Origin of the sequence: uncultured Streptococcus sp. (assembly GCF_902463925.1) — a bacterium.
In the GTDB taxonomy this organism is placed as follows: domain Bacteria; phylum Bacillota; class Bacilli; order Lactobacillales; family Streptococcaceae; genus Streptococcus.
Window position 1 is genome coordinate 173,014 of the sequence record NZ_CABQHE010000002.1, and the last position, 57,671, is coordinate 230,684.

General features: G+C 38.0%; 46 protein-coding genes and 7 pseudogenes (2 of these 53 only partly in view). 39 read left to right on the forward strand and 14 right to left on the reverse strand.

Annotated features, from left to right (window positions below):
* The 11 genes from RDY04_RS02550 to RDY04_RS02600 form a co-directional block, all read left to right on the forward strand.
* Nucleotides 1-22, forward strand: the 3' end of a protein-coding gene (locus RDY04_RS02550) for an ABC transporter ATP-binding protein (RefSeq protein WP_303950503.1). It extends 737 nt beyond the left edge of the window; only the last 22 of its 759 coding nucleotides appear in the window; its start codon lies beyond the left edge, outside the window; it ends in the stop codon at nt 20-22.
* A 1-nt stretch (nt 23) separates the two neighbouring features.
* Nucleotides 24-2,024 carry an ABC transporter permease gene (locus tag RDY04_RS02555; protein WP_303950506.1) on the forward strand — a complete coding sequence of 667 codons (2,001 nt, stop codon included), beginning with the start codon at nt 24-26 and terminating at the stop codon, nt 2,022-2,024.
* A gap of 84 nt (nt 2,025-2,108) precedes the next feature.
* The gene (locus RDY04_RS02560; protein WP_014621752.1) at nt 2,109-2,603 is read left to right on the forward strand and encodes a YkgJ family cysteine cluster protein; all 495 of its coding nucleotides are present in this window, start codon (nt 2,109-2,111) and stop codon (nt 2,601-2,603) included.
* Between the two features lie 143 nt (nt 2,604-2,746).
* Nucleotides 2,747-3,196 (forward strand): cytidine deaminase, encoded by a 450-nt coding sequence (locus tag RDY04_RS02565; protein WP_303950528.1) that lies wholly within the window; start codon nt 2,747-2,749, stop codon nt 3,194-3,196.
* A gap of 145 nt (nt 3,197-3,341) precedes the next feature.
* Nucleotides 3,342-4,277: a bile acid:sodium symporter family protein gene (locus tag RDY04_RS02570; protein ID WP_247914036.1), complete on the forward strand. Its 936-nt coding sequence runs from the start codon at nt 3,342-3,344 to the stop codon at nt 4,275-4,277.
* A gap of 153 nt (nt 4,278-4,430) precedes the next feature.
* Nucleotides 4,431-4,634 carry a hypothetical protein gene (locus RDY04_RS02575; RefSeq protein ID WP_303950533.1) on the forward strand — a complete coding sequence of 68 codons (204 nt, stop codon included), beginning with the start codon at nt 4,431-4,433 and terminating at the stop codon, nt 4,632-4,634.
* Between the two features lie 16 nt (nt 4,635-4,650).
* A complete protein-coding gene (locus RDY04_RS02580; protein ID WP_227278807.1) occupies nt 4,651-4,830 on the forward strand; it encodes a hypothetical protein in 180 nt (59 codons plus the stop codon).
* On the forward strand, nt 4,823-5,704 hold the full coding sequence (locus RDY04_RS02585) for an ABC transporter ATP-binding protein (RefSeq protein ID WP_303950540.1): 882 nt from the start codon (nt 4,823-4,825) through the stop codon (nt 5,702-5,704). The genes RDY04_RS02580 and RDY04_RS02585 overlap by 8 nt, the downstream gene beginning before the upstream one ends.
* Nucleotides 5,701-6,438 carry an ABC transporter permease gene (locus RDY04_RS02590; protein WP_303950542.1) on the forward strand — a complete coding sequence of 246 codons (738 nt, stop codon included), beginning with the start codon at nt 5,701-5,703 and terminating at the stop codon, nt 6,436-6,438. The genes RDY04_RS02585 and RDY04_RS02590 overlap by 4 nt, the downstream gene beginning before the upstream one ends.
* Nucleotides 6,431-7,525 (forward strand): sensor histidine kinase, encoded by a 1,095-nt coding sequence (locus RDY04_RS02595; protein WP_303950544.1) that lies wholly within the window; start codon nt 6,431-6,433, stop codon nt 7,523-7,525. The genes RDY04_RS02590 and RDY04_RS02595 overlap by 8 nt, the downstream gene beginning before the upstream one ends.
* A complete protein-coding gene (locus RDY04_RS02600; protein ID WP_295494118.1) occupies nt 7,522-8,124 on the forward strand; it encodes a response regulator transcription factor in 603 nt (200 codons plus the stop codon). Before RDY04_RS02595 ends, RDY04_RS02600 begins: the two co-directional genes overlap by 4 nt.
* A gap of 385 nt (nt 8,125-8,509) precedes the next feature.
* Here the strand turns inward: RDY04_RS02600 and RDY04_RS02605 are convergent, their stop codons facing one another.
* Nucleotides 8,510-8,776, reverse strand: coding sequence for a hypothetical protein (locus RDY04_RS02605; RefSeq protein WP_303950547.1), 267 nt, complete (start codon nt 8,774-8,776; stop codon nt 8,510-8,512).
* A gap of 266 nt (nt 8,777-9,042) precedes the next feature.
* Between RDY04_RS02605 and RDY04_RS02610 the strand changes: the two genes are divergently transcribed.
* The 8 genes and pseudogenes from RDY04_RS02610 to RDY04_RS02640 all read left to right on the forward strand — a co-directional run bounded on the left by RDY04_RS02610 (nt 9,043) and on the right by RDY04_RS02640 (nt 22,771).
* Nucleotides 9,043-10,035: an ATP-binding cassette domain-containing protein gene (locus RDY04_RS02610; RefSeq protein ID WP_303950550.1), complete on the forward strand. Its 993-nt coding sequence runs from the start codon at nt 9,043-9,045 to the stop codon at nt 10,033-10,035.
* A 1-nt stretch (nt 10,036) separates the two neighbouring features.
* The gene (locus RDY04_RS02615; RefSeq protein WP_303950553.1) at nt 10,037-10,855 is read left to right on the forward strand and encodes an ABC-2 family transporter protein; all 819 of its coding nucleotides are present in this window, start codon (nt 10,037-10,039) and stop codon (nt 10,853-10,855) included.
* A 1-nt stretch (nt 10,856) separates the two neighbouring features.
* Nucleotides 10,857-11,642, forward strand: coding sequence for an ABC transporter permease (locus tag RDY04_RS02620; RefSeq protein ID WP_303950556.1), 786 nt, complete (start codon nt 10,857-10,859; stop codon nt 11,640-11,642).
* Between the two features lie 739 nt (nt 11,643-12,381).
* Nucleotides 12,382-18,876, forward strand: coding sequence for a S8 family serine peptidase (locus RDY04_RS02625; RefSeq protein ID WP_303950558.1), 6,495 nt, complete (start codon nt 12,382-12,384; stop codon nt 18,874-18,876).
* Nucleotides 18,877-18,892: 16 nt separating this feature from the next.
* Nucleotides 18,893-19,021: pseudogene (locus tag RDY04_RS09565) on the forward strand (autolysin); the annotation flags it as partial.
* Nucleotides 19,022-19,072: 51 nt separating this feature from the next.
* Entirely contained in the window at nt 19,073-19,234 is a 162-nt protein-coding gene (locus tag RDY04_RS02630; RefSeq protein WP_303950560.1) for a hypothetical protein, read from the forward strand.
* Nucleotides 19,235-19,570 (forward strand): annotated as a pseudogene (locus RDY04_RS02635) (PspC family transcriptional regulator); the annotation flags it as partial.
* 198 nt (nt 19,571-19,768) lie between these two features.
* On the forward strand, nt 19,769-22,771 hold the full coding sequence (locus RDY04_RS02640; RefSeq protein WP_303950561.1) for an SIALI-17 repeat-containing surface protein: 3,003 nt from the start codon (nt 19,769-19,771) through the stop codon (nt 22,769-22,771).
* A gap of 71 nt (nt 22,772-22,842) precedes the next feature.
* On the opposite strand, the pseudogene RDY04_RS02645 reads toward RDY04_RS02640, so the two are convergent.
* The 3 genes and pseudogenes from RDY04_RS02645 to RDY04_RS02655 form a co-directional block, all read right to left on the reverse strand.
* Nucleotides 22,843-24,092 (reverse strand): annotated as a pseudogene (locus tag RDY04_RS02645) (ISL3 family transposase).
* A gap of 145 nt (nt 24,093-24,237) precedes the next feature.
* The gene (locus tag RDY04_RS02650; protein ID WP_303950562.1) at nt 24,238-25,608 is read right to left on the reverse strand and encodes a bacteriocin secretion accessory protein; all 1,371 of its coding nucleotides are present in this window, start codon (nt 25,606-25,608) and stop codon (nt 24,238-24,240) included.
* A 10-nt stretch (nt 25,609-25,618) separates the two neighbouring features.
* Entirely contained in the window at nt 25,619-27,757 is a 2,139-nt protein-coding gene (locus RDY04_RS02655) for a peptide cleavage/export ABC transporter (RefSeq protein ID WP_303950563.1), read from the reverse strand.
* 167 nt (nt 27,758-27,924) lie between these two features.
* Here RDY04_RS02655 and RDY04_RS02660 point away from each other — a divergent pair, with 167 nt between their 5' ends.
* Nucleotides 27,925-28,110, forward strand: a complete 186-nt coding sequence (locus RDY04_RS02660) for a helix-turn-helix domain-containing protein (RefSeq protein WP_303950565.1) — start codon at nt 27,925-27,927, stop codon at nt 28,108-28,110.
* 564 nt (nt 28,111-28,674) lie between these two features.
* Here the strand turns inward: RDY04_RS02660 and RDY04_RS02665 are convergent.
* From RDY04_RS02665 to RDY04_RS02675, 3 genes are all read right to left on the reverse strand, one after another.
* A complete protein-coding gene (locus RDY04_RS02665) occupies nt 28,675-29,631 on the reverse strand; it encodes an LPXTG cell wall anchor domain-containing protein (protein WP_021151503.1) in 957 nt (318 codons plus the stop codon).
* Between the two features lie 605 nt (nt 29,632-30,236).
* Nucleotides 30,237-30,536 (reverse strand): bacteriocin immunity protein, encoded by a 300-nt coding sequence (locus RDY04_RS02670; protein WP_021151504.1) that lies wholly within the window; start codon nt 30,534-30,536, stop codon nt 30,237-30,239.
* A 38-nt stretch (nt 30,537-30,574) separates the two neighbouring features.
* Nucleotides 30,575-30,796 carry a garvicin Q family class II bacteriocin gene (locus RDY04_RS02675; protein ID WP_303950569.1) on the reverse strand — a complete coding sequence of 74 codons (222 nt, stop codon included), beginning with the start codon at nt 30,794-30,796 and terminating at the stop codon, nt 30,575-30,577.
* A gap of 115 nt (nt 30,797-30,911) precedes the next feature.
* On the opposite strand from RDY04_RS02675, the pseudogene RDY04_RS02680 reads away from it, so the two are divergent.
* Nucleotides 30,912-31,099: pseudogene (locus tag RDY04_RS02680) on the forward strand (transposase); the annotation flags it as partial.
* 681 nt (nt 31,100-31,780) lie between these two features.
* Here RDY04_RS02680 and RDY04_RS02685 read toward each other — a convergent pair.
* The 4 genes and pseudogenes from RDY04_RS02685 to RDY04_RS02695 form a co-directional block, all read right to left on the reverse strand.
* Nucleotides 31,781-32,008, reverse strand: a complete 228-nt coding sequence (locus tag RDY04_RS02685; RefSeq protein ID WP_303950571.1) for a Blp family class II bacteriocin — start codon at nt 32,006-32,008, stop codon at nt 31,781-31,783.
* 385 nt (nt 32,009-32,393) lie between these two features.
* A pseudogene (locus RDY04_RS09570) lies at nt 32,394-32,819 on the reverse strand (IS3 family transposase); the annotation flags it as partial.
* Between the two features lie 12 nt (nt 32,820-32,831).
* Nucleotides 32,832-33,257 (reverse strand): IS3 family transposase, encoded by a 426-nt coding sequence (locus tag RDY04_RS02690; protein WP_003094345.1) that lies wholly within the window; start codon nt 33,255-33,257, stop codon nt 32,832-32,834.
* Nucleotides 33,258-33,426: 169 nt separating this feature from the next.
* Nucleotides 33,427-33,531: a helix-turn-helix domain-containing protein gene (locus RDY04_RS02695; RefSeq protein ID WP_117648676.1), complete on the reverse strand. Its 105-nt coding sequence runs from the start codon at nt 33,529-33,531 to the stop codon at nt 33,427-33,429.
* 415 nt (nt 33,532-33,946) lie between these two features.
* Between RDY04_RS02695 and RDY04_RS02700 the strand changes: the two genes are divergently transcribed.
* The 3 genes from RDY04_RS02700 to RDY04_RS02710 are packed head-to-tail and all read left to right on the forward strand — an operon-like array spanning nt 33,947 to nt 36,198.
* Nucleotides 33,947-34,108, forward strand: a complete 162-nt coding sequence (locus tag RDY04_RS02700) for a bacteriocin (RefSeq protein WP_003094124.1) — start codon at nt 33,947-33,949, stop codon at nt 34,106-34,108.
* Nucleotides 34,109-34,111: 3 nt separating this feature from the next.
* Nucleotides 34,112-35,437: a sensor histidine kinase gene (locus RDY04_RS02705; protein WP_303950574.1), complete on the forward strand. Its 1,326-nt coding sequence runs from the start codon at nt 34,112-34,114 to the stop codon at nt 35,435-35,437.
* Between the two features lie 11 nt (nt 35,438-35,448).
* Nucleotides 35,449-36,198 carry a LytTR family DNA-binding domain-containing protein gene (locus RDY04_RS02710; RefSeq protein ID WP_303950576.1) on the forward strand — a complete coding sequence of 250 codons (750 nt, stop codon included), beginning with the start codon at nt 35,449-35,451 and terminating at the stop codon, nt 36,196-36,198.
* Between the two features lie 223 nt (nt 36,199-36,421).
* Here RDY04_RS02710 and RDY04_RS02715 read toward each other — a convergent pair.
* Nucleotides 36,422-36,643, reverse strand: a pseudogene (locus tag RDY04_RS02715) (IS110 family transposase); the annotation flags it as partial.
* 323 nt (nt 36,644-36,966) lie between these two features.
* Here RDY04_RS02715 and tnpA point away from each other — a divergent pair.
* A pseudogene (tnpA, locus tag RDY04_RS02720) lies at nt 36,967-37,427 on the forward strand (IS200/IS605 family transposase).
* A gap of 155 nt (nt 37,428-37,582) precedes the next feature.
* On the opposite strand, the gene sdaAA reads toward tnpA, so the two are convergent.
* Nucleotides 37,583-38,452, reverse strand: coding sequence for an L-serine ammonia-lyase, iron-sulfur-dependent, subunit alpha (sdaAA, locus tag RDY04_RS02725; protein WP_303950577.1), 870 nt, complete (start codon nt 38,450-38,452; stop codon nt 37,583-37,585).
* A 12-nt stretch (nt 38,453-38,464) separates the two neighbouring features.
* The gene (sdaAB, locus tag RDY04_RS02730) at nt 38,465-39,136 is read right to left on the reverse strand and encodes an L-serine ammonia-lyase, iron-sulfur-dependent subunit beta (protein ID WP_303950579.1); all 672 of its coding nucleotides are present in this window, start codon (nt 39,134-39,136) and stop codon (nt 38,465-38,467) included.
* A 278-nt stretch (nt 39,137-39,414) separates the two neighbouring features.
* Between sdaAB and RDY04_RS02735 the strand changes: the two genes are divergently transcribed.
* The 14 genes from RDY04_RS02735 to RDY04_RS02800 form a co-directional block, all read left to right on the forward strand.
* Nucleotides 39,415-40,110, forward strand: coding sequence for a YjjG family noncanonical pyrimidine nucleotidase (locus tag RDY04_RS02735; RefSeq protein WP_303950581.1), 696 nt, complete (start codon nt 39,415-39,417; stop codon nt 40,108-40,110).
* Between the two features lie 72 nt (nt 40,111-40,182).
* Entirely contained in the window at nt 40,183-41,970 is a 1,788-nt protein-coding gene (uvrC, locus tag RDY04_RS02740; RefSeq protein ID WP_303950584.1) for an excinuclease ABC subunit UvrC, read from the forward strand.
* Between the two features lie 87 nt (nt 41,971-42,057).
* Nucleotides 42,058-43,608: a cardiolipin synthase gene (gene cls, locus RDY04_RS02745; RefSeq protein ID WP_303950646.1), complete on the forward strand. Its 1,551-nt coding sequence runs from the start codon at nt 42,058-42,060 to the stop codon at nt 43,606-43,608.
* A 79-nt stretch (nt 43,609-43,687) separates the two neighbouring features.
* Nucleotides 43,688-44,200: a GNAT family N-acetyltransferase gene (locus RDY04_RS02750; RefSeq protein WP_303950648.1), complete on the forward strand. Its 513-nt coding sequence runs from the start codon at nt 43,688-43,690 to the stop codon at nt 44,198-44,200.
* A 137-nt stretch (nt 44,201-44,337) separates the two neighbouring features.
* Nucleotides 44,338-44,991, forward strand: coding sequence for a DNA alkylation repair protein (locus RDY04_RS02755; RefSeq protein WP_303950586.1), 654 nt, complete (start codon nt 44,338-44,340; stop codon nt 44,989-44,991).
* Between the two features lie 296 nt (nt 44,992-45,287).
* Nucleotides 45,288-46,364, forward strand: coding sequence for an aspartate-semialdehyde dehydrogenase (locus RDY04_RS02760; RefSeq protein WP_303950589.1), 1,077 nt, complete (start codon nt 45,288-45,290; stop codon nt 46,362-46,364).
* A gap of 334 nt (nt 46,365-46,698) precedes the next feature.
* On the forward strand, nt 46,699-47,634 hold the full coding sequence (gene dapA, locus RDY04_RS02765; protein ID WP_303950592.1) for a 4-hydroxy-tetrahydrodipicolinate synthase: 936 nt from the start codon (nt 46,699-46,701) through the stop codon (nt 47,632-47,634).
* 156 nt (nt 47,635-47,790) lie between these two features.
* Nucleotides 47,791-48,480 carry a ribonuclease III gene (gene rnc, locus RDY04_RS02770; protein WP_295494272.1) on the forward strand — a complete coding sequence of 230 codons (690 nt, stop codon included), beginning with the start codon at nt 47,791-47,793 and terminating at the stop codon, nt 48,478-48,480.
* A 2-nt stretch (nt 48,481-48,482) separates the two neighbouring features.
* On the forward strand, nt 48,483-52,016 hold the full coding sequence (gene smc, locus RDY04_RS02775; protein WP_303950595.1) for a chromosome segregation protein SMC: 3,534 nt from the start codon (nt 48,483-48,485) through the stop codon (nt 52,014-52,016).
* A 511-nt stretch (nt 52,017-52,527) separates the two neighbouring features.
* Nucleotides 52,528-53,571 (forward strand): phenylalanine--tRNA ligase subunit alpha, encoded by a 1,044-nt coding sequence (gene pheS / locus RDY04_RS02780; RefSeq protein WP_014633009.1) that lies wholly within the window; start codon nt 52,528-52,530, stop codon nt 53,569-53,571.
* A 16-nt stretch (nt 53,572-53,587) separates the two neighbouring features.
* Nucleotides 53,588-54,106: an N-acetyltransferase gene (locus RDY04_RS02785; RefSeq protein WP_156209658.1), complete on the forward strand. Its 519-nt coding sequence runs from the start codon at nt 53,588-53,590 to the stop codon at nt 54,104-54,106.
* 364 nt (nt 54,107-54,470) lie between these two features.
* Nucleotides 54,471-56,879: a phenylalanine--tRNA ligase subunit beta gene (pheT, locus tag RDY04_RS02790; protein ID WP_303950614.1), complete on the forward strand. Its 2,409-nt coding sequence runs from the start codon at nt 54,471-54,473 to the stop codon at nt 56,877-56,879.
* Between the two features lie 68 nt (nt 56,880-56,947).
* Nucleotides 56,948-57,529 carry a hypothetical protein gene (locus tag RDY04_RS02795; RefSeq protein ID WP_303950617.1) on the forward strand — a complete coding sequence of 194 codons (582 nt, stop codon included), beginning with the start codon at nt 56,948-56,950 and terminating at the stop codon, nt 57,527-57,529.
* Between the two features lie 90 nt (nt 57,530-57,619).
* Nucleotides 57,620-57,671: the 5' portion of an ATP cone domain-containing protein gene (locus tag RDY04_RS02800; protein WP_303950619.1), read on the forward strand. 287 nt of this gene lie beyond the right edge of the window; the window shows 52 of its 339 coding nt (coding positions 1-52); its start codon is at nt 57,620-57,622; its stop codon lies beyond the right edge, outside the window.

Genomic DNA, 57,671 nt, shown 5'->3' on the forward strand with positions numbered 1-57,671 from the left:
AATGGCAAGTGAGGTGAATTAATATGTTTCGTCTAACCAATAGACTGGCTTTATCCAATCTCATAAAAAATCGTAAGCTATATTATCCGTATACATTGGCAACTATTCTGGTTATTGCTATTACCTATATTTTTACATCTTTACTGCTTAATCCGCATCTGGGTGACTTACATGGGGCAGATTCTATCAAGGCGGTTTTGGGTATGGGACTTGTAATTGTCGCCCTCTCTTCTGGGATTATTGTTCTTTATGCCAATAGCTTTGTTATGAAAAATCGTTCAAAGGAGCTTGGTCTCTATAGTGTGCTAGGCTTGGAGAAGCGTCACCTCTTTAGCATGATATTAAAAGAAACGATAATTATGGGGGTTGTAACTTTGCTTCTAGGTATAGGTGTAGGGGCGCTATTCGATAAACTCATTTATGCTTTTCTTCAAAGGATTATCGGAGAAAGTACAGGTTTGGTTTCAACCTTTCAAGTAATGACTATTCCTATTGTTCTTGTCATCTTTGCTTGTATTTTTAGTTTGTTGGTTTTGGTAAATGGTTTCCGATTACTACGGCTTAATCCTTTACAATTAACGAAAGATGGCCTTAAGGGTGAAAAAAAAGGACGTTTCCTAGTTGTTCAAACTCTTTTAGGACTTGGGACTATGGGATGCGGTTACTATCTTGCTCTCTCTGTTAAGAATCCAGTAACAGCTATTATCAGTTTTTTCCTAGCTGTTTTACTAGTCATTTTAGGGACTTATCTTCTTTTCAATGCCGGGACAACAGTAGTTCTGCAACTCTTGAAAAAGAAGAAAAGCTACTATTATAAGCCTAATAATATGATTTCCATTTCCAACCTTGTCTTTCGGATGAAGAAAAATGCAGTTGGGCTGGCGACCATTGCTATCCTCTCAAGTATGGTTCTCGTGACGCTTGTAGGTGCTACAAATATCTATGCTGGAAAAAAAGACTATCTGGCCAGTGCTGCTCCACATGATTACTCAGTTAGTGGAACGAATGTAGATGTAACAAGTACACAGAAGGTTATGGATGATTTTTTATCACAGTCAGGAAATCAGGTCAATAGAAAAACGGAAGTAACTTACATCTACTTTGGTATCAAAGAACAAGAAAAAAACAAGTTAACCATCTTTTCTAAGAATGAAAGAAAAGTTGTACCAAAGTCAATTTTTCTTGTCTTCTCACAAGCTACTTATAAACAATTAACAGGTAAAGACCTCAATCTGACTTCAAATCAAGTTGGCTTATTTACTAAAAATAAAACATTGAAAGATCAAAAGAGTGTCTCTATCAATGGTCAAAACTACCAGATTCATGATGGCCTTAATGACTTTATTAAGGGTAAAGTACCCAATAACTTTTCAGTTATATCTTCTGACTATAGCTACCTTGTCGTTCCTGATACGGATAATTTTAAAGAAAGTATCAAAGGAACAGCAACCACTCAGACTACCTATATTGGTGTTAACGTCAAAGACCCTGCACATGATGCCAAGAAAAATTCAGATTTGTTAGACAAACTCGCGGATAAAGAAACGCAACAGTTAGATGGACAAACTACTGGTGTCCCTTGGTTTAACCTCATTACTAATAGCCGATATGATGTAGAAGGGGCACTAAATGGCTTTGTTAGCGGAACATTATTTATCGGTATTTTCTTATCTATCATCTTCATGATTGGTACAGTTCTTGTGATTTACTATAAACAGATTTCTGAAGGTTATGAGGATCGTGAGCGCTTTGTTATTCTTCAAAAGATTGGGTTGGACGATCAACAAGTCAAGAAAACCATTCGTAAACAAGTTCTTACCGTCTTTTTCCTCCCTCTGATTTTTGCCTTTATTCACTTGGCCTTTGCCTATCATATGCTCAGTTTGATTATACGTCTTATTGGGGTTCTCAATCCAGATCTTATGTTAGTGGTCACTATTATTGTTTGTGGCGTTTTCTTCCTAGCCTATGTCTTGGTTTTCGCCCTAACGTCGCGTTCTTATCGTAGAATCGTATCAATGTAACTTACATAGAGTCTAGTTCATGCTAGGCTCTATTTCTTTTATGCTATAATAGATGAAAGAATTATAAATCATCGGAGAAAACACATGTCACAGACTATTGATGTCAAACGTTACGAGGAGTTGGCACGTCAAAAGCAGGGGGAACACCGTAAGTTTCTAGCCCAACTCAAGAAGAAGGCCCCTAAAAATTTAGATAAGATTGTTCAGGAGGTGCATAATGAAGTATTTCAAGAAATTGATTGTACCCAGTGTGCAAATTGCTGTAAGACACTTGGACCTGACTTTACAGAACAGGACATTACTCGCATTGCCAAGCATTTTCGCATGAAGTTACCTGCTTTCGAGGAGATGTACTTGCAGGTCGATGAGGATGGCGACAAGGTCTTCAAGTCCATGCCTTGTCCATTTTTGGGACCTGATAATCTTTGTGATATCTATGATGTTCGTCCCAAGGCTTGCGCAGCCTTTCCTCACACGGATCGTAAGAAAATCTATCAGATCAATCATCTGACCATCAAAAATACGCTTTTCTGTCCAGCAGCCTACCTTTTTGTGGAAAAACTCAAGGATAGGATTTAGGGAGGACAAGTCATGAAAGCATTATTAAAAATAGACTTGATAAAACCATGACGTAGCTGGCCAGTCTTTATCATGGGAATCGGGATCCCCGTCACTCTTTATCAAGTCTCATAGAGAAAGTAATCGAGGTTAAAGGAGAAATAATGGATATTTGGCAGAAAATGTATGAACAGGCCCAAGCCTTGTATCAGCCACAGGAAGTCTCAGACTTTGTCTATGCTAAGCATGTCGTGGCTGCGGTGGAGGCTGAAGATGGACAAATCTTCACAGGCTTTTGTATGGAAGGGACGTGTGGTGTTTTCCATCTATGTGCTGAAAGGGCTGCCCTTTTCAATATGTATCAAGAAACTGGTCAAACTAAGGTTAAGAGAATTATCGCCTTTCGTGACCAGCCACCTCATGGTGGACCGTCTGGCATGCCTTGTGGAGCTTGTCGTGAATTTTTAATGGAACTGCATCCTGACAATCGTAATTTAGAGTTCATGGTTGACTACGAAACACGTCAAACCATTACTTTGGGTGAATTGTTGCCACTGTGGTGGGGAGAAGAACGGGCTCAACAGTTTGGAGAAAAGTCGCAAGACAAGGTTTAACGTTTATAGAAATCACAAAATCCTCACATCTTAAGTGTGAGGGTTTATTTTTTTGGGGAATTAATTTCAGAAAATTCGAAATTTACCTTGAAATTCGAAATGAAAGTGCTATACTATATCGTGAAAATAGAAAGAAGGTTTCACTATGGATTCACTTGTATCTTTTAGTAAATGGCTCAGCAAATGGTTTACTGTAGCTGTTATCCTCTGGGCTGTCTTTAACTACGCCCTTCCATCAACAAGTAGTTGGGTCATTCCCAATACGGCCTACTTGCTTGGTTTGATTCTCTTTGGTATGGGGCTTACCTTGACCACTGAAGATTTTAAGCGAATTGCTAAGCGTCCAATTCCAGTTGTTCTTGGGACTGTTGCCCACTATATCATCATGCCTGGTTTGGCTTGGTTGCTTTGTATGATTTTCCATCTTAAGGGTGCGACAGCAGCAGGTGTTATCCTAGTTGGGTCTTGTCCGAGCGGAACTTCATCTAGTGTTATGGCCTTTCTTTCAGGTGGGGATGTTGCCTTGGATGTTTCTATCGAAACCCTTTCAACTCTTTTGGCACCACTCATGATTCCAACGCTCTTGTCTTTCTTGGCTGGTCAGTACGTGAGTGTCCCTGCTCAAAGCCTCTTCCTTAGTACCTTGCGTATCGTGGTTGTCCCTATCATCTTGGGTGTGGTTATCCACTCTATTTTTGGTCAGAAAATCGATGCCATCATTAAGATTATGCCTTTGATTTCACAGGTTGCCATTCTTTTGATTGTTGGGGCAGTTGTTTCTGCTAACCATGCCAATATTTTCACAGCAGCGACAGCTCTTGTCATTCCAGTTGTCATGCTCCATAATCTTTGTGGTTATGCCCTTGGTTTTGGATTTTCAAAACTCCTTGGCTTGGAAGAGCCTCAACAAAAAGCCATTACCTTCGAAGTGGGTATGCAAGACTCAAGTTTGGGGGCAACACTTGCCATGAAATATTTCGTACCACAAGCTGCTATCCCATCAACTATCTTTAGTATTTGGCACAATATCTCAGGCTCTATCCTCTCATCATGGTGGAAGAACCATTCAAAAAATAATTAATAATATAATGAAAAGCTGACCTTGGGTCGGCTTTTTTACGTCACATGACAAATGTCATGTCATGTCATGACATCTGGTGCTAAAAAGAGAATGATCAAAAAGATATACTTTAGTCATAACTTAGAAATAATAAAAAACGAAAGAGGTCATCTCATGAAAATCAAAACATCTTACCTTATCTACGCTGTTATTGGAACTGTCTTTGCTGGACTTAGCATGTTTACTGACATCTTTGAAAAAGGGAACTTTGAAGCTATCTTCTCCAATTTGGGCATGATTATTGGCTTGTCTATCTCAGCCTATATTCTCATCACTATGGCTAAAAGTTTTATCGACCTTGTTATTAAAGAATTGTAAAACTAGGAGGTCCAGTATGAAATTATTTAAAATACTAAGCATCATGCTCCTTGCGGTAATTTGGACCATCCTCTTTGCCTATGTCCTACTTCATGGCAGTAGTGATATTCTCTACAGTGTCATGGGTGTATCTGTTGCAGCTTGTTATGTTTTTCTAGCCTTCTATCAAAAGAAAGGAAATCACACACATGAGTGAAGCAATCCTTCAAGTCACAAATCTTGTCAAAAAAATCAAAGGAAAAACAATTTTAGATCATATTAGCTTTGAGGTGGGACAAGGCGATTGTCTTGCTTTAATTGGGCCAAATGGTGCTGGTAAAACGACCTTGATGTCCTGCATTCTTGGTGATAAGAAAGCTAGTAGCGGTCAAGTTTTTATCAAGGGCAAAAAGGGGAAAGCACAAGATCAAATTGCGGTTCTCCTCCAAGAAAATACCATTCCCTCACAACTAAGAGTTAAGGAACTGATTGCTTTTTTCCAAGATATTTCTGAAAATGGCTTATCTAAAGAAGAGATACAAGCACTCTTACAATTCAAAGACGACCAGTATCAGCAGTTCGCAGACAAACTCTCAGGGGGACAAAAACGTCTTCTTGCCTTTGTTCTCTGTCTTATTGGCAAGCCTGACATTCTCTTTTTAGATGAGCCGACAGCAGGGATGGACACTACGACACGCCAACGTTTTTGGGAAATCATCAATGATCTGAAAAAGTCAGGTGTGACCATTCTTTATTCGTCCCACTATATCGAAGAAGTGGAACACACAGCTGACCGCATCTTGGTCCTTCATCAGGGGAAACTCATCAGGGATACTACGCCACATGCTATGCGTAGCGAGGAAAAGGAAAAACAAGTCACCTTACCAAGTCGCTTTGCACCAAGTCTTGATAAACTGGCAGCCATTTATGATGTGACTGAAAAACGTGATGTTGTCACCTTTATGACTAAAGATATTGAAAGTATTTGGAGTAGTTTACAAGCTCTAGGCTGTCGCATTTCTGACATTGAAATTCAAAACAAGACACTTTTAGATAGCCTATTTGATAGCACAAGGGAGGACAAGTCATGAAAGCACTACTTAAAATCGAATGGATAAAAACATGGCGCAGTTGGCCAGTCTTCATCATGTCCATCGGAATGCCCGTCGGATTCTTCCTCTTGTATTCAGGTATGGAAATGAGTCCTGACCCAACGTCACAAAAAGATTTTATCTTGTCCTATATGTTGACCATGACTGGCTTTTCCATGTCCAGCTTTGGTTTCTTTACCTTCCCCTACATGCTTAGAGAGGATCAAACGGAGCACTGGTTAACCTACATCGAACATTCAAAAATCAGTATTCAGGCCTACTACCTGTCAAAAATCTTCCGAGTTCTTATGAACTTTATGGTTGCTATCCTAGTGACTTTCTGTGTGGGAGCTTTTGTGCGTGATGTTGAGATGCCATTCTCACATTGGCTCGGTTCAGGGGCTCTTTTACTCTTGTCAAGCCTAGTCTTCCTATCCTTTGGCTTGCTCCTTGCCCAAATTAAGTCTCAACAAATCATGGCTATCGTCGGAAATATCATCTTTCTTGGTCTAGCTATTATTGGTGGTTCTTGGATGCCAGTAACCATGTTTCCAAAATGGGTTCAGCACATTTCGGAGTGGACTCCTATCTATCATATCAATCAGTTAGTCGTCAATTTTGCAAAAAAAGGGGAATTTTCATGGAAATCACTCATTTTTATCTTGGTCTATGCTACAATAGCTACAGGCTTAGCCCTTTTTATCAAATCTTACAGAGAAAGTGACCATGTTTAGAACTTACCAGAAAAATGATTTTGCTTATTTTGCTAGTCTGATTTTCCTTGTTTTCCCAATCTTTGGAGTTTTTGGCGGGTATTTTCCAGTCTGGACCCTGTTATTGACAGGTTTGTTTACCATCTCTTATCTCCTTATAGTGTATTTGAAAAAATCTTATAGCAAGTGGATTCCCTTTCTGTGGTTTTATACTCTAGCTTACATTATCTTTATGTCTGTGACCTTCGAGGGTGGCATGATGTGGTTTGTTTTTTTCAATGTTAACCTTCTCGTATGGCGCTTTGAGGATAGCATATCTTCTTATCGCTTTTTATCCTTTCTAGCGACACTCTTGATTTTGACGTCATCATCCTTTCTACTGACAGACGATTTGAGCACGCATCTCATGTCTCTGGCTATTCCTCTTTTTTCTTTGGGAATGTACTATTTTCAAAATCGTATGCGTCAGGAGAGAAAGATGGAAGAAGCCCTTGCGGAGCAGAATCGGACCATCAATATCCTGTCCGCTGAAAATGAACGCAATCGTATCGGCCGTGATTTGCACGATACCTTAGGACATACCTTTGCCACGATGAGTCTCAAAACCGAGTTGGCTCTGAAACAGATGGACAAGGAGCAGTATGATGCTGCGAGAAAGAATCTGGAAGAATTGAACCAGATTAGTCGTGACTCCATGTACGAGGTTCGTGAGATTGTCAATAAGCTCAAGTACCGAACGGTAGCAGAGGAGTTACTGGAACTCGAGCGCCTCTTTGACCTATCAGATATCATCTTGACCGTGGATAGTAGTCTTGACTTAGACAGCCTGTCACCAGTTAGCCAGTCGACCTTGTCCATGGTACTTCGTGAACTGGCCAATAATGTTATCAAACATAGTCAGGCGGATAGCTGTCAAATTCGTCTGACTCGTGATCGTGGTATAGTGCTTGAGTTCGAGGATGATGGTTGTGGCTTCAAGGAAGTCACTGGGCAAGAGCTACACAGTATCAGGGAGCGCCTCAGTTTGGTAGATGGAGATTTGGAAATCCTGTCACAATCGCATCCAACCATTATTCGTGTACATTTGAAAGAGGGAGGAAAAGCATGAAATTATTAGTCGCTGAAGACCAGTCAATGTTGAGGGATGCCCTCTGCCAACTCCTCATGTTGGAAGACGATGTCCAAGAGGTCCATGCTGCTAGTGATGGCCAAGAAGCCATTGCTCTCTTAGAAAAAGAAGAAGTCGACGTAGCCATTTTAGACATTGAAATGCCAGTTAAAACAGGCCTTGATGTCCTGGAGTGGATTCGTGCTAATCAAAGAGAAACAAAGGTCGTTATTGTGACTACTTTCAAACGAAAAGGCTATTTTAAACGAGCCCTTGCAGCCCACGTGGATGCCTACGTGCTCAAAGAGCGTTCCATCAGTGATCTCATGGCAACCATCCATACCGTCCTAGCAGGTCAAAAGGAGTACTCGCCAGAGCTAGTTGAAGGTGTCGCCTTTGACAATAACCCACTCAGCCAACGAGAACAAGAAGTCTTGGCCATGGTGGCCCAAGGGTCAACCAACCAAGAAATCGCCGAAAGTCTCTTTTTATCAAATGGAACCGTCCGAAATTACATGACAGCCATCCTGACCAAACTTGACGCAGGCAACCGAACAGAAGCTGTCCGCATTGCTAAAGAAAAAGACTGGCTAGTGTGAGGAGAAATAGATAAATTTTCTATCACTATGCTGTAACTAAAAATTTGAATTAGATTAATTAGTAAGTGTGAAGTATTTTTAAGTAAAACTTTCCGTTGTGAGAAAAGTGGTTGAAACAATTTGGTTTTAGCTGCACGGGATTTTTGAGACTTTAGGCTCAAAAATGAGTTATGTAACTTTGAAGAAGATCGCTGACGTCCCAACTCACTTAAGGGAAATTTATAGAAGAAATATTTTTAATTTTGGAAGTACTGATGTTTTTGATACCAGATTTTCATGGGATGTATTATCCAAAGCTGATGATTACTCCCTTTATTATGCTTTCAATAGTAACTCCCTTACTGCACATCCTTTTTATGGAGGAGTACTTATACTACAATGTTAACTATATCGTTCTTTCTACCAACGAGGCTTTTTCACAGGCTGTATGTACCAATAAGTTTTGGAATAATTTTTTCAATAAGAAGGCGACTTTGCTTAAAATACCAATCTTTATTTTTGTCATGCTAGTCATGTTGATTTTTAGTCTAATATATTTTGGTTGGGTTTGGTTGTGTTCAATTAACATTATTGCAGAGAAAGCTTTTGACCCTGGAATTTTAATTGTTATCCCTATATTCGCCATATTTGCGGGAATACCTTTCCTCGCCATATACCGCCAAGGATGTTTTCCTATAAATGCTTTATATCATACATTCTGAGTCTGTCTTTATAGACAGATTTTTTGTTTTCTTAAAATATCAAAATTATTTTCTCTTTTGTGAGAATAATACTTGGTTTCCTTTTTTAACTGCTTTATAATAGAGTCATACTGAGGCCTTCTGGTGTGAGAAAGAAGGCAGATTTTGGGAGATGAGAAATCGGCTTTTTGTGTTTAGATGACAAGATTTGTTGATTTTTTACGATAGGGAGATAGATATGGCAATGATAGAAGTAAAGCATCTTCAGAAAAATTTTGTGAAGACTGTTAAGGAACCGGGCTTGAAGGGGGCACTACGCTCCTTTATTTATCCTGAAAAGCAGACTTTTGAAGCGGTCAAGGATTTGACCTTTGAGGTTCCTAAGGGACAGATTTTAGGTTTCATCGGGGCAAATGGTGCTGGAAAGTCGACAACCATCAAAATGTTGACAGGGATTTTAAAACCAACATCTGGTTTTTGTCGGATTAACGGCAAGATTCCCCAGGATAATCGTCAAGATTATGTCAAGGATATTGGAGTGGTCTTCGGACAACGCACCCAGCTATGGTGGGATTTGGCACTGCAAGAGACCTACACGGTTTTAAAAGAAATTTACGATGTTCCAGACTCGCTCTTTCATAAGCGCATGGACTTTTTGAATGAAGTCTTGGATTTGAAGGACTTTATCAAGGACCCCGTGCGAACTCTTTCACTAGGTCAACGGATGCGGGCGGATATTGCGGCTTCCTTGCTTCACAATCCCAAGGTTCTCTTTTTAGATGAACCGACTATTGGTTTGGACGTTTCGGTCAAGGATAACATTCGTCGAGCTATCACCCAGATCAATCAGGAGGAAAAAACAACCATTCTCTTGACCACTCATGACCTGAGTGACATTGAGCAACTCTGTGATCGGATTTTTATGATTGACAAGGGGCAGGAGATTTTTGATGGAACGGTGAGCCAGCTCAAGGAAACCTTTGGCAAGATGAAGACTCTTTCCTTTGAACTGGTGCCAGGTCAAAGTCATCTCGTTTCTCACTATGAAGGTTTGCCTGATATGACTATTGATAGACAAGAAAATAGCATCAACATTCAATACGATAGTTCCCGCTACCAGTCAGCTGACATTATCAAGCAAACCCTGTCTGATTTTGAAATCCGTGATTTAAAGGTGGTGGATACGAATATTGAGGATATTATCCGCCGCTTCTATCGAAAGGAGCTCTAAGATGACCAAATTGTGGAGACGTTATAAACCCTTTATCAATGCGGGTGTTCAGGAATTGATTACCTACCGAGTCAACTTTATTCTTTATCGTATTGGGGATGTGATGGGGGCTTTTGTGGCCTTTTATCTCTGGAAGGCAGTCTTTGATTCCTCACAGGAGTCCTTGATTCAGGGCTTCAGCATGGCAGACATTACCCTTTATATCATCATGAGTTTTGTGACTAATCTTTTGACAAGATCAGATTCGTCCTTTATGATTGGGGAGGAGGTCAAGGATGGTTCTATTATCATGCGATTGTTGCGACCAGTGCATTTTGCGGCTTCTTACCTCTTTACCGAGATTGGGTCCAAGTGGTTGATTTTTATCACTGTTGGACTTCCATTTTTAAGTGTCATTGTCTTGATGAAAATCTTATCTGGGCAAGGTATTGTAGAAGTGCTGGGTTTAACTGTCCTTTATCTCTTTAGCTTAACGCTCGCCTACCTGATTAACTTTTTCTTTAATATCTGCTTTGGTTTTTCAGCCTTTGTATTTAAAAATCTTTGGGGGTCAAATCTCCTCAAGAATTCCTTGGTGGCTTTTATGTCTGGCAGCTTGATTCCCTTGGCTTTCTTTCCAAAGGTTGTTTCAGATATTCTGTCCTTCTTGCCTTTTTCATCCTTGATTTATACCCCAGTCATGATCATTGTTGGGAAATACGATGCCAGTCAGATTCTTCAGGCACTCGCTTTGCAGTTTTTCTGGCTCTTAGTGATGTTGGGCTTGTCTCAGTTGATTTGGAAACGAGTCCAGTCATTTATCACCATTCAAGGAGGATAGTATGAAAAAATATCAACGCATGCATCTAATTTTTATCAGACAATACATCAAGCAAATCATGGAGTACAAGGTCGATTTTGTGGTTGGTGTCTTGGGAGTCTTTCTGACTCAAGGCTTGAACCTCCTGTTTCTCAATGTCATCTTTCAACATATTCCATCTCTAGAAGGTTGGACTTTTCAAGAAATTGCCTTTATCTATGGATTTTCCTTGATTCCCAAGGGATTGGACCATCTCTTGTTTGACAATCTCTGGGCTTTAGGTCAACGACTAGTCCGAAAAGGGGAGTTTGACAAGTACCTAACTCGTCCTATCAATCCTCTCTTTCACATCCTCGTAGAGACCTTTCAGATTGATGCTTTGGGCGAACTCTTGGTCGGTGGAATTTTATTGGGAACAACAGTATCAAGCATTGCTTGGACGCTTCCCAAATTTCTACTTTTTCTAGTCTGTATTCCTTTTGCGACCTTGATTTATACTTCCTTGAAAATCGCGACAGCCAGCATCGCTTTTTGGACCAAGCAGTCAGGTGCTATGATTTATATTTTTTATATGTTCAATGATTTTGCCAAGTACCCGATATCTATTTACAATTCGCTTCTTCGTTGGTTGATCAGTTTTATCGTGCCTTTCGCCTTTACGGCTTATTATCCAGCTAGCTATTTCTTGCAGGGCAAGAATGGGCTCTTTAACATCGGTGGTTTGATTTTGATCTCCCTTGTCTTTTTTGGTATTTCCCTTAAACTCTGGGACAAGGGCTTGGATTCCTATGAAAGTGCAGGTTCCTAAGATGAAGAAACTTAAAGCCTTGTCTCAGGACAGGCTTTTTCTAATAGAGATGACAATTCCCTGACATCTATTCTCAGAGTGCTATATTGTAAGGGTAATCGCCGATTTAGCTCAGTTGGTAGAGCAAGGCACTCGTAAAGCCTAGGTTATAGGTAGATAAACGACTGAGGATTTGAAAAAATAGATATGTAGAAGATAACCGTTAAGTCTTATTCTTAGCGGTTTTTTATATTGTTTAATAGCGCTGATATTTCATTAATGATGTTTGACTTTGTGATGTTGCTAGTGCTTTAAGTTGATTGCTACTATTTTTGATGGTGTGAATGTTCTGATAATGTACCCCAGCTAACTACGAAAGTTTTCGACTCTATATTTTTAATTAGTATAAAAAAATAAATTAATGTATGTTAATTTTCCTTGACTTACATTTTTTAAATGATATACTATTTTTTTGGAGAGCTAACAATTATATATAAATGTACTACTCTATTTCCTAGATAATACTTATACTCGATGAAAATCAAAGAGCAAACTAGAAAACTATCCGCAGGTTGCTCAAAGCACTGCTTTGAGGTTGTAGATAGAACTGACGAAGTCAGTAACCATACATACGCTAAGACGACGTTGACGCGGTTTGAAGTGATCTCCGAAGAGTATTAGTAAAACTTTTTATAACAAATGCTAGCAAAGTTAAAGTTTACTATCTATTGGAAGTTAAATAAATATGTAAGGAATTGAAATGAAAAAAAGTACAGTATTGTCATTAACCACAGCTGCAGTTATTTTAGCAGCATATGTCCCTAATGAGGTAATCCTAGCAGATACACCTAGTTCTGAAGATTCCTTAAAAATATCTGATAAAGAAACAGTAATAGATAAACAAAACGAAAACGAAGAAAAACTTGAAGATACTCATAATGTTATAGAAACTTCAAAGGATACTGAAGAAAAGAAAACAACAATTGTTGAGGAAAAAGAAGTTGTTAGTAAAAATCCTGTGATAGACAATAACACTAGCAATGAAGAAGCAAAAATCAAAGAAGAAAATTCCAATCAATCCCAAGGAGAGAAAGCGGACTCGTCTGCAAGTAAAGACCCAGAAAGTCCCCAAAAAGAGGATAAACTTGTCTATATTGCTGAATTTAAAGATAAAGAATCTGGAGAAAAAGCAATCAAGGAGCTATCAAATCTTAAGAATACAAAAGTTTTATATACTTATGATAGAATTTTTAACGGTAGCGCTATTGAAACAACCAAAGATACTCTGGACAAAATTAAACTAATAGAAGGTATTTCATCGGTTGAAAGGTCACAAAAAGTCCAACCTATGATGAATCATGCTAGAAAAGAAATTGGAGTTGAAGAGGCAATCGATTACCTAAAATCTATCAATGCACCATTTGGGAAAAACTTTGATGGTAGAGGTATGGTCATTTCAAATATCGATACGGGAACGGATTATAGGCATAAGGCCATGAGGATTGATGATGATGCTAAAAGCTCAATGAGATTTAAAAAAGAAGACTTAAAAGGTACTGATAAAAATTTCTGGTTGAGTGATAAAATTCCTCATGCTTTCAATTATTATAATGGTGGTAAAATTACTGTAGAAAAAGCTGATGATGGAAGCGATTTTTTTGATCCACATGGGATGCATATTGCAGGGATTCTTGCGGGAAATGATACTGAAAAAGATATTAAAAACTTTAACGGAATAGATGGAATTGCTCCTAATGCACAGATTTTCTCTTATAAAATGTACTCTGACGCAGGATCTGGCTTCGCAGGAGATGAAACAATGTTTCATGCTATTGAAGATTCGATCAAACACAATGTCGATGTTGTTTCGATATCATCTGGCTTTACAGGAACAGGTCTTGTAGGTGAGAAATATTGGCAAGCTATTAGAGCATTAAGAAAAGCAGGCATTCCAATGGTTGTAGCTACGGGTAACTATGCGACTTCTGCTTCAAGTTCTTCATGGGATTTAGTGGCAAATAATAATCTGAAAATGACCGACACTGGAAATGTAACACGAACTGCAGCACATGAAGATGCGATAGCGGTCGCTTCTGCTAAAAATCAGACAGTTGAGTTTGATAAAGTTAACATAGGTGGAGAAAGTTTTAAATATAGAAATATAGGGGCCTTTTTCGATAAGAATAAAATCATAACAAACGAAGATGGTTCAAAAGCTCCTAGTAAATTGAAATTTGTATATATAGGCAAAGGTCAAGACCAAGATTTGATAGGTTTGGATCTTAAGGGCAAAATTGCAGTAATGGATAGAATTTATACAAAGGATTTAAAAAATGCTTTTAAACGTGCAACGGATAAGGGCGCACGCGCCATTATGGTTGTAAATACTGTAAATTACTACAATAGAGATAATTGGACAGAGCTCCCAGCTATGGGATATGAAGAGGATGAAGGAACTACTAGTCAAGTTTTCTCAATTTCAGGAGATGATGGTGTAAAGTTATGGAACATGATTAACCCTGATAAAAAAACTAAAGTCAAAAGAAATAATAAGGAAGATTTTAAAGATAAATTGGAGCAATACTATCCAATTGATATGGCAAGCTATAATTCTAATAAACCGAATGTAGGTGACGAAAAAGAGATTGACTTTAAGTTTGCACCTGACACAGACAAAGAACTGTATAAAGAAGAGATTATCGTTCCAGCAGGGTCCACATCTTGGGGGCCAAGAATAGATTTACTTTTAAAACCGGATGTTTCAGCACCCGGTAAAAATATTAAATCCACTCTCAATGTCATTAATGGGAAATCAACTTATGGTTATATGTCAGGGACTAGTATGGCAGCTCCAATCGTGGCAGCTTCTACTGTTTTGATTAGACCAAAATTAAAGGAAATGCTTGAAAGACCTGTGTTGAAAAATCTTAAGGGAGATGACAAAATAGATCTTACAAGTCTTACAAAAATAGCCCTACAAAATACTGCACGCCCTATGATGGATGCAACTTCTTGGAAAGAAAAAAGTCAATACTTTGCATCACCTAGACAACAGGGAGCAGGGCTAATTAATGTTGCCAATGCTTTGAGAAATGAAGTCGTAGCTACTTTTAAAAACACGGATTCTAAAGGTTTGGTAAACTCTTATGGTTCTATTTCTCTTAAAGAAATAAAAGGAGATAAAAAATATTTTACAATTAAGCTTCACAATACATCAAACAGACCTTTAACCTTTAAAGTTTCAGCATCTGCTATAACTACAGATGCTCTAACTGACAGACTCAAACTGGATGAAACATACAAAGATGAAAAATCTCCAGATGGGAAGCAAATTGTTCCAGAAATCCACCCAGAAAAAATCAAAGGAGCAAATATTACATTTGAGCATGACACTTTCACTATAAGCCCAAATTCTAGCTTTGATTTAAATGCGGTTATAAATGTTGGGGAGGCTAAAAACAAAAATAAATTTGTAGAATCATTTATTCATTTTGAGTCAGTGGAAGAAATGGAAGCTCTGAACTCCAACGGGAAGAAAATAAACTTCCAACCTTCTTTATCGATGCCTCTAATGGGATTTGCTGGGGATTGGAACCACGAACCAATCCTTGATAAATGGGCCTGGGAAGAAGGTTCAAGATCAAAAACAATGGAAGGTTATGATGATGATGGCAAACCGAAAATTCCAGGAACCTTAAATAAGGGGATTGGTGGAGAACAACATGGTATAGATAAATTTAATCCAGCAGGAGTTATACAAAATAGAAAAGATAAAAATACAACATCCCTAGATCAAAATCCAGAATTGTTTGCTTTCAATAACGAAGGGATCAACGTACCATCATCAAGTGGTTCTAATATTGCTAAAATTTATCCTTTAGATTCAAATGGAAATCCTCAAGATGCTCAACTTGAGAGAGGATTAACACCTTCTCCACTTGTATTAAGAAGTGCAGAAGAAGGATTGATTTCAATAGTAAATACAAATAAAGAGGGAGAAAATCAAAGAGACTTAAAAGTCATTTCGAGAGAACACTTTATTAAAGGAATTTTAAACTCTAAGAGAAATGATGCAAAGGGAATCAAATCTTCTAAGCTAAAAGTTTGGGGCGACTTGAAATGGGATGGACTCATCTATAACCCTAGAGGTAGAGAAGAAAATGCACCAGAAAGCAAGGATACCAAAGATCCTGCTACTAAGATAAGAGGACAATTTGAACCGATTGCAGAAGGTCAATATTTCTATAAATTTAAATATAGATTAACTAAAGATTACCCATGGCAGGTTTCCTATATTCCTGTAAAAATTGATAATACAGCCCCTAAGATTGTTTCGGTTGATTTTTCAAATCCTGAAAAAATTAAGTTGATTACAAAGGATACTTATCACAAGGTAAAAGATCAATACAAGAATGAAACCCTATTTGCGAGAGATCAAAAAGAACATCCTGAAAAATTTGACGAGATTGCAAACGAAGTTTGGTATGCAGGCGCCGCTCTGGTTAATGAAGATGGAGAGGTTGAGAAAAATCTTGAAGTAACTTATGCAGGTGAGGGTCAAGGAAGAAATAGGAAACTAGACAAAGACGGAAATACGATTTATGAAATTAATGGTGCAGGAGATTTAAGAGGAAAAATCATTGAAGTCATTGCATTAGATGGAGCTAGCAATTTCACAAAGATTCATAGAATTAAATTTGCTGATCATGCTGATGAAAAGGGGATGATTTCCTATTATCTAGTAGATCCTGATCAAGATTCATCTAAATACCAAAAGCTTGGCGAGATTTCCGAATCTAAATTTAAAAATTTAGAAAATAGAAAAGAGGATAGTCTTAAAAAAGATACAACTGAAGTAGAACATCATCAAGAAAATGAAGAGTCTATCGAAGAAAAATCTAGCTTGACTATTCATAAAACTATTTCAACAATTAGAAATTTTGAAAGTAAAGACTTAAAGAAACTCATTAAAAAGAAATTTAGAGAAGTTGATGACTTTACAAGTGAAACTGGTAAGAGAACAGAGGAATACGATTATAAATACGATGATAAGGGAAATATCATTGCTTATGACGATGGTAGTGCCTTAGAATATGAAACTGAAAAGCTTGACGAAATCAAATCAAAAATTTATGGTGTTCTAAGCCCGTCTAAAGATGGACACTTTGAAATTCTTGGAAAGATAAGTAATGTTTCTAAAAATGCCAAGGTATATTATGGCAATAACTATAAATCTATAGAAATCAAAACGACCAAGTATGATTCCCACTCAAAAACGATGACATTTGATTTATACGCTAATATTAATGATATTGTGGATGGATTAGCTTTTGCAGGAGATATGAGATTCTTTGTTACAGATGATGATCAGATAAAAGCTGAAACTAAAATTAGAATGCCTGAAAAAAATAAGGAAACTAAAACAGAATATCCCTATGCATCAAGTTATGGGAATGTCATAGAATTAGGAGAAGGTGATCTTTCAAAGAACAAACCAAACAATTTAACGGAAATGGAACCTGGTAAAATCTATTCTGATTCAGAAAAACAACAATATCTGTTAAAGGATAACATCATTCTAAGAAAAGGCTATGCACTAAAAGTGACTACCTATAATCCTGGAAAAACGGATATGTTAGAAGGAAATGGAGTTTATAGCCAGGAAGATATAGCAAAAATACAAAAGGCCAATCCTAATCTAAGAGTCCTATCAGAAAAAATAATTTATGCTGATAGTAGAAATGTTGAAGATGGAAGAAGTACTCAATCAGTATTAATGTCGGCTTTGGATGGCTTTAACATTGTAAAATATCAAGTGTTTACCTTTAAAATGAATGATAAAGGGGAGGCAATCGATAAAGATGGAAATCTTGTAACAGATTCTTCTAAACTTGTATTATTGGGTAAAGATGATAAAGAGTATCATGGGGAGGATAAGTCCAACGTAGAAGCTATAAAAGAAGATGGCTCTATGTTATTTATTGATACCAAACCAGTAAATCTTTCAATGGACAAGAACTACTTTAATCCATCTAAATCTAATAAAATTTATGTACGAAATCCAGAATTTTATTTAAGAGGTAAGATTTCTGATAAGGGTGGTTTTAACTGGGAGTTGAGAGTTAATGAATCGGTTGTAGATAATTATTTAATCTACGGAGATTTACACACTGATAACACTAGAGATTTTAACATTAAGCTTAATGTTAAAGACGGTGACATCATGGACTGGGGAATGAAAGACTATAAAGCAAACGGATTCCCAGATAAGGTAACAGATATGGATGGAAATGTTTATCTTCAAACTGGCTATAGCGATTTGAATGCGAAAGCGGTTGGAGTACACTATCAATTTTTATATGATAATGTTAAACCAGAAGTAAACATTGATCCTAAGGGAAATACTAGTATTGAATATGCTGACGGAAAATCTGTAGTCTTTAATATCAATGATAAAAGAAATAATGGATTCGATGGTGAGATTCAAGACAAACATATTTATGTAAATGGAAAAGAATATAAATCATTTGATGATATTAAACAACTAACAGATAAGACACTAAACATTAAGATTGTTGTAAAAGATTTTGCAAGAAATACAACCGTAAAAGAATTCATTTTAAACAAAGATACGGGAGAGGTAAGCGAACTAAAACCTCATACGGTAACTGTGACCATTCAAAATGGAAAAGAAGTGAGTTCAACGATAGTGTCGGAAGAAGATTTCATTTTACCTGTCTATATGGGCGAATCAGAAAAAGGATATCAATTTGATGGCTGGGAAATTTCTGGTGTCGAAGGTAAAAAAGAGGCTGGCTATGTTCTTAATGTATCAAAAGATACCCTTATAAAACCTGTATTCAAGAAAATAGAGGAGAAAAAGGAAGAGGAAAATAAACCTACTTTTGATGTATCCAAAAAGAAAGATAACGTACAGGTAAATCCTAGTCAATTAAATCAAAGTCTTAGAAAAGAGGATTTACAAAGAGAAAATCATTCACACAAATCTGATTCAACTAAGGATGTCAAAGTTACAGTTCCTGATGAAAATGATAAAAACTTTGAAAATAAGAAGGAAGTTTATCTTAATGAACCAGAGAACATAGATAATAAATATACCAATATTGATAGTAAATCAACTACTAACAATGATAGGTTGCCAAAAACCGGAACAGTTAGCGAAGTCTTCATGTCATTAGTTGCCGGAATAATGTTTACTGTAGGTGCATTTCTTGGATTGAAGAAAAAAGATTAAGATTAAGACAAAAGCTATAGATGAAAAAGATGGTGTTAAAAAGTTAGGCTTTGTAAAAGTTGCTGATAAGACTTATTATTTTGTAGAAGATGGTGAGAAGAAAACTGGTTTTGTTAAAATCGATGATAAAACTTACTATGTCAAAGAAGGTGTTCGTCTAACGGGTGATATTACTGTTGATGGGAAACATTATTTCTTGGATGAGGAAGGTGTTCTTAAGCAAGGGATTGTTGTGATTAATGGTAAAAAATTCTTTATCGATAGTGAAGGAAATCGTCAGGCTGGCTGGAAGAAGGTTGAGAGTGACTGGTATTATTTCTCTAAAGAAGATGGAATGAAGACTGGTTGGTTTAAATAAGGTGATACTTGGTACTACTTAAATGGTTCAGGCGAAATGCAAACTGGTTGGTTGCAAGACGGTGGCACATGGTATTATCTAAATGGTGCAGGTGCAATGGCGACAGGCTGGGCTCAAGTTGGTGGTACTTGGTACTACTTAAATAGTTCAGGTGCTATGAAAACTGGTTGGTTGAAACAAGGTGGTAGTTGGTATTATCTTAATAATTCAGGCGCTATGAAGACCGGTTGGTTCCAAGTAGATGGTAAATGGTACTATGCTTATAGTTCAGGAGTCCTTGCAGTAAGCACTACAATCAATGGTTATACAGTAAATGCCAACGGTGAGTGGGTTTAAAAGTGTAAAATTTACCATCGAAAATGTAAATAATGAAAAGAAAGCTTATAAAACGGGCTTTCTTTTTCTGCTATGAGAGGTGTATTTGAAAATTAACATAAGTATATAATTGTATAAATAAAATAACCTATTACTTGATTATCTTTTTAGAAAGCGCTATAATAACTCCGGATACGATTTTATGAAAGGGGTTCCAAAATGAATAAAAAGAAAACCATTTTAACAAGCTTGGCTAGTGTAGCTGTTTTAGGTGCTGCGCTTGCTGCATCTCAACCGTCAGTTGTAAAAGCTGATGATTCTACTAATACAGCAACTAATACTACTACTACTCCAGCTAAACCAGCAGCTACTCAGCCTGCCGAAACTGGAGCTACTGACACTTCTAAATCAGAGGTGACAAGTCCAGAGATTAAACAAGCTGAAGCTGATGCTAAAGCTAAAGAAGCAAAAGTTACAGAAGCTCAAGCAAAAGTAGATACAACTACTACTGCAGCTAACGAAGCAACTACTAAACTAGAGGCTGAGAAAAAAGAAGCTGCTGACGCTAACGCTACAAAAACTAAGGCAGAAGAAGCTAAAAAAACTGCTGATGATGAATTAGCTGCGGCTAAACAAAAAGCTGCTGAAGCTGACGCTAAAGCAAAAGAAGAAGCTAAAAAAGAAGAAGACGCTAAGAAAGAAGAAGCTGATTCTAAAGATGCTTTATCAAAAGCTTTAGTTCAATTAGAAAAAGATATCGATGCTGATGCTAAGATTACAAATAAAGAAGAAGCTAAAAAAGTATTAGGTAAAGAAGATATTTTAGCAGCTGTAGAAGCTGGTGATTTAAAAGCTGGGGATGTTCTTAAGGAATTAGAAAACGATAACAATACTGCAAGTAACACTGCTACAACTCCAGCCGAAGCTAAAACTAAAGATCAATTACCAGCAGACATTAAGGCTGGGATTGACAAAGCTGAAAAAGCAGATGCTGCTCGTCCAGCATCAGAAAAACTTCAAGATAAAGCTGATGATTTAGGTGAAAATGTTGACGCTCTTACAAAAGATGCTGAAGCATTAAAAGCTGAAGAAGATAAAAAAGCGGAAGCTCTTAAAAAACAAGAAGATACATTAAAAGAAGCCAAAGAAGCTCTTAAATCAGCTACAGATAACGGTTCTGATTCTGATATCGTTGCTTCATTAGATAAAGCTGTTAAAGCTATCGAAAAAGCTAAAGATGCTGCACAAGATGCATTCGATAAAGCTGCTTCTGATACTCAAGCTTACGCTGAAGAACTTAACAAACTTACTGATGAGTACAACAAAACTCTAGAAGAAGTAAAAGCTGCTAAAGAAAAAGAAGCTAGCGAACCAGCTAAGCCAAAAGAAGAAGAACCAGCTAAACCAGCAGAAAAAACAGAAGCTGAAAAAGCTGCTGAAGCCAAAGCAGAAGCTGATGCTAAGGTTGCTGAATTAGAGAAAAAAGTTGCTGAAGCAGCTAAAAAAGTTGAAGAAGCTACAGCTAAAGCTACTAAAGAAGCTGAAGATGTAAAAGCTGCTCAAACTAAAAAAGATGAAGCCGATAAAGCTAAAGCTGACGCAGAAGCTGAATTGACTAAAGCCAAAGCAGAAGCAGACAAAGCTAAAGCAAAAGTTGAAGAACTTAAAAAAGAAGAATCTGAAACTAGAACTGCTCTTAAAGATGCATTAGATCAATTTGAAAAAGATATCGATGCTGATGCTAATATTACAAATAAAGAAGAAGCTAAAAAAGCATTAGGTAAAGAAGATATTTTAGCTGCAGTTGAAAAAGGCGACTTAACTGCAGGAGATGTTCTTAAAGAATTAGAAAATCAAAATGCGACTGCTGAAGCTACTAAAGATCAAGATCCTCAAGCTGACGAAATCGGTGCTACAAAACAAGAAGGTAAAAATCTATCTGAGCTTCCAGCTGCTGATAAAGAAAAATTAGACGCTGCTTACAACAAAGAAGCTTCTAAACCAATCGTTAAAAAACTTCAAGATATCGCTGATGATATCGCTGAAAAAATTGAAAAATTAACTAAAGTAGCTGATAAAGATAAAGCTGATGCTACTGAAAAAGCTAAAGCAGTAGAAGAAAAAAATGCTGCATTAGATAAACAAAAAGAAACTTTAGAAAAAGCTAAAGCTGCTCTTGAAACAGCTAAGAAAAATAATGCTGAACAATCTATCCAAGATGGATTACAAGATGCTGCAACTAGATTAGAAGCTGCTGTTGCTTCTGCTAAAACTGCCGCTGATGAAGCTCAAGCTAAATTCGACGAAGTTAACGAAGCAGTAAAAGCTTACAAAGATGCAATTGATGAACTAACTGACGATTACAACGCAACTTTAGGTTATATCGAAAACTTAAAAGAAGTTCCTAAAGGCGAAGAACCTAAAGACTTCAGTGGTGGCGTAAATGATGATGAAGCAACTACTGAGCCTGCTAAGGAAGCGGATGAGGTTCCAACGGTTCCTAATGCTCCAGAATTCAATGGTGGGGTAAATCCTGCTGATGCTCCAACAGCTGAAGAAAAACCTGAATTCACAGGTGGAGTAAACGATGAAGAAGCGCCTACAACACCAGCAACTCCAGAGTTCAATGGTGGTGTAAATGATGAAGAAGCGCCTACTGTTCCTAATAAACCTGAAGGTGAAGCTCCAGCAGAACCTAAAGTTGAATCATCAAAAGGTGAGGCTTTAGTTCAACCAGCACTTCCTGAGTTCAAAGGTGGAGTAAATTTTGTAGAAGCTGCTGTTAACGAAGTTCCAGAGTTCAACGGAGGCGTGAATGCTGCTGAAGCAGCTACTACTGAAGAAAAACCTGAGTTTGATTTATCAAAATTAAATGAAGGTAAATTACCTGAATCAAATAAAGAAAATCCAGCGCCATCAAGACCTGAAAAAACAGCTCCTGATTTCCCAATCCCAGCTAAAGTTGGAACACCTGGAAATTCACCGCGTGAAAATTCTGATACTACAGCTGTGAAAGCAGAAGATAAGAAAGAACTTCCTAACACTGGTTCTGTAAATGCTGGCGAAACATCTGTTGGCTCACGTGTGGCTAAAGATGCAAATAAATTGCCATCAACTGGTGACGAATCTTCAATTCTCACTACTGTGGGTATGGCAATAATGTCTTTATTTGGTATCCTATATATCGGAAAACACCGTAAAAATACAAATAAAGAAGTGTAAATTGTAAATAATAAACGATCTAGTTTAAATCGGCTCCTTGTCAACTGTAGTGGGTGACGAAAAGCTAACATCTAGAGAGGGCCAGATAGGTCCTCTTTTTATGTATGTTTAGAGTGATGAAAACACGCTTCCTAAAGTTGATAAAATTTCTAAAACTGAAGCCCAGACGTTTAATATCTTTGATAAGCTTATTGGTCCCCTCCAATTTTGCATTTGAGTACTGTGTTTCTAGTGCGTTTTTGATGTATTGTTTGTGTCTAAGAAAAGTCCTAAAGACTATTTTGAAGTAATGGTTGACCTTGCTTATATTCTCCTCTATGAGTTCAAAAAAATCATCCACTCTTTTTTCCTGAAAGTGAAAAAGTAAAAGCTGATAGAGGTTAGAATAATTAGCGAGTTCCTCTGAGAAATTCAATGTCTTCTCAACAACTTCATGTGGTGCTAAAGTTTGGCGGAAAGTCTTTGAATAAAAAGAGTTGAGAGATAGTTTACGGCTGTCCTTTTGGAAAAGTCGCCAATGATTTTTCAAGGCTCGATAGGGTAGTGACTTCTTATCGAGCTGGTTCATGGTTGCAATTCTTGTCTTTAAAAAAGCTCGACCAAGATGCTGGATAATGTGGAAACGATCAATAATGATTTCGGCGTTTGGGAAAAGTTTTTTGGCTAGTGGGATATAGGCTCCAGACCTATCCATTGTGATAAACTGCACCTGTTGGCGAGCTTTTAATGGATACTTTAAAAAGTAGTTTCGTATAGTGGTTTGACGGCGATTATCAAGGATGGTTATGAGTTCGTTTGTCTCATAATTCTGCGCCACAAAAGCCAATTTCCCTTTCTTGAACCCAAACTCATCCCAGGACATTATAGCTGGAAGTTTGTCATAATGTTTCTTGAAAGTGAACTGGTCAAGCTTACGATAGACAGTGGACGTCTACACACGAAACCTTCTGGCAATATCAGTTAGTGACACCTTCTCAGTTAGGAGTTGTGTAACCTTTTGTCGGACCAGATTAGAGATTTGGCAGTTTTTCTCAACGATAGATGTCTCAGCTACCATGACTCGTCTACAACTTTTACACTGGAAACGACGTTTTTTCAGACGTAGTAGTGTTGGAGTTCCGGCTTGCTCAAGAAGAGGGATTTTAGAAGGCTTTTGAAAGTCGTACTTGATCATCTTTCCATGGCAATGAGGACATAATGGTGCAGGGTAATCGAGTTTTGCTTGAATCTCGATATGAGTGTCAGTTTCAAAAACAAGTGAAATCTTGATATTTTGGTCTTTAATTCCGATTAATTCTGTGGTATTCTTAATAAGTCTCATAAGTTCTTCCTAATGATGGTTTGGTCGCTTTTCATTATAGTTCTTATGGGACTTTTTGTCTGCATTCAAAAAGCTCTATAATCTCTACAGTGGTTTTACCCACTACAGAAATTATAGAGCCGATAAAAAACGTAACGATAAGGATTCAATTGTTATTCAATAATTTATCTTTAAAGTAGTTGAAGAAAGTTTTTTTAGCGATAACACTCACTACTTTTCCCTGCATACCATAGGTAAGATGTTCTCTATCTTGTGATGTTACATTGACTTTAGCGGTTACTTTGAAGAAGTTACCGTTTTTTGTTTCTGTTGCAGCTTTATCTAGTGAGACAATCTCTCCTTCTATAACTGTAGGAGTTTTTCCAACGGTATTTAGTGTAAATCTTACAGTTTGTTGTTTTTTCAATTGGTTGATATAGTTTGAGTTGACATAGTATGTTATGGCTACATTTTTAGCTTTAGAAAGATTAGGATAAATTTGTCCAATAACAGTTCCTTGAGGTATATAAGATTCGCCTTTGATTTGACTATTGAGATGTAGGACACCATTTGAGTTAGCATACAGGCTAGTTGCTTCTTTTCTGATATTAGCTTGTTCAAGTTGGGCTTGAAGACTTTCTTTGTCTTTATTGACTTGATTAAGCTGTTCTTGAGCTTGTGATACTTGCCGATTTCGCAGTGTCTCTATTTGTGAAGAAGCGCTATTATCGTAAGTTACAGTGGATACATTACTAGAAAGCTTCAGATTAAGATTAAGATTGTCAATGGATGATTGTAGGCCGTTGTTGTTTGATTGGATTTCGGATAAGTATTGTGTTTTGACTTGTTCGCCAGTTCCATCACTTTGTACCAACTGGCGAAGGTAACTATTAAGTATAGAGGTTAAAGGATTATTTTTAGATAGACTTGTTTGCCCCTGATTAATGTCTGATTGTGGTTCTTGATATTGACTGACCTGTGTTTGTAGTTCTGTTTTTTGTTTAGAAATACTAGAATTAGCTTTATTGACACTTTCCTCTTGCTTTGCAACTGTGGCATTGGCTTGATTAACTTGGCTAGTAATAGTAATCGCTTGGTTTAAAAAGGCATTGATTGTGCTAGAGTAGCCAAATTCATCATTATCTCCGAAAAGATTCGTTCCTTGTTTTAAACTGTTAATTAACGTCTCTAAAGCAGCAGCTTGTCTATCATCTCTATCTATTTGCTGCTGAATACTATTACTCTGAGAAGCTTCGAGTTTATCAGAGTATTTAACGAGAAGGTCTCCTTTTTTTACTGTCTTATTATCTTTAAGATTGTTAGTTGAGATAATATTATTACTAGTAGATTGAATAACCTCGATTACTTTTGTTGGCGTGATTTCTCCAGTACTTGTTACCGTTACTTCTGTATGAGCAAACAAAGAAAATAATACAATGAATAAGACCAGTAGCGTCAAAGGTAGCACGAGTATAGTAGCAAAGTTATGATAACGACGTTGGTAGAACTCCGCTGATTGAAATAAGTGGTTGTTCATAAAACTCTCCTTACTTGAATAAATGGTAGTAGAAGCCTTGTTTATTGATCAATTCTTGGTGACTACCTTCTTCAATTAATTTTCCTTTGTCAAGGACAATAACACGGTCAACCTGTTTAGCGATACTTAGTCTATGTGCGACAAAAATAATTGTTTTATCTGTTAGCTGCATCAGATTATTGATGACTTTTTTCTCTGTTAAAACATCTAGACCGCTTGTAGCCTCATCAAGAATCAAAATAGGAGCTTGGGTTAGTAAAGCACGTGCTAAAGCTAAGCGTTGTTTCTGTCCACCTGATAAGCCAGCTCCATCAGATAGTTCTGTCTGATAACCAAGGGGCATAGCTTCAATATCTGCTCGAATTTCCGCAATTTGACAAGCCATAAGGATATCTTCTTGAGTAATGTCTGGACTTGCTCCTAAGGTGAGATTGTCTAAAATAGATCCTGAAAAAATATATGATTGTTGTGGAAGGTAGTTAATGTACTGACGGAGTTGCTTTTTATCAATCATTTTCAAATCCATATTACCCAGTCGAATATTGCCTTGGTTAGGCTCATAAAAGTTTACAATCATCTTTGCAAGTGTCGTTTTACCAGAACCACTGATTCCAACTAAACTGACTTTTTCTCCTTGTTTTATAGTTAAATTGAGGTCACTTAGAGTGTAGGTCTCAAATCCATATCTGTAAGACACATCATGAAAAGTGATGTCACCAGAAAGTTTTGACGTCATACTAGTTGTGCCTTCAAATTCAGAAGCAACGAGATAGACTTCATTAAGACGTTTATTAGCAACCTTAGCAGATTGCAACTTTGTTTGAAGATTAATAATATTTTCAATAGGATTTGTAAAATAAGATAGCAAAGTATTGTAAGTGATGAGTTGACCGATTGAGATTTTACTATCCATCACTAAGCTAGCCCCGAACCATAAAATAGCAACATTTAAAATGAGTTGAGCACCGTGCTTTAATGAAGTTTGGGCATTTTCATATTTGCTTAGTTTAAAAGATTTATTGAGATAATCAACAAACTCGCTATCAATTTTTTGGTAACGCAATTCTTCACTGGTTAGCGATTTAATCGTTTCAATACCATTGATATCCTCTATAATAGCTGAGCTAACCATGGCATTACTTTGCATCACATCATGGTTCATTTTTTCAAAAGGCTTGAGAAATGCAAAAATAATGACTGTATAAATCGGTAAAGCTACGAGTGTCAAAAGAAATAGCTGTATATTTTGAAGCACTAGTACACTACCAACAATAAAAACGATACTAACATCTAGAAAGAGGGATAGGATAGTTGAAGCCAAAGCATCTATGATGGAGTTAGCATCTGTAAAACGAGAGATAATCTCCCCAGTTCTCCTCGTTGCAAAGAAAGACATAGGCAGTGTAAAGATATGGCGGATGTAGGATAGAATGACATCTATTGTCAGTCGTTGGCTAAGCACTCTTAATAGATAGGACTGGGAGAATGCCATGAGCTGCTGCAGGATATAGGTGATGACAAGTCCTAGAGAAATAATGCCTAGAGTTGATTTCATATTATTAGGAATGTACTTATCCAAAATTCCCTGTAAATAGTAAGAACCAACAATATTGACCAAAGTGACAAGCAGGCTAGCTAAGACAATATAGGTAATTAGTGTTTTTTGCTTTAAGATTAAAGGGAGAAAGCTTAAAAGACCGTTTTTCTTATCCTTGTGAGGCTTGTAACTAGGAGCTGGTGCTAAGAAAATAGCAACACCTGTCCATTCCTGCTCAAAGCGCTCCTTAGACATTTTAGTAACTTTTACACTCGGATCTGGATCACCAATAATCAGATAATCTTTCTTAGCTTTATAAACAACATAAAAATGTTGCAATTTCCCTTCTTTATTGACATGGACAATGAACGGATAAGGAATATCCGTCATATCAAACAATTCCATATTTGCCTTAATTGCCTTGGTTTCAAATCCCATTTTTTTGGCAGCTTCAGTGATACCTAGGGCAGTAGTACCCTCTTTTGTCGTTTTTGCAAGTTCTCGAAGATGAGCTAGTGAGAAGTCAGAACCGTAGTGTTTGGCAATGGAGGCAAGGGCAGCGACACCACAGTCACGCATATCCATTTGAGCAACATAAGCATACCGTTTCATACATTATTTCCTTTTTTGATAATTCAATTAATTATGACATAGTAAGATATAAATTGGAGAACGTATTCCCAAACAGTATATTTTTATTCCTAAAAGGGAGACTGATGTTGGTATGATTTTATGGAAACGTTTTGATAGACTAGTATCTAACCAAAGGAGATGTCCAAATGAGCCAAAAATATACCAAAGAGTTCAAGGAAACAATTGTTCAATTGCATGAAGCAGGACAGCCTGTTTCAGATCTAGTCAAAAAGTACGGAGTTGCCAACCAAACTATATACAAATATGTTAGTATCGGATATAAATCCACTTTATATTACTGTGCTAATTATTTTGTTATTAGTAGCATTTAAGATTTTATCAATTCTTTATGCTAGATTCTTAATAACCGAAGCTTTTAAATTCATTAATATAGCTGTATGACATCCTATTTACTATGGAAAACAACTATCAGGTTTTAACAAGTTTTTATGGTTTTTGATGACTCCAATACTTTATGTCATATTTGCTTTTTTCTTGGTATTGTTATTCCGATATTTGTTTGGGTAAAATTCATACAACAAGTGATGGGTAGAATAGCCTGTCACTTTTTTTCAGCACGCGCGTGAGTAGGACATCGTGTAACTTTTAAACACAAAAAACTCTAAGCAGGCAGAGCCTGCTTAGAGTTTTTGTTGCACTATGTTTTACAATTTATCTCTTAAAATAAACTTTGTTCATAATGGTTACCTCCTACACTTTTCAATATAAGTATTGAAGAAAATGAATAAGACCAATCAATCGTTACCACTTCAATTTTATGCTCCTTGATTGTCTTAATGTAATAAATATCTTCAAGAGCAAACTGATAAACTCTAGAATTTGTCTTAAGTGATAGAAAGTTCATTTGATCTCCCTTGAAAACAAGTGATTATTTGTTAACTGATATACTTTTTATCAATTTTCTTAAGTAGTCCATAGACTATCAGCAACATAATACCTCCAATAATTGTCAAATAATCTTTCTTATCTCCCGTTTTAGGAAGATTATTTGACTGCGCAACTATTGCCGTACCAATAGATTTTTCATTTGAAGATGTAGGCGTTATTGATAAAGTAGTATAGCTAACACCTGTATTTTTGTTAGTAGCTTCGGTTTTTTCTCCAACGCTAGGGAGTTGCTTTTCTTGTTCGCTGTTGCCTACGTTACTCTCAGTAAAAGCTACCTCACTACTTTTTTTATCTAGATCTTTAAACATATAGCGATAAATATCATCGGCTCCGCCGCCGCCAACCCAGCCAGAGATAGCTTGTCCATTTTCAAGACGAATAAGAGTTGGTGTTCCAGGGATACCCACAGTACCGAAAAGAAAATCACTTGCATTCTTATCAAAATCTTCACCATCTGTATTGTAGTATTCAACTGGTGTTAATTGATTTAATTTTTTCAACTCTGGTGAAAATTGGCGACAGTAATAACAAGTTGGACGCCCAACATAAAGAAGATGTTTATTCTCATCAGGGGTAAACATTTGATATACATCATTGATAGAAACTTTAGTTAAGTTCTCTACATTTTCTTGATACTGCTCTTGTGTAACTTCTGGAGCAGCTTCAGCTTCTATATCGGACGCTTCTTCAGCAACAGGTGTTTCCATATTAGTACTTGTGGCCTCTTCAGAAACGACTGCGGGTACTTGTGTAAAACTATCTGTGGATTCAGTAATTTCTGGTATTTCATCAACGGTTGAATTATTTTGACCAACCGTATCCTCAGTTATAATCGCTGTTTTTTGATCTATAGAACTGGTTTCATCTGCTAAAACATTTGGAAAGTTAGCTATAAATAAGATACTTGTTAACACTGTTATCTGTTTTAGTTGCTTTTTGATCATAGTTATCATCCTTTCACTTTTTAAGTTTCCTGTCTTAAGACTATATCATAAAAGAAACTCTCTTTTTTCTTCTTTTCCTAAAAGGTATAGTTTTTTGCCCAAAAGGTGCTTTTTGGGCAAAAAAAACAAAGATTAATCATAAATGGGGCAGAACACAACCTCATCAGTTAGAATTCTTTGCTAAGGGAAGATACTACAAATATAGATACTCTAACTGTCGACCTTTTCTCATTAATGCGTCTCAATCTTGTACATAAATGTTTCTAAGCGAGAAGGTATTACCTAAAGAAGGATTTATCGTTCATACTACCAAAGCTCTCAATAAATATACTAGAGTATGATTTCGAGAATTATCTAGAAAGAAAATAAGACATCAAAAGAGAGCTTGTCAATGATGCTCATTTCACAACCATTGAACAAGCTCAGCTTGAAACTTTTAATATAATAAGACTTACTATAGTCTCAAACGTTTGCATTTCGCTTTATGACACTAACCAGCCTTACTATCCCATTAGTTTAAGTTATTGTCAACTAATTCATAATATTGGAATAAAATAAAGTTCGCACTCAACAAATGGAGAATAGCTCTTTTATCTAAAATAAACTCACAACCATTGTCCAATACTCATCAAACCGATTCCAAGTCCTTTATTTTTATATTCATGACTAGTAATTGTCATATAGAGGAGCTTTACACTATCTGATAACTTTTGATTAATTGCCAAAGGACGAAGTGAAGATTCCAAATCAGCTACAATTCGTGGAAAATAAGAACTCTTTTTTTCTAAATCACTTTTAGCTTTTTGTAAAATCACCCTTTCAGACTGAGACAATTTAGAATCAAGACAATCATCAAGCAATTTTGTCAATTTAACTTCTTTTTTATTACTATGTGTGCTTATCATCTGCTTATGGTCCCCTTATGTAAGTGATCAACCTTTAATTATCGACGAGGAATCCATGGTCCATACTTCATCCAGCCATTAACAACTGTGTTAACAGTTGCTTGAACATTTCCTGTGGTAACGACATAACGCCATTGATGAGTCCTAGTATCTAGACAACCATAGCCATTTGCTCCATATAAAACAGGTCTACAAACGCCACCCTCAACAGTAGCTAATACGTCAGTGTTTAGACTTTTAAAGTCTTTAATAGTATTCATTACTATTGTCTCCTTTTTTTATTTTTATCTTAAGCTATTTCTTAAGATGGGATAAGTATAGCACAGGCTTTCTATTATTTTACGTTTTTGCCTAAAATGTTATAATTAGGTCTTGATTGACACTTTTTATTTCAACACTAAACTGGAAGCTACCAATAAACTTATCAAGGACATCAAACAGTAGGTTTTCGGATTTCGTAACTTCAAAAACTTTAAAATTAAGATTCTCATCACTTTGAACACATAAAGAGAGAACGAATCTCGTTCTCTCTTACATAGTTTTTATCAACCCACTATAGTTAATAATAACCATCGTAATGTTACAGTTATACTCATCTTGTACTAAATATCAAAACTATAGAATCTTAAATAAGAACAGAGATATTATATACTGTAATTACAATAATATTAAGTATTTATATCTGATTTCTTATTATACATTTTGTTCCATTGCTGTCATCATAGTCAATATCTCCTTTTCATTTTAGTTTGTCTCGTTGCAACTCTGGCATACTCAATATGTCACAAAAACGTTTACACTGAAGTGTCTTTACCTATGTGGTCATGAACATGCCCTAAAAATATTAGGTTAACCATTCATGTGTAAATACTAATACTTTCTGTTCGATCTCTTTATGTGAACCTTACAGAGGAAGGAGAAGAATACTTTATTATTTTGACTCGCTAATAAAATAAAAAAGCAATGACAGACTTTAAAATTACAGAAGTCCATCACTGCTCATTGTTTCTGATTATCATATAATATTCATCGTAAAGTACGATTATACTCTAGAGTATGAATTAGTTTCTATTTTTACTAAATACTCTAAAAGCAATTATGACAAATCCAAATAGCCCAATTATATTTAAAGTTTTCAAGAAAATGGTCTGGTCTTTAAATATATTGATACAACCTAGTATTATAAAAAATATAAGAAGTATATTTTTTATAAAAACACTTAATATTTTCATTAGTTGAAAAATTTAACAAAAAGTTGCGATACCAACTGCGCCGCCAGACCATCCGCCAATTGCACCGCCAGATATAGTTCCAACAATAGGAAAAGTAAAGGTACCAGCCCCAGATCCAGTTAAGAATCCTAAACCAGCGGAACCAGCCGTTCCTAGGGCGCATCTTACCCATCCACCACCTTCAACAGAAGAAAGCTTAATATTATCCATAACTTCAAATTGATTTAACACTGCATTCATAACGAATACCTCCTAAATAAAATTGCTTTATCTCGAGACATTTATAGTATATCGTAAAAACGTTTACATTCTATGATAATTCCTGAAATGATATCAATAAAGCCTAAAATGTATGATACTCCTATATCAACAGAGATATTATATACTGTAATTACAATAATATTAAGTATTTATATCTGATTTCTTATTATACATTCTGTATCTATCATTTCCCGTTATACTTGTACATTTTCTAATCTTTCTACTTTAAAATTTATAACAGTACGTCTCTGTCTGGAATTCTGTCAATATTTTGGACACATTTTGGGAGGAAAGTTTGAAGGCTAGCGCTCTTCTACGAGATCATAAAATGAATTTTATAAGCTCGTAGAAGGAGTGCTATTAACTAAGCATTTTGTTTTTCAAATTCATTCGGACAAATATAGTTCAGTTTGCTGTGACGTCTCCTCGAATTATAAAAACCTTCAATATACTTAAAAATACTATTGTAACAGGTCTGAAAATCTTTATAACCAACATTAGTTTTGGCGTAAATACACTCCTTTTTAATCGTAGCGTGAAACGACTCTATACAACTATTGTCATATGGGCATCCCTTGGCACTATAGGAGTGTCGAATACTGTGGTGTTCAAGATAATCATTGTATTCCTTACTTGTATATTGACTCCCTCTATCTGAGTGAAGGATAAGCCCATCTGCTACAGTTCGCGTACTTAAGGAATCTTGTAGTGTTTCTATAACGAGTCGTGTTTCCATCTGTCTGGAAAGTCTCCAAGCAATAATTTTTCGAGAATGAAGATCTAAAATACTTGATAAATAACATCAGCCATCCGAAAGTGTGTAAATATATGTCATATCAGTTACCCACTTTTGATTGATTTTATCTGTTGAAAAATCACGTTTTAACAAATTGGGGTATTCTTTTGCTTCTTGTTTTGACAATGAAGCAGGTCGGTATTTCTTTCTAACGATCGAACGAATATTTAATTCAGTCATCAGTTTTTGTACTCTCTTTTCGGAAATCTGGTATCCCTTTTCCAATAAATCTTTATGGATCTTTGGAGCACCATATCGCTTAGAAGAAGCAAGATAAGAGATCATAATCTCCTTTTTAAGAAGTTTATTTTCTTGATCTCGTTGGCTTGGTTGGTGGCTTTTAAAGGCGTAGTAGCTAAACCGTGAAACTTGGAATAAGCGACACATCACCTTGATAGAAAACTGATGACTAGCATAAAGATGATCAATCATTTGGAAGATAGTAGAATCTTTTATTTCTTCGCAAAGAACTTCAAGGCTTTTTTAAGATTTCATTTTCCTCCTTCATTTTAGCCATCTCTTTGCGCATTTGTTGGAGTTCATGAAGGGATACATTTTGATTTTTAGATTTCCCGTATAGCTGAAGTCATTTGTATATAGTTTAGTTGGCAACTCCGTACTCTTTGACTAGATCTGAAACAGGCTGTCCTGCTTCATGCAATTGAACAATTGTTTCCTTGAACTCTTTGGTATATTTTTGGCTCATTTGGACATCTCCTTTGGTTAGATACTAGTCTACCAAAACGTGTCCATAAAATCATACTAACATCAATACTTTATGGTTTTAGATGTAAATGAAGAAAAGATGATATCATGGAGGTATCTTTGTACGAACATGATAAAAAGCTTGCAATAAAGTTAGAATAAATTTAGTTCAGGAACAAAAACCGACATTTCAATTGATAATTCATTAAAATGAGATTATTGTGGTATAATTGAATAAAAAGCTCATATATAGTGAGAGGTTGTATTATTATGATGATTAGAATTTGTAATAAAGTTTTATCGTGAATAAAGGGTATTTTTAGGTGATAACAGAATAATGGTATTTCCTAAAAAATTATTTCATATTGATCATTTATGATATTTACAAAAAAATGATTGGGAGAGAGGAAAATCTTATGTTAAATGGAAACCATCGTAAAGCAGAAGAAAAACACTTTGAAGTATTAAAGAATGAAGAATTAGCCACTGTTCAAGGTGGAGGAATGTCGATTTTCAATGATATCAATCATTTCTTTTGTGATTTGACTAATTGTAGGGGAAAAGGGAGAATAGGATAGTAAATGTTACCTTATGTGTTTGTAGCGCTCATAACGGTACTAAATATTCTTGAGATGCTTTTGATGGCTTATCTGCCGTTTTACGCTATCTGTAAGCAACTGGGCTGTAGTATTGGTAAAGTTTATTGGCTTATATTTTTTCCTTTTTACCTTGTTGCTGTCAATTTACCCTACTTTTTTGAACCATTTCTTTTTATTGCCTATTTTTATATCCTTTTTCGTCTGGCTAATAAAAAGAATAGAGCGTTTTCCTTTTTTAATGCAGCTTTTATAGTACTTAGTTATGACACTTTCCATCGCTTTTTTCGCAGTGTCATGACTAAGATTATTGATCTTGATAGTCTTTATCATTTGTTTTTTAATTTTTTTTTAGCTGTGAGTTTTGTCGAATATCTGGTTCCTTTATTTTGTCTCATTCTTGTCTTAAAAAATATAGACCTTAGGTTTGATCTGCTAGAAAAAGATGATTTTAAAAAGATAGTCTGTAAAGCTAATATTATCTTTATTGCTTTACTTCTTTCCATGACTATGTGGACTATTATCATGGGAAACCATGCATTTCTTATTAATACGTTTGGTTCAACCATTTCCTTGGTTCACCTGCTACTCTTTTTATATGTCGCTCAATATCTTAAATCTCAACAAAATACTTACATGGTTCATCAAGAGATTAAACGACGAGAGGATGAGAACAAAGAGCTTAATCAGTTTGTTAATAAGCTTGGTAGTTTATATGATGAAATTCGAGGATTTAGACATGATTTTGCTGGTATTATAGCCAGTCTAGCTCCAGTTATCCAAGAAAGAAATATTAATGAGATAGAGTTAGTTTACAAAGATGTTTTGCTAACCACAAATGCAAATCTTCAAAAGTTAGACTATTCTGCCTTTGATTTGAAAAATATTGATGATTTGGCTTTTAGAAATGCTCTTGCTAAAGCGATGTTAGAAGCTGAAAAACAAGGCGTCACTTTCAAGTGTGATGTACCAGGGCATATTCCAGTTGTTGATATTTCTATGCTTGATATGATTAGGATATTATCAATCCTTCTAACAAATGCAGTTGAAGCAGCGCAAGAAGCTGATAAACCTCTCGTTGAGGTTGCTATAACAAATAAAAATAATGTTATAACAGTTATGATTTATAATACACGTTCAAAAATACCTTTAAATAAACGTCGTATTTGGGAAAAAGGTGTATCAAGTAAGGGAGACGATAGAGGATTGGGCTTGTATAATCTCAAAAAATTATTGGGAGATTATCCTCAATTAAGTTTAGAGACGAAAGTCGGTCAAGAGGACTTTACTCAGATAATGACGATTCAGTAAAGGAGTGGAGTATGCGTATCATTGTTTTAGAGGACAATATTCATCATCAGTTGCGACTAGAATCAGCGCTTTATGATGTTGCAAAAAACTTGAACCTTCATATTTATGTTGAGTGCGCTACAACATTAGAGGAGTTTGAAGACTATAAACAAAAGGAAGCTGTCAACCAAGTTTACTTCCTTGATTTGGAGATTGATGGAGATAGAGACAAAGGATTTCAAATAGCAAAAACTATTAGAGAAACAAATCCCTATGCTGTTATTATTTTTACGACAACTCTTTCAGAAGCTATGCCTTTAGTCTTTAAAAATCATGTCTCAGCACTTGATTTTATCACAAAAGACCTACCTGAGAAAGATTATCGAGCACGTGTCAAACAATGCTTAGAGCAGGTTTTAAAACATGGACAGACGAATAAGCATGAGGAAATTTTACATTATAGTTATCAAGGAAGACCAGGCATCAACATTCCCATTTCAGACATTCTTTTTATTCAAACTTCTGTAAAATCGCATCGCTTAGTCATTTATACTAGTGAGTTTATCAAAGAGTTTTATGGTAGCTTGTCTGAAATTTTGCAATTGGATACGAAGAACCATTTTCAACGTGTTGACCGATCAGTTATTGTTAATGTTCAAAATATTGCTAGTTATGACTCAAAGACGAAGGAAGTGATGTTTTTTGAGGGAACCACTTGTCCTGTGTCACGATTACGTTTAAAGACCTTGAAAATACGTATGAAAGAATTGGGAATTTTATAATTAGAAATAAATACTAAATAAAGACTGTGTTCTGTATAACGGCTCTTTTCTACCATTTGTCAAGTCTATCAAGACTTTAAGTAAAAAAAGAGATAAGACAGTAGCTATTCTGAGGTTACTGTCTTATTTTTAACACTTTTTGATCCATAAATGGGCATGCTAAAAAACACCTCATCTGGTATTGTTTGAAACAAGGTGTTAGAATTATAGGGCATAGACGACTTTAATGACTTTGGGCTAAAGTATAGTCGTAAAGTTTATTATGTATTATAAGATAATACATTGTCCTAATAAGGCGATGTATAGAGGCAATCGTATGAGGCTTAGTTGAAGTTGTCTGCGATTGTCTTTTTCGTTTCTCATAGAAATCTGAGATATGGCAAGGATTGGTATGGCTAGCTGAAGCGATATTGTGAATGCACTTGAACAAGATTTTTCTGGCATATGAGTATCAGTTTCAAAAACAAGAGAAATAATGATGTTAGGGTCTTTAATTCCGATTAATTCTGTGGTATTCTTAATAAGTCTCATAAATTCTTCCTAATGATGGTTTGGTTGCTTTTCATTTTAGTTCTTATGGGACTTTTTGTGTACATTCAAAAAGCTCTATAATCTCTACAGTGGTTTTACCCACTACAGAAATTATAGAGCCACCAAAAACCACCCGCTATGTGGGTGCGCATCGAAGGTTGTACCGTTATAACAAAAAACTCCAAACGCGATACAATAAAGGTGTTCAAGCCAATTGTAAAGCGAAAGGAGAAAAATATGGCACAAAAGGCTCATAGTTTATCGCACACAAAGTGGCACTGTAAGTATCATATTGTGTTCACCCCTAAGTATAGACGAAAAGTCATCTATAATCAATATAGGAGTAGTCTGGGAGAGATTTTTCATAGACTATGCATAAAGGCGTTGAAATAATAGAAGGTCACTTAATGCCAGATCATGTACACATATTAGTAAGTATTCCACCACGAATGAGTATAGCTAGTTTTATGGGATATTTGAAAGGTAAAAGTGCATTAATGATGTTTGATAAACACGCCAATCTCAAGTACAAGTTTGTAAATCGGCATTTCTGGGCGAAAGGTTATTATGTGAGTACAGTAGGGCTTAATGAAGCCACGATTAAGAAATATATTCAGGAACAAGAGAAGCATGATATCGCTTTGGACAAATTAAACGTAAAAGAATATGAAAATGCTTTTAGGGATAACGGTAAGTAATGTGAATGCCTCTTTGAGGGGCTTGTGACGAGTCAAAAGCAATAAGGCTTGAACAAAGTGAAAGCCAGCGTCTTTAGGCGCTGGCTGGTATTATGGGCTTATAGCTCTTGATCAAACCACCTGTTAGACGGGTGGTTATGATTTATTCTAAAAAATCAACCAAAGATTTTTTTTGCGAGTGCTTTTCCTTTCGGAGTTGTTGCTAAGCCACCTTCAGCAGTTTCACGGAAGGCAGTTGGCATGGCTGAACCAACCTGATACATCGCGTCAACAACCTGGTCGACTGGAATGACTGATGTGATGCCTGCCAAGGCCATGTCGGCAGCTACTAGGGCAAAGCTTGCTCCCATGGCATTCCGTTTGACACAAGGAACTTCGACTAATCCGGCTACAGGGTCGCAAATGAGTCCCAACATATTCTTAAGCACAAAGCAGATGGCCTGGCTGGCTTGGAAAGGTGTTCCACCAGCAGCCATTGTAATAGCGGCTGCAGCCATAGCGGAGGCGGAACCCACTTCGGCTTGGCATCCCCCCTCGGCACCAGAAATCGAGGCATTATTTGCGATTACTAAGCCAAATGCACCAGCAGTAAAGAGAAAATCCAATTGTTGTGATTCGGTTAAGCCCAGTTTTTGGATAGCAGTTGTAAGAACAGCAGGTAGGCAGCCAGCAGATCCAGCAGTTGGTGTGGCACAAACCAATCCCATCTTGGCATTAGATTCATTAACAGCCATGGCATTTCTAGCAGCACCCAAAACAGCAGAATCAGCCAAGGTATTTCCTTTTTTGATATAGGCATCCAGTTTGGCAGCGTCTCCCCCGGTTAAGCCTGTCGGTGATTTCTCAGGGGATAAACCAGCCTGAACAGACTCTTTCATCACTTCGAGATTTCGAGTCATGAGAGCAAGGATTTCAGGACGTTCCCGTCCAGTTAGCTCTGTCTCTGTAGCGATCATGAGCTCGGCGATATTACCTTGGTAATCTCGGTCAGCTTGTTGAACTAATTCTTCAATAGTGTAAAACATGGAAGCCTCCTCTTAACTGAAAAAGTTCACGTTATGCAAATTTGGAATTTTTGCGATATCAGTAACGGCTTCATCACACTGGTGAGAGTCAATTTCGATAATCATAATGGCCTTTTCACCGGCATTTTCCCGAGTAACAGTCATCTGAGCGATATTGATACCATAACGCGACAAAATATCTGTGACAAGGGCAATCATTCCAGGAACATCTTGGTGGACAATGATGAGAGTCGGTGTATTCATCTTGAGATTGACCGCAAAACCATTGAGTTCAGTCACTTGGATATTCCCTCCACCGATGGAAACCCCTGTGGCAGAAATGGTTTTTGTAGCATTTTTTAGTGTAATACGAGTGGTGTTAGGATGCGGTGCATTGCTATCTTTGTTGATTTTCCAATAGACCTTAATGCCTTTTTCGTGTGCAATATCAAGTGCACGCGGAATATCAGGGTCATCTGTTTCCATACCTAAAATACCAGCTACAAGAGCCACATCTGTTCCATGACCTCTATAGGTTTTTGCAAAGGAATTAAAAAGTTGAAATTCTACTTCAGTGGGTGTATCACCAAAGATGGCCGAAACAATTTTTCCGATACGAACAGCACCTGCAGTATGGCTAGAGGAAGGTCCGACCATGACAGGCCCAATGATGTCAAAAACGGATTGAAATTTTAAATTTTTCATAGCACGCCTCGTCTGATTAATCTTGTATTCCCAGTATACCATGAATTAGTGATATCAGGTGTTTAAGTAAAATTGTATTTTAAAATAAAAAATATCCTATTTTAAGGTTTCTTTAAGTTTTAACAGATATAATATCTAATCTATTAAGTAAGCAATACTTATTTTTCATAAATCAGAGAGGACGGCCTATGGGTCGTCCTTTTGTGTTTCTTTGTTTATATAGAGCTAGATTATGATAAAATAAACACTGATGTTTTAACTGTCAGAAAGGATCCGTCATGACCTACACGCATTTACTTTTCGACCTCGACCACACTCTCCTAGATTTTGACCGTGCTGAAGATTTGGCCTTAACTTTCCTACTAGAAGAAGCTGGTGTAGCTTCCCAAGAGCTTAAGGTTTATAAAGACCACTATATTCCCATGAATCGTGCCATGTGGGAAGACCTCAACCATGGTTTAATTACAAAGCATGAATTACTTCACACGCGCTTTTCACGTCTCTTTGAGCACTTTGGAAAAGAAGTAGATGGTAGACATTTAGCTGGACGTTACCAACATTTTTTGAGTCAACAGGGGCAGGAACTTCCTCAAGCTCATGCTTTTTTAGCGGATGTCAAAGATCGTGGTCACAAGATTTATGCAGTAACTAATGGTGTTAGTTTTATCCAACGTGGCCGCCTGCAGGCTTCAAGTATTTTACCTTTCTTCGATGATATTTTCATCTCTGATGAGGTGGGTGCCCACAAACCGTCTACGGACTTTTTTGAAAAAATTGCGGATCAGGTGCATGATTTTCATACCGCCTCAGCGCTTATGATTGGTGATAGTCTAACTGCCGATATCCAAGGTGGTAATAATGCAGGAATTGACAGCATTTGGTTTAATCCAAAAGGTTTGGTTAATGAGACTCCAGCTGTTCCAACCTATCAAGTCAAAAACTACCAAGAAATTTTGACAATTTTGAGCAAATAGACCAGTCCTCAAAATTGTATTCACCTATGACTATTAAGAGCTTTTCAGCTCTTTTTTTGCTACAATGAAAGCATGAATGATCTGATTAAACATAAGTTGGAATTGCTTCCAAACAACCCGGGGTGCTATCTCCACAAGGACAAATTCGGCAATATTATCTATGTCGGTAAGGCTAAAAATTTAAAAAATCGTGTGCGTAGCTATTTTCGTGGAAGTCATGATACCAAGACGGAGCTTTTGGTATCTGAGATTGTAGACTTTGAATTTATCGTAACCGAGTCCAATATCGAGGCCCTGCTTTTGGAAATTAACCTCATCCAAGAAAATATGCCTAAATTCAACATCCGCCTCAAGGATGATAAGTCTTATCCTTTTATCAAGATTACTAAGGAACTCTATCCAAGGCTCTTGATTACTCGCCAGGTTAAGAAGGATGGCGGCCTCTATTTTGGTCCTTACCCAGACTCTGGGGCAGCCAATGAAATCAAGAAGCTGTTGGACCGTATTTTTCCCTTTAAGAAATGTAAAAATCCCGCCAACAAGGTCTGTTTCTATTACCATATTGGCCAATGTAATGCCCACACCATCTGTCACACTACCGAGGACTATTGGCAAGGTTTGGTTGAGGATGTCAAGAATTTCCTAAATGGGCATGATGATAAAATCGTTAATCAGCTTAAGGCCAAGATGAAGGACATGTCTGACCAGATGGAGTTTGAGCGGGCAGCAGAATATCGAGATCTGATTGAGGCGGTTTCGACCCTTAGAACCAAGCAGAGGGTTATTCGTCAAGACATGCAGGACCGTGATATTTTCGGTTACTACGTGGACAAGGGCTGGATGTGTGTTCAGGTTTTCTTTGTCCGTCAGGGAAAACTCATTCAGCGTGATGTCAATATGTTCCCCTATTACAATGAAGCCGAAGAGGATTTTCTGACCTATATGGGGCAATTTTACCTGGATAGCCGTCATCTCAAGCCTAAGGAGATTTTCATTCCAGGAGATATTGATCAAGAGTCTGTCGAAGCTCTAGTTGGAGATGAGGTCAAGGTCTTTAAACCTCAACGTGGAGAGAAGAAGCAGTTGGTTAATCTGGCGACGAAAAATGCCCGTGTCAGTCTGACCCAAAAATTTGATCTCCTTGAAAAAGATATTGCCAAAACTCAAGGAGCCATTGAAAATCTAGGCAAACTCATGGGCATTCCGACACCAGTTCGCATTGAGTCCTTCGATAACTCTAACATCATGGGAACAAGCCCTGTCTCTGCTATGGTCGTCTTTGAGAATGGGAAACCAAATAAAAAAGAGTACCGCAAATACAAGATTAAGACGGTTGAAGGGCCTGACGATTATGCCAGCATGCGTGAGGTCATTCGTCGCCGTTATAGTCGTGTCAAACGCGATGGGCTAACGCCACCAGACCTCATTATTATGGATGGTGGTCAAGGTCAGGTCAATGTCGCCAAGGATGTCCTGCGCAATGAATTGAATCTCTCTATCCCAGTTGCAGGTCTTCAGAAAAATGACAAGCACCAAACCAATGAATTGCTCTTTGGGGACCCCTTGCAAGTCATTGATTTGCCACGTCAATCCGAGGAGTTTTTCCTCCTTCACCGTATTCAGGATGAAGTACATCGCTTTGCCATCACCTTCCATCGACAAGTCCGTAGCAAGAATAGCTTCAGCTCTAAACTGGATGGCGTGGAGGGCCTTGGACCTAAACGTAAACAAAAACTCCTCAAACACTTCAAGTCTATGACAGCTATCCAAAAAGCTACCGTTGAGGATATCCAAGCACTTGGCATTCCAGAAAAAGTAGCTCGGGCTCTATTGGATAAGTTGGGCCAAGATAGTCATTAAAGAAACTTAAATTAATTAAGCCATTTTTCTGTTATAATAAGAATAATTAAAAAGGGAAGGAGTCCTGCTATCAAAAACGAAGCTAAAATTGAACGTCTTTATGATAAGAGTCGTCGCGGCTTTCTTCGTGGAATCTTTAGTCGTGCTACGATTATCTTCTTAATCATTTTACTGCAGCTTGTTGTTGTGGCCGTTTCTTATCTATGGTTGCGTCAATATAGGATACACCTGCAAGTAACAGAAGTCATACTTCGTATTCTGGCCGTTATTTATCTTTTCCAAAGTGATATGGAATCAACAGCCGTCAATACATGGCTCCTGATTGTATTGCCTTTTCCTATTATTGGAACCTTGCTCCTGGCTTATACAAAACTAGATCTGGGCTATACAGGGATGAAGCGTGCGATTCAGAGCAATATTGATCGCAGTTCTGGTATTCTTAAACAAGATAATCAGGCCCTCGAAGAGCTTAAGCAACGTCACACGAGCAACTACAACTTGGTTCAGTATCTTGAAAATATAAACGGGAATTTTCCTGTCTATCGTCACACGAAGACGACCTATTTTCAGAGTGGTGAAGCCAAGTTTGAGGAAATGAAGAAGCAACTCCTTAAAGCAGAGAAGTACATTTTCTTGGAATATTTCATCATTGATGAAGGGGAGATGTGGGGTGAAATCTTAGCAATCTTGAAACAAAAGGTTCAAGAAGGGGTGGAAGTGCGAGTCCTATATGACGGAATGAATGAATTTTCAACCTTAAGTTTCGACTATAAGAAACGTTTGGAGAGAATTGGGATTCAATCTCGTGTTTTTGCCTCTGTAACGCCTTTCTTGTCGACCTATTACAACTATCGTGACCATAGAAAAATCTTGCTGATTGATGGTAAGGTTGCTTTTACAGGTGGGGTTAATCTAGCTGATGAGTACATCAACAAAATTGTGCGTTTTGGCCATTGGAAAGATACTGCACTTATGGTTGAGGGGCCAGCAGTCGATACTTTCTTAGTTCTCTTCCTTCAGATGTGGACTTACTCTCATGAAACACTGGATGTGACACCCTATATGGTTGAACATGAGGCCTTTGATACTCCTGGTTTTGTTGTTCCTTATGGAGATATTCCATTGGACAAGGATAAGGTTGGTGAGAATGTCTATATTGATATTCTTAACCATGCGCGTGATTTTGTCCATATCATGACACCTTATCTTATTTTAGATGGTGAGTTACTGCATGCTTTGAAGTTTGCGGCTGAGCGTGGGGTAGATGTCTGTATCATCATGCCTGGTATTCCTGATAAAAAGTCAGCTTACTACCTAGCTAAGACTTACTACCCAACACTGCTAGCCTCTGGCGTTAAAATCTATGAGTACACACCTGGATTTATTCATGCCAAGGTCTTTGTGAGTGACAATAGTCGGGCTGTTGTTGGAACGATTAATTTAGATTACCGAAGTCTATATCATCATTTTGAGTGTGCGACCTATCTTTACAGGACGTCATCAGTGGTTGGTATTGAGGAAGATTTCCAAGAGACAATGGCCAAGTGTCACCGAGTCAGTATGGCTGATGTTAAAAATCGACCATTCCACCAGAAGTGCTTGGGCTTATTGATCAGATTAGTTGCGCCATTGATGTAGTGACAAGACTTGTTAGAAGAGGGTTGAGCCCTCTTTTTTATAGTTTAAAATAAAGATAATGAAGTCAAAGGAGAAAATGATGTTAACCATTCGTCCAGCCAGCTTGTCAGATGCACAAGCTATCCAGACCATCTATGCACCTTATGTTGAGAAGACAGCCATAACCTTTGAATATGAGGTTCCCAGTGTTCAAGAGTTTGAAAAACGCATCAGTAAGACGCTAGAAAACTATCCCTATTTAGTAGCAGAAGAGGATGGCCAAGTTTTAGGCTATGCTTATGCTTCAACTTATTATGCTCGTACAGCCTATGATTGGACGACAGAGTTATCTATTTATCTTCATGAAGATGCACGTGGTCGAGGTTTGGGAAGCCAGCTCTATGATGCCCTAGAGGAGGAACTTGAAAAACGAGGCTTCTTACGTTTCCTAGCCTGCATTGCAGTTCCTAACGAGGCTAGTATTGCCATGCATGAAAAACGTGGTTATGTTCAAGTTGCCCATTTTCCAAAAGTAGGTTACAAGTTTGATCGATGGCACGATATTGTTTGGATGCAAAAGACCATAGATGGTCCTGTCAGGAAAATACAGTAGAAGCTTGCCGAGCCTAAACTACAATGGCTAATTATTTCTGCCTTTTACTTATGTTAAAATGAAACTAGAATAAATTGCTCAATGCAGGCAGATACTCACAATGTGCTTACAGTTTATTGTAGAAGAGGAGTACTCATATGGATACAAAAATTCTTTTGAAACTGTTAGAAGACCAAGCTGATCCAGCGAAAGTCCCAGCTATGGAAGCTTATATGAAAAATAAATTCAGCTTTCTTGGCGTTCAAAAACCAATTCTCAAAAAGATTGAAAGAGAGTTTTTTAAGCTTTCCATAAAGGATCCAATTGATTGGACTTTTGTGGAAGAGTGTTGGCAGAAACCTTACCGTGAGTTTCAATATATTGCTATGGATTATCTGGATAAAAAGAAGAAGGAGCTTAGACCTGAAGATTTTCCAAAGCTGAAGGAATTGGCTCAAACCAGATCATGGTGGGACAGTATAGATCAGTTGGACCGTATCATCGGGGAGATTACTTTCCACTACCCAGAAACCAAGAATATCATGCGTCAATGGAGTCTGGATGAGGATTTTTGGTTGAGACGTATTGCCATCGACCACCAGCTTATGCGTAAAGAATTGACTGATACAAACCTCTTAGCTGAGGTTATCTGTAACAACTTTGGTCAGACTGAGTTTTTCATCAACAAGGCTATCGGTTGGAGTTTGCGCAATTACTCAAAGGTAAATCCTGATTGGGTTCGAGCTTTTATTGATCAACATGCTAGTCAAATGGCATCTCTTAGCATTCGTGAGGGAAGTAAGTATTTATAGAACTCAAGAGCTTGACTCTGGCGTTCAATATGCTAGAATAGAAACATGCGATGAGTCGATTGGCTCTTTGGAGCCTTTTGCGCTGAGGAGGTCTACATTAGATTGTAACGCAGGAGCGGACCTTGAGTAGTTGTGTGAACCTGCTACTCTCATCGAAAGATGCCTCCTATCCCTTACCATTTGGTAGGGGATTTTTTCTTTATTCTTGACGGTTTAACCCTTTTCAACTGGGCTTAAACGTAGTATAATAGATTCACTAAACTAAATTGATAGAAAATTCCGAAAGAGGTTTTACTATGGGATACACAGTTGCTGTTGTCGGTGCTACAGGTGCCGTTGGTGCTCAAATGATCAAAATGTTGGAAGAATCAACACTTCCAATCGATAACATTCGCTACCTTGCGTCTGCACGTTCTGCAGGGAAAGTTTTGCAATTTAAAGGTCAAGATGTGACCATCGAGGAAACGACTGAAGACGCATTTGAAGGTGTAGATATTGCACTTTTCTCAGCTGGTGGATCTACCTCTGCTAAATATGCACCATACGCTGTTAAAGCTGGTGCAGTAGTCGTTGATAATACATCTTACTTCCGTCAAAACCCAGATGTACCATTGGTTGTACCTGAGGTCAATGCACATGCGCTTGATGCTCACAACGGTATTATCGCTTGCCCTAACTGTTCAACGATTCAAATGATGGTTGCCCTTGAGCCAGTGCGTCAAAAATGGGGCTTGGACCGTATCATCGTGTCAACTTATCAAGCTGTTTCAGGTGCTGGTATGGGAGCTATTCTTGAAACACAACGTGAGTTGAAAGAAGTTTTGAATGACGGCGTTAACCCACGTGATGTTAAAGCTGAAATCTTGCCATGTGGTGGTGATAAGAAACACTACCCAATCGCCTTCAACGCCTTGGCTCAAATCGACGTCTTCACTGAAAACGACTATACTTACGAAGAAATGAAGATGACAAACGAAACTAAGAAAATCATGGAAGACGATAGCATTGCTGTATCAGCAACATGTGTGCGAATTCCAGTCTTGTCAGCTCACTCAGAGTCAGTCTACATTGAAACAAAAGAAGTGGCACCAATTGACGAAGTGAAAGCTGCTATTGCAGCATTCCCAGGTGCAGTCCTTGAAGACGACGTTGCTAACCAAGTCTACCCACAAGCCGTTAATGCTGTAGGTTCACGTGATACATTTGTCGGACGTATCCGTAAAGACTTGGATGCTGAAAAAGGGATCCACATGTGGGTTGTTTCAGACAACCTCCTTAAAGGTGCCGCTTGGAACTCAGTCCAAATCGCAGAAACACTCCACGAACGTGGTTTGGTTCGTCCAACTTCAGAATTGAAATTTGAATTGAAATAGGAAGCGAAGCAGAAAGCAGTAACTCGAAGAGTTTGATTTCGTAGTTTCGCCCCCGCACAGTTGATTAGGAAGTACGAATGTTGTAGACATAAGTAGTTCCAATCAACCACTGCGTTATGATTCAGGAATCAGTAAGGAATTAGTGTTGTATTTAAATACTAAAATTAATCTGAATCCTATAAAGCAGAGAGATTTCTCTCTGTTTTTTTGTTTATTGGTCATCAAATTGAAACAATCAGTCCTCATGTTTTCAGAAAATTGTCAACTTATCTGTCTGTCTGGTCAAAATTATGGTAAAATGGAAAGGATTAGAAAACGGTTGAAGGAGAATATTATGTCAATTGATCAATTAAGAGATGTCAAACTGATCACAGCCCTTATTACACCTTTCCACGAAGATGGCTCAATCAATTATGATGCCCTTCCAGAATTGATTGAGCATCTTTTGGCTCACCATACAGAAGCTCTTCTTTTGGCGGGAACAACGGCTGAAAGTCCAACACTTACTCACGATGAGGAGTTGGAACTCTTTGCAGCTGTTCAGAAAATTGTTAATGGACGTGTGCCATTGATTGCTGGTGTCGGTACCAACGATACACGCGACTCTATCGAGTTTGCTAAAGAAGTTGCCAAATTTGGTGGTTTTGCAGCTGGTCTTGCTATCGTGCCTTACTACAACAAGCCATCACAAGAAGGTATGTACCAACACTTCAAAGCCATTGCGGATGCTTCTGATTTGCCAATTATCATCTATAATATCCCTGGTCGTGTGGTTGTTGAAATGGCTCCTGATACCATGCTTCGTTTGGCTGAACATCCAAATATCATTGGTGTTAAAGAATGTACCAGTCTTGCCAACATGGCCTACCTTATCGAACATAAACCTGAAGATTTCTTGATTTATACCGGTGAAGATGGAGATGCCTTCCACGCAATGAACCTTGGAGCTAATGGTGTTATCTCAGTAGCCTCTCATACAAATGGTGATGAGATGCATGCCATGCTTGAAGCTATTGAAAATAGTGACCTCAAAACAGCAGCAGCTATCCAACGTAAATTCATTCCTAAAGTTAACGCTCTCTTCTCAGTACCAAGTCCTGCCCCTGTCAAGGCTGTTCTAAACCATCTTGGTTTCGAAGTTGGACCACTTCGTTTGCCATTAGTTGCATGTACTTCAGAAGAGGCTAAACGTATCATCAAGGTTGTCCTTGAAGAAGATGTTGAAGCAACACGTGAGACAGTTACAGGTGTCGTTCGTCCAGATTATTAAGAAAATGAAGTTGAGTATAATGCTCAGCTTTTTTAGTGCAATAGTGTAATTGTCACTAAATCAGCAAATATAGGCTCTAAAAGCAGTTTTCCATCATGAAAATCTGCTTTTTTTGATATAATTGTAGTTAGTGTGTTTAAATAGAAAGGAAGTTTTATGAATCAACTTGAACAAAAACTTGAGCAGGACTTTGGTATTGTTTTTAACCAAAAGGATCTCTTAGAAACTGCATTTACACATACCTCATATGCCAATGAGCACCGCCTCCTAAACATTTCACATAATGAACGTTTGGAATTTTTAGGAGACGCGGCTCTGCAACTAGTCATTTCTGTTTATCTTTACAAACGCTACCCTAACAAGCCAGAGGGGGAAATGTCTAAGATGCGTAGTACTATCGTTCGTGAAGAGAGTTTGGCAGGCTTTACAAAGGCTTGCGGTTTCGAGCAGTATATTCGTCTTGGTAAAGGGGAAGAAAAATCTGGTGGCCGTGAGCGTGCCACTATTCTTGGTGACCTCTGGGAGGCCTTCCTCGGTGCCCTTTATCTGGATCAAGGGTTGCCTGCTGTTGAGAAATTCTTGAATCAGGTCATGATTCCTCAGGTTGAACAGGGGAACTTTGACCGTGTAACAGACTATAAGACAGCCTTGCAAGAGCGTCTTCAGGTCAATGGTACGGTTGATATTACTTATACCGTTATTGATGAGTCTGGACCAGCTCATGCCAAAGAATTTACTATGCAGGTAGCTGTTGATGGTAAGGAGCTCAGCACAGGTCTTGGAAAATCTAAGAAATTAGCTGAACAGGCAGCAGCCAAGGCTGCCCTTGAACAACTAGGAAATTAAGCATGTATTTGAAATCAATTGAAATGCAGGGCTTTAAATCCTTTGCGGACAAGACGCAAGTCGTCTTTGACAAGGGAGTAACAGCCGTTGTAGGTCCAAATGGATCGGGAAAATCAAATATTACAGAGAGTCTACGCTGGGCACTGGGTGAATCCTCTGCCAAGAGTTTGCGTGGAGGCAAGATGCCTGACGTTATTTTTGCAGGGACAGAGGTTCGTAAGGCTCTCAACTATGCGGAAGTGGCAGTCACTCTTGATAACAGTGATGGCTTTATCGCGGGTGCTGGTGAAACCATTCGTGTGGAGCGTCACATTTATCGAAACGGTGACAACGATTACTTGATTGATGGTCGCAAGGTTCGTCTGCGTGATATTCATGACCTCTTCATGGATACTGGTCTGGGGCGTGATTCTTTTTCCATTATTTCCCAAGGTCGTGTTGAGGCTATTTTTAATGCCAAACCTGAAGAACGCCGTTCTATTTTCGAAGAAGCAGCAGGGGTTCTCAAATATAAGACACGTAAGAAAGAAACGGAGAGCAAGCTTAATCAAACTCAGGATAACCTTGATCGTTTGGAAGATATCATCTACGAGCTGGACGGTCAGGTTAAACCACTTGAAAAGCAAGCTGCGACTGCCAAACGTTATTTAGAATTAGATGAGGAACGTAGACAGACTCAGCTTAATCTTTTGGTCCACGATATTGAAGTTGGTAAGTCTGAGTTGAGCCAGACCCAAGAGGATTTGGCAGAGGTCAAGGAAAAATTAACCAGCTATTATGAGGAACGCCATCGCCTAGAGACTGAGAACCAAGAACTCAAGCAGAAACGTCATCAAATTTCAGAACAAATTTCTTCTGACCAACAAACTTTGGTGGATGTCACACGTCTTATTAGTGACTTTGATCGTCAAATTGATCTTTATACCATGGAGAGTCAGCAGCGTTCAGAGAAAAAAGAGGAAACTGAAGCTCGTCTCGGTGAGTTAGAGAGTTTGAAAGCAGAAGCTCAGGCATCACTCGATAAGGTTAATCAAGGCCAAGTTGAATTGAATGCTGAATTGAATACTATTGCTCAGGAGCTGACTGCCATTCAAAAAGATTTGGAGCAATTTTCTGATGATCCAGATACGCTTATTGAACGTTTACGTGAGGACTATGTTGGTCTGATGCAGGAGGAAGCCAAGGTTTCCAACAGTTTGACTCAGGTCACCCACGACATGGATAGTCAGACTCAAGCATTGGAAGCTCAAGCTGAAGAATATAAACAAGCTCAGGCAGACTTGCTCTCCGCTCAGGAAATAGCTAGCGAAGCCCAAAAAGCTTATCAAGCGGCCCAAGAGAGTCTTCAAAGTCTCCTAGCTAACTACAAAGAAAAGGCTCAGGCTTATCAAACTATTGATAAGGACTATCAAGAGGCTCAAAAGCAGATGTTTGACCTCATGGATCACCTTAAGAGTAAAGATGCCCGTCGTCAAAGTTTAGAGTCTATCCAAAAAAATCATAGTAATTTCTATGCAGGGGTTAAGGCTGTCCTTCAAAATGCCCAATCCATTCAGGGAATTATTGGTGCTGTCAGTGAACACTTGACCTTCGATACGCGCTATCAGACGGCTCTTGAAATCGCTATGGGGGCTAGTGGGCAAAATATTATTGTTGAGGACGAAGCGGCTGCTAAGCGTTCGATTGACTACTTGAAGCGCAATCGTCAGGGTCGTGCGACGTTTTTGCCGTTGACCACAATTAAACCACGTCAACTTAATGGACAATTTGCTCAAAGTCTTGCCAATGCACCAGGTTTTATTGGTATGGCTTCCGATTTGGTTACCTATGAGGATCGCTTATCTAATATTTTCCAAAACCTCTTAGGGGTAACGGCAATCTTTGATACCATTGACAATGCTAATAAGGCTGCTCGAGCTGTTCGTTTCCAGGTACGTATGGTTACTCTTGACGGGTCTGAGATCCGTCCCGGTGGTGCCTTTGCAGGTGGTGCTAATAAGCAAAATAATAGTCTCTTTATCAAGCCTGAACTGGATGCATTGACTGCTGAAATTAACCAGATTAAGGCTCAATTAAGTGATAGTGAAGCCAAAGTTGAAGCCCTCCAAATCAAACGTAAGGCTCTACAGAAAGAGATAGAAGACCTTAAGATAGATGGTGAAAATGCTCGTCTTCAGGAGCAAAAACTAGGCTTAGAACACCAACAAGCCTTGTCAGAGGTGGCGAAAAATCAGGCTCTCGTGGATAGTTTCAAACAGGATTCTCAGGGAACTGATGGGGCAAATCTTCAAGATAAGGCTGAACAACTTAAAGCAGAGTTAGCACAAATTGCATCTAAGCGTGAGGCCATTAACGACCGTATTGAGGCTATTAAGGAAGACAAAGACGCACTTGGCCAACAAAAACAGGTTCTCTTAGACAAGCAATCTGAACTTCATTTGAAGGAACGTGAATTGCAAGCAGAATTGCGTTTTGCTAAGACAGAGAGCAATCGTCTTCAAGCCGACTTGTCTGAGTTAATGAAGGAATCGGATAGTCTTAAAGCGCTCCTTAATAATCAGGTCAATGATGACCAAACTGACCGTCTTCCGCATTTGCAAGCACAGCATAAAGAAGCTGTCCAACGTAAGGACGATTTGGAACAAGCTCTTGTCCGTGCCAAGATTCAGGTGCAAGATTACGAAGGTCAGTTGGAAGACTTGGAGGAGCGTTTGGCTAAAGCTGGCAATCGTAATGAGGATTTGATTCGTCAGCAGACTCGCCTGGAAGAGCGTGAAAGTCAGATTAGTCAATCACTTCGTAAGTTTGCGACTCAATTGGCTGAAGATTACCAGATGACACTTGAAGTCGCCAAAGGTCAGGCTAGTCCTCTTGACAATGTCGAACAAACTCGCCAGAATCTGCAAGGTCTTGAGCGTTCGATTAAAGCTTTGGGTCCGGTCAATGTAGATGCTATTGCCCAATTTGAAGAGGTTAAGCAACGTCTTGATTTCTTGAACGGACAAAAGGATGATTTGCTCGAAGCTAAGAGTCTCCTTCTGAATACCATAAATGACATGGATGATGAAGTGAAATCACGCTTTAAAGCAACTTTTGAGGCTATCCGAGAAAGCTTTAAACAGACCTTTACCCAGATGTTTGGTGGAGGTTCTGCCGACTTGATTTTGACCTCAGACAATCTCCTAGAGGCTGGGGTAGAAATTTCTGTGCAGCCACCAGGTAAGAAAATTCAATCACTTAACCTTATGTCAGGCGGTGAAAAGGCCTTGTCAGCTTTGGCTCTTCTCTTTGCCATCATTCGTGTTAAGACTATACCTTTTGTTATCCTAGACGAAGTAGAAGCGGCTTTGGATGAAGCCAATGTTAAACGCTTCGGGGACTACCTTAATCGTTTTGACAAGTCTAGTCAATTTATTGTGGTTACCCACCGTAAGGGAACCATGTCAGCAGCAGACTCTATTTATGGGGTGACCATGCAGGAATCTGGTGTCTCGAAAATCGTTTCGGTCAAACTGAAAGACCTTGATTTAGACTAAAAATAGATTATATTTTCATGAAAGATAGTTGATAGCTTTATCACTATCTTTTTTCATAGTCTCAAAAAATTGAAATGACTTTCAGAAAAAAATAAGGTTGCCGCGTCTATTTTACTGCTCATCTTTTTCAGTTTGAGACTAGGCTTATTTGATACGGGCATTGACCATTACTTGAATGATTTCTCCAAAAAGAATAGTTTCAAAAATACCTTATTGAATTGACGTAACTGTAGGCACTTGAAAGCACAACTAATTTTTGATAGAATGGTGGTAATTAAATAGAAGTCGTAGAGACTAGTAACCTTATGGAAATTGACAGGGATTGGGGGCCATGGACTGGAAGCCTCCTCAAGGGAAGTTCGGCGAATTCACTCATGAAAACGACTGACGAATCAAGGTCTGGGTAACCAGATAAAAAACGGATGGTACCGCGTGTCAACGCTCCGGGTTGGAGTTTTGGCATGTGGTTTTTTGTTTGCGATTCGAAATTGTTACATCAGAAAGGAATCTCATGGATTTACAAACACAATTGCAAGAGTTGAAAACCTCAACACAGGCTAAATTGGCTGAAATGCGTGGTGAACACTCTAAAGAATTACAAGAATTGCGTGTTGCAGTTTTGGGTAAAAAGGGCTCTTTGACAGATCTTTTGAAGGGGCTTAAAGACCTTCCTAATGAAGAACGCCCTAAAGTTGGTAAAATGGTCAACGAAGTTCGTGACGTTTTGACTGAAGCTTTTGATGAAGCCGCTAAAATTGTTGAAGCCGCTAAAATTCAAGCCCAACTTGACTCTGAAAGTCTTGACGTAACCCTTCCAGGACGCCAAGTTAAACTCGGTAACCGTCATATTCTTAGCCAAACAGCTGAAGAAATCGAAGACATTTTCTTGGGAATGGGCTTCCAAATCGTTGATGGGTTTGAAGTTGAGACTGACTATTATAACTTTGAACGTATGAACTTGCCTAAAGACCACCCAGCCCGTGACATGCAAGATACCTTCTACATTACTGAAGAAATTTTGCTTCGTACTCACACAAGTCCTGTCCAAGCTCGTACACTTGATAAACACGATTTTTCTAAAGGTCCACTTAAGATGATCTCACCAGGACGTGTTTTCCGTCGTGATACAGATGATGCGACTCACAGTCACCAGTTCCACCAAATCGAAGGTTTGGTCGTTGGTAAAAACATTTCAATGGGTGATCTTAAGGGAACGCTTGAAATGATTATCCAAAAAATGTTTGGTGCAGAACGTCAAATCCGTTTGCGTCCTTCTTACTTCCCATTCACTGAGCCTTCAGTTGAAGTTGACGTGTCATGCTTCAAGTGTGGTGGTAAAGGATGTAACGTATGTAAGAAGACAGGTTGGATCGAGATCCTCGGTGCTGGTATGGTTCACCCACAAGTGCTTGAGATGTCAGGCGTTGATTCTGAAGAATACTCAGGTTTCGCCTTCGGTCTTGGTCAAGAACGTATTGCCATGCTTCGTTATGGTATCAACGACATTCGTGGTTTCTACCAAGGAGATGTTCGCTTCTCAGAACAGTTTAAATAAGGTTTAGGAGGTTGTCATGTCAGTCGTTATTCGTAAGGTTCTTCCGGAAGAAGTAGCAGAATTAAAAGTTATCTCCGAAGATACCTTTAGAGAGACTTTTGCTCATGATAATACCGAAGCCCAGTTGCAAGGTTACTTTGACACCGCACTTTCTGAGGAAGTTCTCTTAGATGAAATCACTCATGAAGAATCGCGTTACTTTTTCATTCTCGTTGATGGTGAAAAGGCAGGTTTTCTAAAGACTAATGTAGGTTCTGCTCAAACAGAGCAGCACTTGGATAATGCCTTTCAAATTCAACGTATTTATATCAGTCAGGCCTTCCAAGGCATGGGCTTGGGTAAGCAACTCTTTGAATTTGCCCTACAAGAAGCTCGTGATTTAGGTTGTGATTGGGCCTGGTTGGGTGTTTGGGAAAGGAATTTCAAAGCACAGATATTTTACGACAAATATGGCTTCGAAAAATTCGCAGAACACGATTTTCTAGTTGGTGATGGAAAAGTAGACCGAGACTGGTTGTTTAAATTAAAACTATAAACCGATTATTAAGTTGATTGAGAGGATTTGATAAGACGATTAAACGTGTTAGTTCGTCTTCCTCTTATATCAGATATACATATTCCTAAATTACAGAAAGGATTTGAACCCGCCCTAAGAGTGGTTGAAGTTCTTTTTACATTTATCAGTTAAGCTGATAATTTTACAGAAAGGATTTGAATACGACCTCAAAGTTCGAGATTAGTTGTTTTTAAATCTGAATGTTTTGTTCCTAATCATACAGAAAGGATTTGAACCCACCCTAAGCTCTGGGCAAAAAAGATAAAGTCGCCTAGGTGCTGATGCACCAACGTTGCCTTTCCTATTTTTGCGGAGAGCTATTAACGGGCTTGGTATCATAATTATGCTAGTTAGTTATAAATGGTTAAAAGAGTTGGTTGATGTGGATGTTACCACTGCTGAACTCGCTGAAAAAATGTCGACGACAGGTATTGAAGTGGAAGGTGTTGAGACACCTGCTGAAGGCTTGTCTAAATTGGTTGTTGGTCATGTCTTGACATGTGAAGATGTGCCTGAAACACACTTACACTTGTGTCAAGTAGATACAGGAGATGCTGAAGGTCCACGTCAAATTGTATGTGGTGCTCCAAATGTCACTGCTGGAATCAAGGTAATTGTTGCCATTCCTGGTGCCCGAATTGCAGACAATTACAAAATTAAAAAAGGGAAGATTCGAGGCATGGAATCTCTCGGTATGATCTGTTCTTTGGCAGAACTTGGACTTCCAGATAACATTATTCCTAAAGAATTTGCGGATGGTATCCAAATTTTGCCTGAAGATGCTGTACCTGGAGATAGCATTTTCCCATATCTCGACCTTGATGACGAAATTATCGAATTGTCAATCACACCTAACCGTGCCGATGCTCTTTCTATGCGTGGTGTGGCTCATGAAGTTGCTGCAATCTATGGTAAATCTGTTCATTTCCCAGAAAAAACAGTTACTGAAGACAGCAAACCAGCTTCTGATAAGATTTCAGTAGCTATCGAAAGCGATAAAGTGGCTACTTATGCTAGCCGTGTGGTTGAGAATGTTACTGTTCAACCAAGTCCACAATGGCTGCAAAACCTTCTCATGAATGCTGGTATTCGTCCAATTAACAACGTAGTAGATGTGACAAACTATGTTCTTCTTTACTTTGGACAACCAATGCACGCCTTTGATTTGGACAAATTTGAAGATTCACGAATCGTTGCCCGTGATGCCCGTGAGGGGGAAAAATTGGTGACTCTCGATGGTGAAGAACGTGAATTGACTACTGAAGATATTGTTATTACAGTTGCTGACAAACCAGTTGCCCTAGCAGGTGTTATGGGTGGCGCTTCAACTGAAATTGACAACAATTCTAAAAACGTTGTTCTTGAAGCTGCTATTTTTGATGGCAAATCTGTTCGTAAGACGAGCAGCCGTCTTAACCTTCGTTCAGAATCATCATCACGTTTTGAAAAAGGTATCAATAACGATACTGTCCTTGAAGCGCTTGATTTTGCAGCAGCTATGTTGCAAGAATTGGCAAATGGTACTGTTCTTGCAGGCCGTGTTCAAGCAGGTTCAGTTGATACAGAGCCAGTTCAAGTTTCTACAAGTCTTGACTATGTGAATGTTCGCCTTGGTACAGAATTGACTTTTGCAGATATTGAAGATGTCTTTGCGAAACTTGGTTTTGGATTGACAGGTGATGCCGATAAATTCACAGTATCTGTACCACGTCGTCGTTGGGATATCAGTATCCAAGCAGACTTGGTAGAGGAAATTGCACGTATCTATGGCTATGAAAAATTGCCTACGACACTTCCAGAAGCAGCAGGGACAGCCGGTGAATTGACTGAAACACAAGTACTTCGCCGTAAGGTTCGTACCATTGCTGAAGGTGCTGGATTGACTGAAATCATCTCATATGCTTTGACAACACCTGAAAAAGCTGTTGAATTTGCTGTGACACCAAGTAATTTGACTGAGTTGATGTGGCCAATGACTGTTGATCGCTCAGCCCTCCGTCAGAACATGGTCTCTGGTATGCTTGATACCGTTGCTTACAACGTCAACCGTAAGAATAGTAACGTTGCTATTTACGAAATCGGTAAGGTCTTTGAACAAAAGGGTAATCCAAAAGAGGAATTGCCAAATGAAATCAATACCTTTGCCTTCGCTATTTCTGGTCTTGTAGCTGAAAAAGATTTCCAAACCAAAGCAACACCAGTTGATTTCTTCTATGCAAAAGGTATTGTTGAAGCACTCTTTGATAAACTTGAAGTTTCAGTTGACTATGTAGCGACAAAAGATCTCGCAAGTATGCACCCAGGTCGTACAGCTGCTATTGTACTTGATGGTCAAACTATTGGATTCCTTGGTCAAGTTCACCCACAAACTGCCAAAAACTATGGCATTCCTGAGACTTATGTGGCTGAAATTAACCTTAGTGCTGTAGAAGCTGCCTTGCAACCAGATCAACCATTTGTTGAAATCACAAAATTCCCTGCAGTATCACGTGATATCGCCCTTCTTCTCAAGGCAGAAATCACTCATCAAGAAGTTCTGGATGCTATCTACTTTGCAGGAGTCAAACGCTTGGTTGCCGTTAAACTCTTCGATGTTTACGCAGGTGAAAAACTTGGTGCAGGTATGAAATCAATGGCTTATAGCCTTACCTTCCAAAATCCAAATGACAACCTCACAGACGAAGAAGTTGCCAAATACATGGAAAAAATTACTAAAGCTCTCACTGAAAAAGTTAAAGCAGAAGTACGTTAATAGTTAGAAAATCCATCTGAGAAGATGGATTTTTAAGTTATTAGACGATATTACATAGAGGAGATAATTTGTTTTTAGAGTTCTTTAACGGGGTGTGGGGACATTACACTTTTGAATCTGATAAAGTCAATGTACTTATTGATGGCTTACCCAGTTTTGCCTATCCCTTGGGGCAATTAACATTTTTAGTGTTAGTATATAGGTTACTCGTTCATCAGAATGTTAAGAAGTTTTTAATCATGTCACCTCAAGATATCTGGGCTTGGCATAAAGAAAGGTTTTGTCAAAGTAAATTATCTTTCATTGTCATCCCAATAGTTTATCTGTTTATTTTCGGAATGACCTATGTTTTGGTTGAGGATGTTTTAGCTACCGTTACTATTTACAAGGATTATGGAGGACCTATAGCTAAAACCATTGATGGCAAAGTTGAACAAATAGATATTAGTCATGTTGGGTCTAAAACGAGTAGTGCTAGGATTAATGCTCACTTTGAAAGTTCTGACGGGCAGACTTATGACATTCACCTGATAAACGGCGATAAAAGAATTGCTAATCATATTCGACATAATCAGTCAATGTCCTATCCCTCAACTCTATCCTTTGATAGACATGGCAAACCACTTTACATTGCTAAATTCTGGGAATAAGCAGTCCGAATAGCTCTTTCAGTGACTTGCACTTGACAAATATGTAAATTCTTTGCATAATAAAAGAAAAAACTTGAAAAGAGGGTAGCCATGCAAATTATTAAACGTAATGGTCAAGTTGCTGAATTTGATCCTGATAAAA

Excerpts from the sequence above, each read along its gene's own strand:
- RDY04_RS02555 (WP_303950506.1), top strand. The coding sequence starts at position 24 with ATGTTTCGTCTAACCAATAGACTGGCTTTATCCAATCTCATAAAAAAT.
- RDY04_RS02560 (WP_014621752.1), top strand. The coding sequence starts at position 2,109 with ATGTCACAGACTATTGATGTCAAACGTTACGAGGAGTTGGCACGTCAA.
- RDY04_RS02565 (WP_303950528.1), top strand. The coding sequence starts at position 2,747 with ATGGATATTTGGCAGAAAATGTATGAACAGGCCCAAGCCTTGTATCAG.
- RDY04_RS02570 (WP_247914036.1), top strand. The coding sequence starts at position 3,342 with ATGGATTCACTTGTATCTTTTAGTAAATGGCTCAGCAAATGGTTTACT.
- RDY04_RS02575 (WP_303950533.1), top strand. The coding sequence starts at position 4,431 with ATGAAAATCAAAACATCTTACCTTATCTACGCTGTTATTGGAACTGTC.
- RDY04_RS02580 (WP_227278807.1), top strand. The coding sequence starts at position 4,651 with ATGAAATTATTTAAAATACTAAGCATCATGCTCCTTGCGGTAATTTGG.
- RDY04_RS02585 (WP_303950540.1), top strand. The coding sequence starts at position 4,823 with ATGAGTGAAGCAATCCTTCAAGTCACAAATCTTGTCAAAAAAATCAAA.
- RDY04_RS02590 (WP_303950542.1), top strand. The coding sequence starts at position 5,701 with ATGAAAGCACTACTTAAAATCGAATGGATAAAAACATGGCGCAGTTGG.
- RDY04_RS02595 (WP_303950544.1), top strand. The coding sequence starts at position 6,431 with ATGTTTAGAACTTACCAGAAAAATGATTTTGCTTATTTTGCTAGTCTG.
- RDY04_RS02600 (WP_295494118.1), top strand. The coding sequence starts at position 7,522 with ATGAAATTATTAGTCGCTGAAGACCAGTCAATGTTGAGGGATGCCCTC.
- RDY04_RS02605 (WP_303950547.1), bottom strand. The coding sequence starts at position 8,776 with ATGGCGAGGAAAGGTATTCCCGCAAATATGGCGAATATAGGGATAACA.
- RDY04_RS02610 (WP_303950550.1), top strand. The coding sequence starts at position 9,043 with ATGGCAATGATAGAAGTAAAGCATCTTCAGAAAAATTTTGTGAAGACT.
- RDY04_RS02615 (WP_303950553.1), top strand. The coding sequence starts at position 10,037 with ATGACCAAATTGTGGAGACGTTATAAACCCTTTATCAATGCGGGTGTT.
- RDY04_RS02620 (WP_303950556.1), top strand. The coding sequence starts at position 10,857 with ATGAAAAAATATCAACGCATGCATCTAATTTTTATCAGACAATACATC.
- RDY04_RS02625 (WP_303950558.1), top strand. The coding sequence starts at position 12,382 with ATGAAAAAAAGTACAGTATTGTCATTAACCACAGCTGCAGTTATTTTA.
- RDY04_RS02640 (WP_303950561.1), top strand. The coding sequence starts at position 19,769 with ATGAATAAAAAGAAAACCATTTTAACAAGCTTGGCTAGTGTAGCTGTT.
- RDY04_RS02650 (WP_303950562.1), bottom strand. The coding sequence starts at position 25,608 with ATGAACAACCACTTATTTCAATCAGCGGAGTTCTACCAACGTCGTTAT.
- RDY04_RS02655 (WP_303950563.1), bottom strand. The coding sequence starts at position 27,757 with ATGAAACGGTATGCTTATGTTGCTCAAATGGATATGCGTGACTGTGGT.
- RDY04_RS02660 (WP_303950565.1), top strand. The coding sequence starts at position 27,925 with ATGAGCCAAAAATATACCAAAGAGTTCAAGGAAACAATTGTTCAATTG.
- RDY04_RS02665 (WP_021151503.1), bottom strand. The coding sequence starts at position 29,631 with ATGATCAAAAAGCAACTAAAACAGATAACAGTGTTAACAAGTATCTTA.
- RDY04_RS02670 (WP_021151504.1), bottom strand. The coding sequence starts at position 30,536 with ATGATAAGCACACATAGTAATAAAAAAGAAGTTAAATTGACAAAATTG.
- RDY04_RS02675 (WP_303950569.1), bottom strand. The coding sequence starts at position 30,796 with ATGAATACTATTAAAGACTTTAAAAGTCTAAACACTGACGTATTAGCT.
- RDY04_RS02685 (WP_303950571.1), bottom strand. The coding sequence starts at position 32,008 with ATGAATGCAGTGTTAAATCAATTTGAAGTTATGGATAATATTAAGCTT.
- RDY04_RS02690 (WP_003094345.1), bottom strand. The coding sequence starts at position 33,257 with ATGATTGATCATCTTTATGCTAGTCATCAGTTTTCTATCAAGGTGATG.
- RDY04_RS02695 (WP_117648676.1), bottom strand. The coding sequence starts at position 33,531 with ATGAGCCAAAAATATACCAAAGAGTTCAAGGAAACAATTGTTCAATTG.
- RDY04_RS02700 (WP_003094124.1), top strand. The coding sequence starts at position 33,947 with ATGTTAAATGGAAACCATCGTAAAGCAGAAGAAAAACACTTTGAAGTA.
- RDY04_RS02705 (WP_303950574.1), top strand. The coding sequence starts at position 34,112 with ATGTTACCTTATGTGTTTGTAGCGCTCATAACGGTACTAAATATTCTT.
- RDY04_RS02710 (WP_303950576.1), top strand. The coding sequence starts at position 35,449 with ATGCGTATCATTGTTTTAGAGGACAATATTCATCATCAGTTGCGACTA.
- sdaAA (WP_303950577.1), bottom strand. The coding sequence starts at position 38,452 with ATGTTTTACACTATTGAAGAATTAGTTCAACAAGCTGACCGAGATTAC.
- sdaAB (WP_303950579.1), bottom strand. The coding sequence starts at position 39,136 with ATGAAAAATTTAAAATTTCAATCCGTTTTTGACATCATTGGGCCTGTC.
- RDY04_RS02735 (WP_303950581.1), top strand. The coding sequence starts at position 39,415 with ATGACCTACACGCATTTACTTTTCGACCTCGACCACACTCTCCTAGAT.
- uvrC (WP_303950584.1), top strand. The coding sequence starts at position 40,183 with ATGAATGATCTGATTAAACATAAGTTGGAATTGCTTCCAAACAACCCG.
- RDY04_RS02750 (WP_303950648.1), top strand. The coding sequence starts at position 43,688 with ATGTTAACCATTCGTCCAGCCAGCTTGTCAGATGCACAAGCTATCCAG.
- RDY04_RS02755 (WP_303950586.1), top strand. The coding sequence starts at position 44,338 with ATGGATACAAAAATTCTTTTGAAACTGTTAGAAGACCAAGCTGATCCA.
- RDY04_RS02760 (WP_303950589.1), top strand. The coding sequence starts at position 45,288 with ATGGGATACACAGTTGCTGTTGTCGGTGCTACAGGTGCCGTTGGTGCT.
- dapA (WP_303950592.1), top strand. The coding sequence starts at position 46,699 with ATGTCAATTGATCAATTAAGAGATGTCAAACTGATCACAGCCCTTATT.
- rnc (WP_295494272.1), top strand. The coding sequence starts at position 47,791 with ATGAATCAACTTGAACAAAAACTTGAGCAGGACTTTGGTATTGTTTTT.
- smc (WP_303950595.1), top strand. The coding sequence starts at position 48,483 with ATGTATTTGAAATCAATTGAAATGCAGGGCTTTAAATCCTTTGCGGAC.
- pheS (WP_014633009.1), top strand. The coding sequence starts at position 52,528 with ATGGATTTACAAACACAATTGCAAGAGTTGAAAACCTCAACACAGGCT.
- RDY04_RS02785 (WP_156209658.1), top strand. The coding sequence starts at position 53,588 with ATGTCAGTCGTTATTCGTAAGGTTCTTCCGGAAGAAGTAGCAGAATTA.
- pheT (WP_303950614.1), top strand. The coding sequence starts at position 54,471 with ATGCTAGTTAGTTATAAATGGTTAAAAGAGTTGGTTGATGTGGATGTT.